The 53,879-nt window shown below is 29.7% G+C and carries 82 protein-coding genes and 1 other RNA gene (2 of these 83 running past the window's edge); 42 read left to right on the top strand and 41 right to left on the bottom strand.

What is annotated here, in order from left to right; all coding sequences use genetic code 11:
- Positions 1–89, top strand: partial view of an NADPH-dependent assimilatory sulfite reductase hemoprotein subunit gene (locus JJ842_01330; protein ID MBO6970554.1) — the 3' portion only. The gene continues 1,699 nt to the left of window position 1, outside the view; 89 of the gene's 1,788 nt are visible here — the last part of the coding sequence; its start codon lies beyond the left edge, outside the window; the stop codon is at positions 87–89.
- Positions 90–92: 3 nt separating this feature from the next.
- Here the strand turns inward: JJ842_01330 and JJ842_01335 are convergent, their stop codons facing one another.
- From JJ842_01335 to JJ842_01385, 11 genes are all read right to left on the bottom strand, one after another.
- Entirely contained in the window at positions 93–776 is a 684-nt protein-coding gene (locus JJ842_01335; GenBank protein MBO6970555.1) for a D-Ala-D-Ala dipeptidase, read from the bottom strand.
- Positions 777–833: 57 nt separating this feature from the next.
- Entirely contained in the window at positions 834–3,290 is a 2,457-nt protein-coding gene (gene recG, locus JJ842_01340; protein ID MBO6970556.1) for an ATP-dependent DNA helicase RecG, read from the bottom strand.
- A 21-nt stretch (positions 3,291–3,311) separates the two neighbouring features.
- Positions 3,312–4,388 (bottom strand): adenylate cyclase, encoded by a 1,077-nt coding sequence (locus JJ842_01345; protein MBO6970557.1) that lies wholly within the window; start codon positions 4,386–4,388, stop codon positions 3,312–3,314.
- Between the two features lies 1 nt (position 4,389).
- Entirely contained in the window at positions 4,390–5,049 is a 660-nt protein-coding gene (gene tsf / locus JJ842_01350; GenBank protein MBO6970558.1) for a translation elongation factor Ts, read from the bottom strand.
- A 46-nt stretch (positions 5,050–5,095) separates the two neighbouring features.
- Complete coding sequence (gene rpsB, locus JJ842_01355; protein MBO6970559.1) at positions 5,096–5,800, bottom strand: 30S ribosomal protein S2; 705 nt, start codon at positions 5,798–5,800, stop codon at positions 5,096–5,098.
- 123 nt (positions 5,801–5,923) lie between these two features.
- A complete protein-coding gene (locus JJ842_01360; protein ID MBO6970560.1) occupies positions 5,924–6,835 on the bottom strand; it encodes a glycosyltransferase family 2 protein in 912 nt (303 codons plus the stop codon).
- Positions 6,836–6,897: 62 nt separating this feature from the next.
- Positions 6,898–7,044: a hypothetical protein gene (locus tag JJ842_01365; protein MBO6970561.1), complete on the bottom strand. Its 147-nt coding sequence runs from the start codon at positions 7,042–7,044 to the stop codon at positions 6,898–6,900.
- A gap of 18 nt (positions 7,045–7,062) precedes the next feature.
- On the bottom strand, positions 7,063–7,791 hold the full coding sequence (locus JJ842_01370; protein ID MBO6970562.1) for a DevA family ABC transporter ATP-binding protein: 729 nt from the start codon (positions 7,789–7,791) through the stop codon (positions 7,063–7,065).
- Between the two features lie 16 nt (positions 7,792–7,807).
- On the bottom strand, positions 7,808–8,980 hold the full coding sequence (locus JJ842_01375; protein ID MBO6970563.1) for an FtsX-like permease family protein: 1,173 nt from the start codon (positions 8,978–8,980) through the stop codon (positions 7,808–7,810).
- On the bottom strand, positions 8,980–9,894 hold the full coding sequence (locus JJ842_01380; protein MBO6970564.1) for an HlyD family efflux transporter periplasmic adaptor subunit: 915 nt from the start codon (positions 9,892–9,894) through the stop codon (positions 8,980–8,982). Before JJ842_01380 ends, JJ842_01375 begins: the two co-directional genes overlap by 1 nt.
- Entirely contained in the window at positions 9,894–10,619 is a 726-nt protein-coding gene (locus tag JJ842_01385) for a phycocyanobilin:ferredoxin oxidoreductase (GenBank protein ID MBO6970565.1), read from the bottom strand. Before JJ842_01385 ends, JJ842_01380 begins: the two co-directional genes overlap by 1 nt.
- A gap of 41 nt (positions 10,620–10,660) precedes the next feature.
- Between JJ842_01385 and JJ842_01390 the strand changes: the two genes are divergently transcribed.
- Positions 10,661–11,923 carry an insulinase family protein gene (locus tag JJ842_01390; GenBank protein ID MBO6970566.1) on the top strand — a complete coding sequence of 421 codons (1,263 nt, stop codon included), beginning with the start codon at positions 10,661–10,663 and terminating at the stop codon, positions 11,921–11,923.
- On the top strand, positions 11,923–13,140 hold the full coding sequence (locus tag JJ842_01395; protein MBO6970567.1) for an insulinase family protein: 1,218 nt from the start codon (positions 11,923–11,925) through the stop codon (positions 13,138–13,140). The genes JJ842_01390 and JJ842_01395 overlap by 1 nt, the downstream gene beginning before the upstream one ends.
- On the opposite strand, the gene JJ842_01400 is transcribed toward JJ842_01395, so the two are convergent.
- Complete coding sequence (locus JJ842_01400; GenBank protein ID MBO6970568.1) at positions 13,137–13,349, bottom strand: DUF3148 domain-containing protein; 213 nt, start codon at positions 13,347–13,349, stop codon at positions 13,137–13,139. The genes JJ842_01395 and JJ842_01400 overlap by 4 nt on opposite strands.
- Positions 13,350–13,455: 106 nt before the next feature.
- Between JJ842_01400 and ftsH the strand changes: the two genes are divergently transcribed.
- Positions 13,456–15,369 (top strand): ATP-dependent zinc metalloprotease FtsH, encoded by a 1,914-nt coding sequence (ftsH, locus tag JJ842_01405; protein MBO6970569.1) that lies wholly within the window; start codon positions 13,456–13,458, stop codon positions 15,367–15,369.
- Here the strand turns inward: ftsH and clpP are convergent.
- Entirely contained in the window at positions 15,366–15,953 is a 588-nt protein-coding gene (clpP, locus tag JJ842_01410; protein MBO6970570.1) for an ATP-dependent Clp endopeptidase proteolytic subunit ClpP, read from the bottom strand. The genes ftsH and clpP overlap by 4 nt on opposite strands.
- A 35-nt stretch (positions 15,954–15,988) precedes the next feature.
- Between clpP and JJ842_01415 the strand changes: the two genes are divergently transcribed.
- On the top strand, positions 15,989–16,642 hold the full coding sequence (locus JJ842_01415; protein MBO6970571.1) for a photosystem II biogenesis protein Psp29: 654 nt from the start codon (positions 15,989–15,991) through the stop codon (positions 16,640–16,642).
- A gap of 142 nt (positions 16,643–16,784) precedes the next feature.
- Here the strand turns inward: JJ842_01415 and petN are convergent, their stop codons facing one another.
- Positions 16,785–16,886, bottom strand: a complete 102-nt coding sequence (gene petN, locus JJ842_01420) for a cytochrome b6-f complex subunit PetN (protein MBO6970572.1) — start codon at positions 16,884–16,886, stop codon at positions 16,785–16,787.
- Positions 16,887–17,000: 114 nt separating this feature from the next.
- Between petN and JJ842_01425 the strand changes: the two genes are divergently transcribed.
- Both JJ842_01425 and JJ842_01430 read left to right on the top strand, forming a co-directional pair.
- A complete protein-coding gene (locus tag JJ842_01425) occupies positions 17,001–17,279 on the top strand; it encodes a hypothetical protein (GenBank protein MBO6970573.1) in 279 nt (92 codons plus the stop codon).
- Positions 17,280–17,315: 36 nt separating this feature from the next.
- Positions 17,316–17,525, top strand: coding sequence for a hypothetical protein (locus JJ842_01430; GenBank protein ID MBO6970574.1), 210 nt, complete (start codon positions 17,316–17,318; stop codon positions 17,523–17,525).
- 3 nt (positions 17,526–17,528) lie between these two features.
- On the opposite strand, the gene JJ842_01435 is transcribed toward JJ842_01430, so the two are convergent.
- On the bottom strand, positions 17,529–17,798 hold the full coding sequence (locus JJ842_01435) for a hypothetical protein (protein MBO6970575.1): 270 nt from the start codon (positions 17,796–17,798) through the stop codon (positions 17,529–17,531).
- 135 nt (positions 17,799–17,933) lie between these two features.
- Here JJ842_01435 and JJ842_01440 point away from each other — a divergent pair, with 135 nt between their 5' ends.
- The 3 genes from JJ842_01440 to JJ842_01450 all read left to right on the top strand — a co-directional run bounded on the left by JJ842_01440 (position 17,934) and on the right by JJ842_01450 (position 19,020).
- On the top strand, positions 17,934–18,371 hold the full coding sequence (locus JJ842_01440) for a hypothetical protein (protein ID MBO6970576.1): 438 nt from the start codon (positions 17,934–17,936) through the stop codon (positions 18,369–18,371).
- A gap of 82 nt (positions 18,372–18,453) precedes the next feature.
- Entirely contained in the window at positions 18,454–18,630 is a 177-nt protein-coding gene (locus JJ842_01445; GenBank protein ID MBO6970577.1) for a hypothetical protein, read from the top strand.
- A gap of 39 nt (positions 18,631–18,669) precedes the next feature.
- Complete coding sequence (locus JJ842_01450; protein ID MBO6970578.1) at positions 18,670–19,020, top strand: alpha-2-macroglobulin; 351 nt, start codon at positions 18,670–18,672, stop codon at positions 19,018–19,020.
- Positions 19,021–19,325: 305 nt separating this feature from the next.
- Here JJ842_01450 and JJ842_01455 read toward each other — a convergent pair whose 3' ends face one another.
- Complete coding sequence (locus JJ842_01455) at positions 19,326–19,508, bottom strand: hypothetical protein (protein ID MBO6970579.1); 183 nt, start codon at positions 19,506–19,508, stop codon at positions 19,326–19,328.
- 140 nt (positions 19,509–19,648) lie between these two features.
- Between JJ842_01455 and JJ842_01460 the strand changes: the two genes are divergently transcribed.
- Positions 19,649–19,843, top strand: a complete 195-nt coding sequence (locus JJ842_01460; protein ID MBO6970580.1) for a hypothetical protein — start codon at positions 19,649–19,651, stop codon at positions 19,841–19,843.
- Positions 19,844–19,858: 15 nt separating this feature from the next.
- Here the strand turns inward: JJ842_01460 and JJ842_01465 are convergent, their stop codons facing one another.
- Positions 19,859–20,065, bottom strand: coding sequence for a hypothetical protein (locus JJ842_01465; GenBank protein MBO6970581.1), 207 nt, complete (start codon positions 20,063–20,065; stop codon positions 19,859–19,861).
- 137 nt (positions 20,066–20,202) lie between these two features.
- Here JJ842_01465 and JJ842_01470 point away from each other — a divergent pair, with 137 nt between their 5' ends.
- Positions 20,203–20,379, top strand: a complete 177-nt coding sequence (locus tag JJ842_01470) for a hypothetical protein (GenBank protein ID MBO6970582.1) — start codon at positions 20,203–20,205, stop codon at positions 20,377–20,379.
- A gap of 12 nt (positions 20,380–20,391) precedes the next feature.
- Here the strand turns inward: JJ842_01470 and JJ842_01475 are convergent, their stop codons facing one another.
- A complete protein-coding gene (locus JJ842_01475) occupies positions 20,392–20,601 on the bottom strand; it encodes a hypothetical protein (protein MBO6970583.1) in 210 nt (69 codons plus the stop codon).
- Positions 20,602–20,823: 222 nt separating this feature from the next.
- Between JJ842_01475 and JJ842_01480 the strand changes: the two genes are divergently transcribed.
- The 9 genes from JJ842_01480 (at position 20,824) to JJ842_01520 (ending at position 29,818) form a co-directional block, all read left to right on the top strand.
- A complete protein-coding gene (locus JJ842_01480; protein MBO6970584.1) occupies positions 20,824–21,192 on the top strand; it encodes a CopG family transcriptional regulator in 369 nt (122 codons plus the stop codon).
- Positions 21,193–21,322: 130 nt separating this feature from the next.
- Positions 21,323–22,642 carry a DUF2130 domain-containing protein gene (locus tag JJ842_01485; protein ID MBO6970585.1) on the top strand — a complete coding sequence of 440 codons (1,320 nt, stop codon included), beginning with the start codon at positions 21,323–21,325 and terminating at the stop codon, positions 22,640–22,642.
- Positions 22,643–22,734: 92 nt separating this feature from the next.
- Positions 22,735–23,016: a translation initiation factor IF-2 N-terminal domain-containing protein gene (locus JJ842_01490; GenBank protein MBO6970586.1), complete on the top strand. Its 282-nt coding sequence runs from the start codon at positions 22,735–22,737 to the stop codon at positions 23,014–23,016.
- Between the two features lie 84 nt (positions 23,017–23,100).
- Entirely contained in the window at positions 23,101–23,514 is a 414-nt protein-coding gene (locus JJ842_01495; GenBank protein MBO6970587.1) for a competence protein ComC, read from the top strand.
- Between the two features lie 35 nt (positions 23,515–23,549).
- A complete protein-coding gene (locus JJ842_01500) occupies positions 23,550–24,536 on the top strand; it encodes a ligase-associated DNA damage response exonuclease (GenBank protein ID MBO6970588.1) in 987 nt (328 codons plus the stop codon).
- Between the two features lie 2 nt (positions 24,537–24,538).
- Positions 24,539–26,179 (top strand): ATP-dependent DNA ligase, encoded by a 1,641-nt coding sequence (locus tag JJ842_01505; protein MBO6970589.1) that lies wholly within the window; start codon positions 24,539–24,541, stop codon positions 26,177–26,179.
- A complete protein-coding gene (locus tag JJ842_01510; protein MBO6970590.1) occupies positions 26,176–28,662 on the top strand; it encodes a ligase-associated DNA damage response DEXH box helicase in 2,487 nt (828 codons plus the stop codon). Before JJ842_01505 ends, JJ842_01510 begins: the two co-directional genes overlap by 4 nt.
- Positions 28,663–29,313 carry a ligase-associated DNA damage response endonuclease PdeM gene (pdeM, locus tag JJ842_01515; GenBank protein MBO6970591.1) on the top strand — a complete coding sequence of 217 codons (651 nt, stop codon included), beginning with the start codon at positions 28,663–28,665 and terminating at the stop codon, positions 29,311–29,313.
- 202 nt (positions 29,314–29,515) lie between these two features.
- The gene (locus tag JJ842_01520) at positions 29,516–29,818 is read left to right on the top strand and encodes a hypothetical protein (protein ID MBO6970592.1); all 303 of its coding nucleotides are present in this window, start codon (positions 29,516–29,518) and stop codon (positions 29,816–29,818) included.
- Positions 29,819–30,002: 184 nt separating this feature from the next.
- On the opposite strand, the gene JJ842_01525 is transcribed toward JJ842_01520, so the two are convergent.
- The 11 genes from JJ842_01525 to JJ842_01575 form a co-directional block, all read right to left on the bottom strand.
- A complete protein-coding gene (locus JJ842_01525) occupies positions 30,003–30,149 on the bottom strand; it encodes a hypothetical protein (GenBank protein MBO6970593.1) in 147 nt (48 codons plus the stop codon).
- A gap of 394 nt (positions 30,150–30,543) precedes the next feature.
- Positions 30,544–31,353, bottom strand: coding sequence for a phosphate ABC transporter ATP-binding protein (locus tag JJ842_01530; GenBank protein ID MBO6970594.1), 810 nt, complete (start codon positions 31,351–31,353; stop codon positions 30,544–30,546).
- Positions 31,354–32,247 carry a phosphate ABC transporter permease PstA gene (gene pstA / locus JJ842_01535; GenBank protein ID MBO6970595.1) on the bottom strand — a complete coding sequence of 298 codons (894 nt, stop codon included), beginning with the start codon at positions 32,245–32,247 and terminating at the stop codon, positions 31,354–31,356. It lies immediately after the preceding gene.
- Positions 32,248–32,253: 6 nt separating this feature from the next.
- Entirely contained in the window at positions 32,254–33,201 is a 948-nt protein-coding gene (pstC, locus tag JJ842_01540) for a phosphate ABC transporter permease subunit PstC (GenBank protein MBO6970596.1), read from the bottom strand.
- Positions 33,202–33,306: 105 nt separating this feature from the next.
- On the bottom strand, positions 33,307–34,278 hold the full coding sequence (gene pstS / locus JJ842_01545) for a phosphate ABC transporter substrate-binding protein PstS (GenBank protein MBO6970597.1): 972 nt from the start codon (positions 34,276–34,278) through the stop codon (positions 33,307–33,309).
- A 166-nt stretch (positions 34,279–34,444) separates the two neighbouring features.
- Positions 34,445–34,813 (bottom strand): hypothetical protein, encoded by a 369-nt coding sequence (locus tag JJ842_01550; GenBank protein MBO6970598.1) that lies wholly within the window; start codon positions 34,811–34,813, stop codon positions 34,445–34,447.
- Complete coding sequence (locus JJ842_01555; GenBank protein MBO6970599.1) at positions 34,814–35,167, bottom strand: c-type cytochrome; 354 nt, start codon at positions 35,165–35,167, stop codon at positions 34,814–34,816. It abuts the gene before it with no gap.
- Between the two features lie 59 nt (positions 35,168–35,226).
- A complete protein-coding gene (locus JJ842_01560) occupies positions 35,227–36,282 on the bottom strand; it encodes a potassium channel protein (GenBank protein ID MBO6970600.1) in 1,056 nt (351 codons plus the stop codon).
- Positions 36,283–36,672: 390 nt separating this feature from the next.
- A complete protein-coding gene (locus JJ842_01565; GenBank protein MBO6970601.1) occupies positions 36,673–37,026 on the bottom strand; it encodes a DUF1499 domain-containing protein in 354 nt (117 codons plus the stop codon).
- Positions 37,027–37,147: 121 nt separating this feature from the next.
- A complete protein-coding gene (locus JJ842_01570; GenBank protein ID MBO6970602.1) occupies positions 37,148–37,285 on the bottom strand; it encodes a hypothetical protein in 138 nt (45 codons plus the stop codon).
- A gap of 96 nt (positions 37,286–37,381) precedes the next feature.
- Positions 37,382–37,765, bottom strand: coding sequence for a DUP family protein (locus JJ842_01575; protein MBO6970603.1), 384 nt, complete (start codon positions 37,763–37,765; stop codon positions 37,382–37,384).
- A 283-nt stretch (positions 37,766–38,048) separates the two neighbouring features.
- Between JJ842_01575 and JJ842_01580 the strand changes: the two genes are divergently transcribed.
- Both JJ842_01580 and JJ842_01585 read left to right on the top strand, forming a co-directional pair.
- Positions 38,049–38,360 (top strand): DUF3303 domain-containing protein, encoded by a 312-nt coding sequence (locus JJ842_01580; GenBank protein MBO6970604.1) that lies wholly within the window; start codon positions 38,049–38,051, stop codon positions 38,358–38,360.
- A gap of 93 nt (positions 38,361–38,453) precedes the next feature.
- On the top strand, positions 38,454–38,648 hold the full coding sequence (locus tag JJ842_01585) for a hypothetical protein (protein ID MBO6970605.1): 195 nt from the start codon (positions 38,454–38,456) through the stop codon (positions 38,646–38,648).
- Positions 38,649–38,668: 20 nt separating this feature from the next.
- On the opposite strand, the gene JJ842_01590 is transcribed toward JJ842_01585, so the two are convergent.
- A complete protein-coding gene (locus tag JJ842_01590; GenBank protein MBO6970606.1) occupies positions 38,669–38,911 on the bottom strand; it encodes a hypothetical protein in 243 nt (80 codons plus the stop codon).
- Between the two features lie 22 nt (positions 38,912–38,933).
- Positions 38,934–39,170: a hypothetical protein gene (locus JJ842_01595; protein ID MBO6970607.1), complete on the bottom strand. Its 237-nt coding sequence runs from the start codon at positions 39,168–39,170 to the stop codon at positions 38,934–38,936.
- Between the two features lie 953 nt (positions 39,171–40,123).
- On the opposite strand from JJ842_01595, the gene JJ842_01600 reads away from it, so the two are divergent.
- From JJ842_01600 to JJ842_01620, 5 genes are all read left to right on the top strand, one after another.
- Complete coding sequence (locus JJ842_01600) at positions 40,124–40,375, top strand: molecular chaperone DnaJ (protein ID MBO6970608.1); 252 nt, start codon at positions 40,124–40,126, stop codon at positions 40,373–40,375.
- Between the two features lie 17 nt (positions 40,376–40,392).
- Positions 40,393–40,548, top strand: coding sequence for a hypothetical protein (locus JJ842_01605; protein ID MBO6970609.1), 156 nt, complete (start codon positions 40,393–40,395; stop codon positions 40,546–40,548).
- Positions 40,549–40,638: 90 nt separating this feature from the next.
- Positions 40,639–40,866 (top strand): hypothetical protein, encoded by a 228-nt coding sequence (locus JJ842_01610; protein ID MBO6970610.1) that lies wholly within the window; start codon positions 40,639–40,641, stop codon positions 40,864–40,866.
- Positions 40,866–41,120, top strand: coding sequence for a hypothetical protein (locus JJ842_01615; protein MBO6970611.1), 255 nt, complete (start codon positions 40,866–40,868; stop codon positions 41,118–41,120). Before JJ842_01610 ends, JJ842_01615 begins: the two co-directional genes overlap by 1 nt.
- Before the next feature lie 295 nt (positions 41,121–41,415).
- Positions 41,416–41,553: a hypothetical protein gene (locus JJ842_01620; protein MBO6970612.1), complete on the top strand. Its 138-nt coding sequence runs from the start codon at positions 41,416–41,418 to the stop codon at positions 41,551–41,553.
- Positions 41,554–41,654: 101 nt separating this feature from the next.
- Here the strand turns inward: JJ842_01620 and JJ842_01625 are convergent, their stop codons facing one another.
- Positions 41,655–42,320, bottom strand: coding sequence for an SDR family oxidoreductase (locus JJ842_01625; protein ID MBO6970613.1), 666 nt, complete (start codon positions 42,318–42,320; stop codon positions 41,655–41,657).
- 174 nt (positions 42,321–42,494) lie between these two features.
- Here JJ842_01625 and JJ842_01630 point away from each other — a divergent pair, with 174 nt between their 5' ends.
- From JJ842_01630 to JJ842_01665, 8 genes are all read left to right on the top strand, one after another.
- Complete coding sequence (locus tag JJ842_01630) at positions 42,495–42,701, top strand: hypothetical protein (GenBank protein ID MBO6970614.1); 207 nt, start codon at positions 42,495–42,497, stop codon at positions 42,699–42,701.
- A gap of 59 nt (positions 42,702–42,760) precedes the next feature.
- A complete protein-coding gene (locus JJ842_01635) occupies positions 42,761–42,931 on the top strand; it encodes a hypothetical protein (protein MBO6970615.1) in 171 nt (56 codons plus the stop codon).
- Between the two features lie 10 nt (positions 42,932–42,941).
- Positions 42,942–43,151 carry a hypothetical protein gene (locus JJ842_01640; protein ID MBO6970616.1) on the top strand — a complete coding sequence of 70 codons (210 nt, stop codon included), beginning with the start codon at positions 42,942–42,944 and terminating at the stop codon, positions 43,149–43,151.
- Between the two features lie 174 nt (positions 43,152–43,325).
- Positions 43,326–43,538, top strand: a complete 213-nt coding sequence (locus JJ842_01645) for a TIGR02450 family Trp-rich protein (protein ID MBO6970617.1) — start codon at positions 43,326–43,328, stop codon at positions 43,536–43,538.
- Between the two features lie 98 nt (positions 43,539–43,636).
- Positions 43,637–43,810: a hypothetical protein gene (locus JJ842_01650; GenBank protein MBO6970618.1), complete on the top strand. Its 174-nt coding sequence runs from the start codon at positions 43,637–43,639 to the stop codon at positions 43,808–43,810.
- Between the two features lie 520 nt (positions 43,811–44,330).
- Positions 44,331–44,585, top strand: a complete 255-nt coding sequence (locus JJ842_01655; GenBank protein ID MBO6970619.1) for a high light inducible protein — start codon at positions 44,331–44,333, stop codon at positions 44,583–44,585.
- A 94-nt stretch (positions 44,586–44,679) separates the two neighbouring features.
- On the top strand, positions 44,680–44,877 hold the full coding sequence (locus JJ842_01660; GenBank protein ID MBO6970620.1) for a hypothetical protein: 198 nt from the start codon (positions 44,680–44,682) through the stop codon (positions 44,875–44,877).
- A 6-nt stretch (positions 44,878–44,883) separates the two neighbouring features.
- Positions 44,884–45,066, top strand: a complete 183-nt coding sequence (locus JJ842_01665) for a hypothetical protein (GenBank protein MBO6970621.1) — start codon at positions 44,884–44,886, stop codon at positions 45,064–45,066.
- 497 nt (positions 45,067–45,563) lie between these two features.
- Here the strand turns inward: JJ842_01665 and JJ842_01670 are convergent, their stop codons facing one another.
- Positions 45,564–45,797, bottom strand: coding sequence for a hypothetical protein (locus JJ842_01670; protein ID MBO6970622.1), 234 nt, complete (start codon positions 45,795–45,797; stop codon positions 45,564–45,566).
- Between the two features lie 2 nt (positions 45,798–45,799).
- Entirely contained in the window at positions 45,800–46,090 is a 291-nt protein-coding gene (locus JJ842_01675; protein ID MBO6970623.1) for a DUF1651 domain-containing protein, read from the bottom strand.
- Positions 46,091–46,280: 190 nt separating this feature from the next.
- Here JJ842_01675 and JJ842_01680 point away from each other — a divergent pair, with 190 nt between their 5' ends.
- From JJ842_01680 to JJ842_01695, 4 genes are all read left to right on the top strand, one after another.
- Positions 46,281–46,511 (top strand): hypothetical protein, encoded by a 231-nt coding sequence (locus JJ842_01680; protein MBO6970624.1) that lies wholly within the window; start codon positions 46,281–46,283, stop codon positions 46,509–46,511.
- A 72-nt stretch (positions 46,512–46,583) separates the two neighbouring features.
- Positions 46,584–46,841: a Notch domain-containing protein gene (locus JJ842_01685; GenBank protein ID MBO6970625.1), complete on the top strand. Its 258-nt coding sequence runs from the start codon at positions 46,584–46,586 to the stop codon at positions 46,839–46,841.
- Between the two features lie 31 nt (positions 46,842–46,872).
- Positions 46,873–47,079 (top strand): hypothetical protein, encoded by a 207-nt coding sequence (locus JJ842_01690; GenBank protein MBO6970626.1) that lies wholly within the window; start codon positions 46,873–46,875, stop codon positions 47,077–47,079.
- Positions 47,080–47,829 (top strand): NAD-dependent DNA ligase, encoded by a 750-nt coding sequence (locus JJ842_01695; GenBank protein ID MBO6970627.1) that lies wholly within the window; start codon positions 47,080–47,082, stop codon positions 47,827–47,829.
- Between the two features lie 123 nt (positions 47,830–47,952).
- Here JJ842_01695 and JJ842_01700 read toward each other — a convergent pair whose 3' ends face one another.
- The 5 genes from JJ842_01700 to JJ842_01720 form a co-directional block, all read right to left on the bottom strand.
- Complete coding sequence (locus tag JJ842_01700; protein MBO6970628.1) at positions 47,953–48,105, bottom strand: hypothetical protein; 153 nt, start codon at positions 48,103–48,105, stop codon at positions 47,953–47,955.
- Positions 48,095–48,235 (bottom strand): hypothetical protein, encoded by a 141-nt coding sequence (locus JJ842_01705; GenBank protein ID MBO6970629.1) that lies wholly within the window; start codon positions 48,233–48,235, stop codon positions 48,095–48,097. Before JJ842_01705 ends, JJ842_01700 begins: the two co-directional genes overlap by 11 nt.
- Positions 48,232–48,531 carry a DUF1651 domain-containing protein gene (locus JJ842_01710; protein ID MBO6970630.1) on the bottom strand — a complete coding sequence of 100 codons (300 nt, stop codon included), beginning with the start codon at positions 48,529–48,531 and terminating at the stop codon, positions 48,232–48,234. Before JJ842_01710 ends, JJ842_01705 begins: the two co-directional genes overlap by 4 nt.
- Positions 48,532–48,692: 161 nt before the next feature.
- A non-coding RNA gene (ssrS, locus tag JJ842_01715) (6S RNA) lies at positions 48,693–48,877 on the bottom strand.
- Positions 48,878–48,894: 17 nt separating this feature from the next.
- A complete protein-coding gene (locus tag JJ842_01720) occupies positions 48,895–50,085 on the bottom strand; it encodes a 5-(carboxyamino)imidazole ribonucleotide synthase (GenBank protein ID MBO6970631.1) in 1,191 nt (396 codons plus the stop codon).
- 125 nt (positions 50,086–50,210) lie between these two features.
- On the opposite strand from JJ842_01720, the gene JJ842_01725 reads away from it, so the two are divergent.
- Positions 50,211–51,302: a 3-dehydroquinate synthase gene (locus JJ842_01725; protein MBO6970632.1), complete on the top strand. Its 1,092-nt coding sequence runs from the start codon at positions 50,211–50,213 to the stop codon at positions 51,300–51,302.
- Here the strand turns inward: JJ842_01725 and JJ842_01730 are convergent.
- The gene (locus JJ842_01730) at positions 51,299–52,489 is read right to left on the bottom strand and encodes an SAM-dependent methyltransferase (GenBank protein MBO6970633.1); all 1,191 of its coding nucleotides are present in this window, start codon (positions 52,487–52,489) and stop codon (positions 51,299–51,301) included. The genes JJ842_01725 and JJ842_01730 overlap by 4 nt on opposite strands.
- 31 nt (positions 52,490–52,520) lie before the next feature.
- Here JJ842_01730 and JJ842_01735 point away from each other — a divergent pair, with 31 nt between their 5' ends.
- The gene (locus tag JJ842_01735; protein MBO6970634.1) at positions 52,521–53,318 is read left to right on the top strand and encodes a TPM domain-containing protein; all 798 of its coding nucleotides are present in this window, start codon (positions 52,521–52,523) and stop codon (positions 53,316–53,318) included.
- Between the two features lie 23 nt (positions 53,319–53,341).
- On the opposite strand, the gene JJ842_01740 is transcribed toward JJ842_01735, so the two are convergent.
- Positions 53,342–53,879: the 3' portion of a TIGR04168 family protein gene (locus tag JJ842_01740; GenBank protein MBO6970635.1), read on the bottom strand. 275 nt of this gene lie beyond the right edge of the window; the window shows 538 of its 813 coding nt (coding positions 276–813); the start codon falls outside the window, past its right edge; it ends in the stop codon at positions 53,342–53,344.

Genomic DNA, 53,879 nt, shown 5'->3' on the forward strand with positions numbered 1-53,879 from the left:
GGAAGAGTAATTTGGATTTGGATTTCGGAGATTTTGTAAATAACCAAGACGAAAGTTCTATTTTAGACTTACTAAATGAGATTCAATAGAATTTAAACTTTTCCATAAATCGCATTTTCTTTTTTATTCTTCCAAGCCCATAGTTGATCACCATAACTAAAATGCCACCATTCATTTGGATGTTGAGCAAAACCAAATTTAGTCATAATTTCCCTTAATAAATTTCTTCTACTATCCCAAATAATTGCTTCTTCATTCTTTTTGTTTGCATAAAAAAAAGGGTTTGAAGTTTCATCCATTTGATCAACCTTACTTCCCATTTCAAAAAGATTTCCCTCTTTATCAGATAAACAAACATCCAATGCGCCCCCAGTTGAATGAGGTGGGGGACATCTAGAGTCAAAAGAGGGATATGCCCAAAATTTTTCAACTTTTTTTAAGATAGATGGATAAGATTTCATATTTTTTAAAGAAGCATCAATATCCAATTTTTCACACTCTTTTAAAAATGCTCTTTTAAACATAAATTCTTGAACTTCTAAAGGTCGCCAACTGTCATAAATCAAAAGGTAAAAACTATTCTTTGATATCAAATAATCATTTACTTTTACTAATCTATTTACAACCTCCTCTCTTAATTTCCAAATAGAAGTTTTATCTTTGTAAGGTGCTCCTAAATCCAAGTAAGGGTGCGGATCTAAAAAGTTTAAGTAGCTAGGAATAGTTACTAATTTATCTCCATTATCTTTAATTGGTACTTTATTCCATATTTTCAATTGAAATTTGCAATTAATTTATAGTTGCATACCTATCTAAAAATACAATGATCGTTTTCAATTCAAGAAATCATGAATGAATTTATTATCAGAATTATCAATGAGTAAATTTCTTAAAATAATATTTTCTTTTAAATCAGGATCATTACTAACAACCTTAATAGCCTCTTCTCGGGCCTTTTCAATTAAAAATTTATTGTTAGGTAAATTGTCCAATACAAAATCAGGCAATCCAGATTGTCTATATCCTAAAATCTGGCCTGGGCCTCTAAGCTCCAAGTCTTTTTCGGCAATATAAAAGCCATCATTGGACTTTTGCAAAACACATAGTCGCTTATTTTCTAATCCATTTTTATCAGAAGTTACTAGATAACAAAAAGATTTAGATGATCCCCTACCGACTCTACCCCTTAGTTGATGAAGCTGAGATAACCCAAATCTTTCCGAATTATAAATAATCATAATTGTGGCATTAGCCACATCGATTCCAACCTCAATTACAGTAGTTGAAACCAATATATTAATTTCATTTTTTACAAAAGAATTAATCACTTCATTCTTTTCTTGCGAATTTAATTTTCCATGCAATAATCCAACTTTTTTATTAATAAAGACCTCTTCAGATAAATATTTAAATATTTTCTTTGCAGAACTTAAATTCATTTTTTCTGAATCTTCTATAAGTGGCAGAATCACATAAGCTTGCCTTCCTTGAGTGATCTCATCATCAACAATCTTGAACAATCTATTTAAATCATCTTCAGAAATTATTTTTGTAGATATTGGAACTCGCCCAGGAGGAAGTTCTGTAATTTGACTTACATCTAAATCACCGTAGATAGAAAGCGCTAGAGTTCTTGGAATTGGTGTCGCTGTCATTGATAACAAATTAGTATTATCCCCTTTATTAAGTAATCTATTTCTTTGAGTAACTCCAAACCTATGTTGTTCATCAATTACTACCATTCCTAATGAATTAAATATGACTTTATCCTCAAATAATGCGTGGGTACCTACAAGGATATCAACTAGTCCATTATTCAAATTCGAGAGAATTTCTTTTCTTTTTTTTTGAGGGGTATTCCCAGTAAGAAGTTCGACAGAGACAAAAAGTGGGTTCAAATATTTTAATAAACTTTTATAATGTTGTTCCGCTAATACTTCAGTAGGAACCATAAAAGCACCTTGCAGGTTTTTTTCAATAACAATTAAAAGTGAGGCTATTGCAATTATAGTTTTACCACTGCCCACATCTCCTTGAAGCAGTCTCGACATTGGAGCTGGATTAGATAAATCTTCCTTAATTTCATCTAAAACATTTACTTGGGATTTTGTTAATTCAAAAGGAAAAGCATTTAAAAATTCTTTTAGTAAAGATTTCTTTTGAGGTAATTGTTTGTTAATAACATTTTTATTCGTCTTTCTTTTTCTAAGTAGGAATTTTATTTGCAGCAGAAACAACTCATCAAAAACCAAACGTTTTTTTGACTCAATAAGTGCCTCTTGAGTTGGTGGGAAATGAATATTAATCAAAGACTCTCCTTTCGATAATAAAGATAATGAATCAAGTTGCTTATGATTTAAAATTTCTGGATATTTCTTTGCGTAAATTAGTATCTTTTTCATGAGTTTTATAAAACTCATATTCGATAACGTTTCAGCTAATGAATACAAGGGCAATATTTTTCCAGAGAAATTAAAATTATCATTGTTATCCTTGAGAATTTCAATCTGCGGATCCACAAAAGTTTTACCATATTCTGTCAGTTTAACCTTGCCGGAAATTGCTAATTTAGTTCCTGGAGTATACAAAGATTTCTGAGATGCGAAAAAGGAATAAGATCTAAATCTCCTTCCTAAAAAAAATTTTGTAACCTTTATCGAAGACGTTTCATCAGAAACGACAAAGTTCATTATCGATAAATTATTATTCTTTTTACTCTTATGCATATAAAATCTTTTAATATTTGCGATGCACGTATATAAATTATCTGGTTTTAAATTCATTATCTTAACTCTATTCGTATAGTCTAAATATGTTCGTGGAAAATAATTTATTAGATCTTTTATATGAAAAATCCCTAGTTCATTAAGCTTATTTTTATACACTTTCCCTACATTTTTTATTAATGAAATCTCTGAATCAAGAGACAAATTTGAATCAGCTTTTTTCAAAATAATCCTATTAGAAATATCATTAGAACTTTCTACATCCAAGGTTTTACCAAGGTTATAAAGACTTTTTCTTGTATCTATAATTAACCTTTTTCTTTGATTATCATCTAATTTATTATATTCATAATATTTTTTAGAAAACTCATCAAATATTCTCAAATATTCTTCTGATAGATTCAAATTATCTATTTTTGTTAGTGATTCATGTAGATAATCATTAAAAAATTTCTCTCTTCCTAAGGTATTAATATATTTGTTTTCAGTTTCAATAGTTAGAGACTTTTGAAGAGGTCTTATCCAATCTTTAATTAATTTATTATTATTCCCGCTAAAAGTCACATTTAAAAAAATTTTTAATTTTCAACGTATCTTATTCAAAGTTATTTCTTTTTGCCTCCAGTATGTCTCTTTTTTAATCAAACGCTGAAATTGATTTTTTAGCTCATTTATCTTATTCCTTTGAATAGAAAGATTTAAATTTTTAAACTCTAACTCAACAGTAGATATATTGAAAAAAATAATATTGGGAAGCTTGAGACTTTTTGATGATGACTGATGTGTATTGAATTCAAAATTAATAACAAACGGACGTGGATGTTTAATCATCAAATTTTTGCCTACTAGGTATTCAAATGAATCTTCAGAAATAATCTTTTTTATTAGATTGGCCTTAAATAATTCTAGATTAATATTATATGAAAGATTTAAAAGTAAATTTTTCAATGACTCGTCAATTAAATCAAAGTTTTTTAGGCTCTGATATTTGGAATAAATATCCACATTAGTCATATTCTGGTTTTCAGAATGGACTGAATTTTCAACCTTAATTTCATCCAATAATTCTATTAGAGAAAAAATAAATTGTTTTTCCAATTCCACATTTTCAATCATATTTTTATTAGATAGATTATTAAGGTAGGCATCCTTATCTAAATCAAGTGATACTAATTTCTCATAATTCTCAACTTGATAATATTCAGAAGTATTAAAAATATCCTCATTCGCCTCAAACAGAACAGGTTTTTCAAATTGAAAACCTTCTTCATATTGAATTTCTTCTTTTTGGTAATACTTTGTTTTTATGGTATTTTCTAAACTTTTAAAAGTATTCTTTTTATTTATATTTTTATCAATCTCATTTATTTTTAATTGTTCTATTGTGAGAAAAGGCAACTTTGAATAAATAAGCTTACTAATTTTTTTTTCAAAGAAGCAAAAAAATTCGTTTCTATTAAAGGAAACATTTTCAATTAATGAATCACCACATAATTCATGAATACCTTTTTCTACAGAAATATATAAAAGATCTCTTACAAATTTAAGGTAAAGTTCATATTCTATATTGATATTACGAATTAATCTGATTTTTTCTATATCTGCTTTCCGCAATTGAGAATTAATTTTTTCAATTTCTAAGCAGTTATTAGAATTCTTCAAGTTACTTGTTTGATTGCATAGATGCAACCTCTTCAGCGAAGTCCATCTGGTTTTTTTCTATACCTTCACCCAATGTATATCTAGTAAAGCGTCTTACTTTGATATTTTCTCCAATTTTTGCTGCGGCTTGTTTTACAAGGTCCTCAACTGTAAGAGAACTGTCTTTAATATAAGGTTGAGAAAGTAAAACTAACTCATTCAACCTTTTCGCTATTCTCCCTTCAACTATTTTTTCTTTAATTTGCTCTGGTTTGCCTGATAAATCATCTCTCCCCATTTCAATCTGCTTTTCTTTTTCTACGACATCTTCTGGTATTTCATCAATTGAGACATACTCAACATTTGGGCAAGCGGCTACCTGCATCGAGACATCTTTTAAAAGGGATTGAAATATATCACCTCTAGCAACAAAATCAGTTTCACAATTTAACTCTAGTAAAACGCCTACTCTTGATCCTGTGTGTATATAACTCCCTATAGAACCTTCAGTTGCAACTCTTCCTGATTTCTTTTCTGCACTAGCTATACCTTTCTTTCTTAACCATTCCAAAGCTTTTTCGACATTTCCATCGGTTTCATTAAGTGCTTTTTTGCAATCCATCATTCCGGCTCCAGTCTTATCTCTAAGATCTTTTACGAGTTTTGCTGTAATGTTTCCCATTTAAGTAATAAAAAAGTAATAAAAATAGTAAGAGTTAAATTAAAATTTAATTTTTCCTGTCGGCATTAGATCCTTTCCTACCTTCGTTTATAGCATCTGCAAGTCTTCCTAAGATAAGTTGAACAGATCTAACTGCATCATCGTTACATGGAATTGGGACTTCACACAAATCCGGATCACAATTGGTATCCAACATTGAAACTAATGAAATATCTAATTTTCTTGCTTCTAAAACTGCATTAGATTCTCTTCTTTGGTCAACCAAAACCACAACATCAGGTAGTCTTCTCATACCCTTAAGTCCTCCCAAATACTTCTGTAATCTTTCAAGTTCTCTTCTTAAAACTGCTGCTTCTTTTTTGGGTCTCATAGCAATTGAACCACTACTTTCCATTCTTTCAAGATCCTTTAATCTCTCGATCCTAGCTTTCATAGTTGCCCAGTTTGTCAACATCCCTCCAAGCCACCTTTGGTTTACATATGAAGCGCCACATCTAGTAGCCTCTTGGGCAACTACATCTGATGCTTGTTTTTTTGTCCCCACAAAAAGGAATCGTTTACCACTTTTTGCTGCGTTCCTTGTCCATTTGTATGCATCATTCATACATAATGCAGTTTTCACGAGGTCAATTATATGTACTCCATTTCTCGCGCAATATATATATTTAGACATTTTGGGATTCCAACGTCTAGTTTGATGCCCAAAATGAGCACCAGCTTCCATCATTTCAGATAGTGATACAACAGCCATAATTTAAAGGGTTTCGGGTTAGCCTCCATCTGACGGGGATTTACAGTGAATCACCCGAAACTGTCAGATGTGTGGATTTAATTTAAACCATTGTAGCAAGTGATGTGTATTTCTAAAAGTTTCTTATTTTGTTTTAGTTAGCTGTTTAATATAAATATAATTTAGTGGAATCCTAAGTATCTCAAGCGCTAGTCTGTTTTTCTTTTTACTAACTAAAAACCTCAAAAAAGGAAGGATTCTATCTACACTGATTAATCCTCCCAGACACAGAGATTGCCAAAGTAATATATGAAGCGGTGTTAATTGAATCATAAATCTAACCCTTAAATTCGGATGTTTTTTATAAAAAAGTAAGGCCATCTTTGCCCTTTCTTTTTCTTGAACTATTAATGCTTCTATTTGTTCGCAATCAAATGGTGGGTGCCAATGAAACCCAACAGCATTTGGACATTTAATTAATTTTGTTCCTATTTTCCTTAATCTTTCTCCTAATTCAAGATCCTCCCAGCCATAAAGACTGAAGGATGTATCAAATAAACCGGCACTTATGATTAATTCTTTTGATATTGCAACATTACCAGTAGCAAAGTAAGCAAAAGAAGTATCCGTTAATTTATTTTTTTCAATCTGAGGATTTAGAAAATTAGATGTATTAATTACAGAACCATAGGTAAAACATTTTTTATTATTTCTCCTCCATGAGGCAAGTAATTTTTCAACATGGCAGTTTATAAAATCATCTAAAACTATAAGATCACTGTCAATAAAAATAATTATTTCATATTTTGATTTAATTACTCCAAGATTTCTGCCTAGTGCAGGACCTCCATGTTCCTGTTGAAAAAGAACCACATGTGGCAAATTATCTTTATTATTTTTAATCCACAAGCTAGTTCCATCTGTAGAGCCATCATCAACGACAATTATTTCATAATTTCCGATATTTGTATTTAAAGTCTGATTCTCAAGAGCTTTAAGACATTTCATTAATATAGGTTTTCTATTATATGTTGGTATAACAATGCTTACATTCATGATCTCGTTCTAAATATGAACTATTAAAAGTACTACTTAAAGATTAATGGGAAAAGTATTATCTAATCAGCTGCCCCACCATTATTTGCAGTACCAGTAACATTGCCATCAGGTTTACCGTCAGTTCTTAATTTTCTTTTTTTGAACTTCCTAGCATAAGCTCGATTACGTTCTTGTTTTTCTTTTTTAAGATTCCTTCTCTTTGACATGAAAATTTTAACTTTAAACTATACTAGCTCACTATGAGCACTAAAAATCTTACCATCTTCCATGCTTAATATCCTATCTGCCATATCAGTAATTCTAGGATCATGAGTAACCATAAGTACCGAGCAATTTTGATCTTTTGCTAATTTCTTTAAGAGAGTAACTATTTCCCTACCTGTTACGCTATCTAAAGCAGAAGTTGGCTCATCAGCAAGTAAAAGCTTTGGATTTGCAGATAGCGCCCGAGCAATTGCTACTCTTTGTTTCTGACCTCCAGATAAGTCATTGGGCAATTTCTTGTGATGATCTTCTAATCCAACTGCTGAAAGCCATTTTCGTGCAATTTCACGTCTTTGCAAATAAGTTAAATCTTTTATTAAATCTGAACCCATTTGAACATTTTGTTCAGCTGTTAAACATCTCAAAAGGTTATGACCTTGAAAAATCATCCCAATACTTCTTCTGAGAATCTGCCTAGTTTTTCTTGTTGCACCATTTAATTGTTTATTTAATACAGTTAAGTTTCCACTTTGACAAGTTCTCAAAGCTCCAATCAATGTTAATAAAGTTGTTTTGCCGCATCCAGAAGGTCCTTTTAGAAGAACCAATTCTCCTCTATCGATATTCAAATTAACATTATCAAGAACTTGTTTTTTATTTTCATTTTTTCCATAAAAGTGACTTAAATTATTTATTGAAACTGTCTTTAAATTATTAAAGACTTTTTCTGATTTATTACCTTTATCCATAAGTTTTGTTGGTAAGTTAAAAAATCTCAGCAGGATCAGCATCAACTAATTTACGCATAGCAATACCTGCAGAACCCATACACATAACTAAAACTAGTACAAAAATTAAAATTGTTTTTTCTGTATCCATTATTATTGGGAGTTTAGTGGAGTTTCTTATGACGGAGTAAAGTATTTGGCCAGAGAAATAAGCAGGTAAATAGCCAAACAATGCCAACAAAAATCCCTCTCTTGCGACAACAAAGAAAAGAGACTTTAATCTATACCCCATAGCCAATAAGGTCGCATACTCTGGGAGGTGGTCAGTTACATCACTATAAAGAATTTGATACACGACAACGCAACCTACAACAAAACCCATCAAAGCTCCCAAACTAAATATAAAACCTATTGCGGTGCTATTTTTCCAATAATTTTTTTCAAATTCTATAAATTGATTTTTTGTAAGAACTCGAACATCATTTGGAAGTGAATTATTTAAAATTTTCGAAATCAAAATAGGGTCAGATCCCTTTCTAAGTTTTACTAGACCAATTTCTATACTTCCAGGAGGATTAGCAGGGAATAGTCTTAAGAACGTTTCTCGACTTGTTATCAAATTACCGTCTGCACCAAATGATGGTCCTAACTCAACAAGTCCTTCCACAATAACTCTTTTACCAGCAACTTCAGTTTCAACTTTTTGATCTGATAAGAACCATTCTTCAATCGGTCCGAATTCAGGTCTGGAAAGTTTGTCAAAAAGGACTCTTGATGGATTTCTTAATTTATATGCTTTTTTAGAAAATCCATCATCTAAAAGAAGAGAATCAGAAGGATTAAATCCTAAAGCAAGTATAGATCTAGTTTTAAGATTTTCAGGGTTTCTCCAAAGTAGATAATTTAGATTGACAGGCGCAGTTTTCTCAACATCCTCCAAGGCAAGAGTTTGAACCAATCTTCTTTTTGGAAATCCACTCATGCTAATGGAACTTTTTGATCTAGGACTAATTAAAACAAGGTCAGCATCTAGAAGTTTATGGATAGTTACGCTCGTATCAAATAGACCATCTCTAAAGCCTAATTGCATAAACATCAAAATCCCTGCGAAACTTATTCCTGCAATAGCAACTGCCAACCTTAGTGGTTGCCTAGTCAACAATAACCAAGCTAAAGGAATTTTCCTAAATTTAAAAGGAGAAAAATTCATTAAGGAATAAATTTTGCAATAACTTTCATCCCTGCATAGTTTTGCACAATATCGATAGATTCTTTATCTAATTTTACTAGTACCTCAACAATACGCGAATCAGCATCTCCTGTTGGATCAGTTGATAAAACTTTTCTTTGTTTCACCTGAGGGCTTATCCTAATTACCTGCCCCTTAAGAGTTTTTTTGAAACCACCATTTTCACTAGTTAATTCAACATTCTGAGAGATGGAGACTCTATCAATATCAGATTCATAAACCTCTATAAGAGCCTCCATCTTTTGACTTGAACCTATATCTAAGATCCCATTATTTTTAGGCCTTTCACCAACTCTTGTATTTATCCCAAGTATAAAACCATCAATTGGACTCCTTAGTTTTGAATTAAAGAGATCTATCTCGATATTTTTTTTATCTCCGGTATAGTTTATTTTTTGTTTTTGCAACTTTAACAATTCATCTTTTCTTTGCGACATCTGAACAACAGAATAAACATCTTGACTCAATGCCAACTCATACCTCTTAATTTGATCTTTCTTTAAGGAAATTTCCTCATCAGTAGTTCCGAGTAGATAATTTATTCTTGAAAGATCTGCGATTAACTTTTCTCTGTTTTCGAAAATTGCAAGGACATCACCCTTTTTAACAAAATCTCCTTCTTTCACCAAAAGTTCTTTAATTCGAGGAGACGAACCAAACTGACTTATAGGAGCTGCCAATTGTCTAATTTCACCAGAAGGAGAAAGTTGACCAAGTGCCGCAACCGCTATAATTGATGGTATAGAGTCTGGATTTACTTTATCTTCAAGTCTGGTATTTGAACTGTTAGTGCTTGAACAGGAAACCATGCCAAGAGAGATTGGTGTAAAAAACAGTAAGAGAAAAAATAACTTTTTTAGAGTTTTCAAAAACATTAAAAATCAAACAATACAGTTTTTACATAATTATTTACCCATTTTTCGTCAAAATATTTCAGAAGTACCATACTGGTCTTTTCGTTTCTCATTTGTTGAACACAATAATTCTTTTGATAATTTATTCTTTCTTGAATAATTTCCTCTTTTTGTTCAGGCCTAGCATTCTTACTTAACTTGATCAATACAGAAAGATAATGATCAACAATATCACAAAAATAATTTTTTTCAGATTCGTTTTTTAGTGAAGCAAAAAGTACATTTTTGGAGAAAATCTCTCCCCATTCAGGAAGCGCTCTTAATGAGGTGAAAGAACTTTTATCTATTGCTGATAGAAGATTTTCGTATTTTATATATTGATTTTGAGAAGAAGGAGATAAATCAACAATCGCAGCTGAGACTATATCATTTATTTTTACTAAATCCATTCCAAAAATTGGAATATCAAACTTTGGATCAGGGAAAAAAACGCAATGCAAAATTCTAAGATTTTTAGAAAACTCTGCTACTTCGATATGTAGCTTTCTAAATCCTTTTGCAACATGAAATTCGTTTTCTATGAAAAGTTCTCTCCCTATTTTATTGGATATTATATTCGAAATATTTGGATCAATATTTATGCTACTAATGTTCTCAAGCATAGATCTACGCTCTCTGAGGATTTTCAACAAGTCCAAAATAAGAGGATCAGTTAATTTAGTTTTAGTTAAAGATTCAGACAACAAAGCTAAAAAAGACCAAAATAGAGATAAAAGAGAATTTTTAAATGAATGTAGGAGTGATTAACTACTATACCCATTCAAGCAAAACTAGATGTGTATTTGTGGATAATAAAGAATTGCCGCTGATAAGTATTGATATTTGGTGCAAAGCAGGTTCTTCATTTGAGGAAGTTAATAAAAATGGTACTGCTCACTTTTTAGAACATATGATTTTTAAAGGCTCTAAAAAATTAATGCCAGGAGAATTTGATCAAAAAATTGAATCTCTTGGGGGATTGAGCAATGCTTCAACAGGTTATGATGATGTACATTACCATGTTCTCGTACCACCTAATAACTTTAGAGAATCGCTTGCTCTTTTGACAAATATAGTTGTCTCACCAGACTTTAATACTGATGAGTTTATAAAAGAAAAAGGGGTAGTAATTGATGAAATAAAGCAACAAAATGACCAACCTGATGAGAAATTATTCAATTACTTTTTAAAAAGGGTTTGGCTAACTTCAAATTATTCCAACTCGATATTAGGAACAGAAGAAAGTATTAATAAACTGCAAATAAGTGATCTTGAGAAATTTCATAGTAAAAATTACACCAATGAAAATATCTGTATCGCAATCGCAGGAAATCTTTCTGAAAATATTTACAAAATTTTTGAAAAAAGTGATCTTTCGGGAATAAATAAAAAACCAATTTGTAAGTACCCAAATCATATTAATCCAAAAGATAAAGAAACTAAGCTAAAGATCAGAAAGGGTAGAGAGGTAATTAAGTTTGATAATTTAGAGTTTTCAAGAATATTTATGGCCTGGTTTATCCCAAACCTCAATGATCAAAAAAATATTATTGGATTAGAAATATTAGCATCAATACTTTCTGTAGGAAGAAATAGCAAGTTAGTAAAAATTTTAAAAGAAGATAAAAATCTTGTTGAATCAGTATATGTTGATGTTAGTGCTGGTGAATTAGGCGGTCTATTTATCATTGAAGCAAGTTGTGAAGAGAAAGATATTTTTTTAGTGGAAAAGCAAATTAATAAAACGGTAGATGAGATTTCAGATCACAAAATTTTAACTTTGGATGAAATTAGAAAAGCAATAAATATTGTAAAAAGTAATTATGTTTTCAATTTAGAAACCTCTACTCAGCTTTCCTCATTCTTTGGAAATGAACTTCTTTGGGGAAGGAAATCTTCAATAAATGATTTAGAAAATCATTTAATTTATTGGAATGATTTGAATAATTTTCAAGATATCACTCGATATATCAGCAGTGATAAATTTACTCTTATTGCATCTCCTAGTTAATGATCAAAAGATATTTCTCAAATAATAAAAAAAGAAATTTTTCAACTGCTTCAATTTGGATAAAAGGTGGCAGTGATATGGATAATGTCGGCAAAAAAGGAATAAATAAAATACTTTGTTCATTACTTACCCGAGGGTGTGAAGGCTTTGATAACTTCGCTCTTTCTGAGTATATTGAATCCCATGGAGCAGAATTAAATCAAGAAATATTTGAAGATGGTATATCGATTAGTATCAAATCTCTAAATGAACATTTTAGTAAATTTCTTCCTATATTCGATTTGATAATTAACAAGCCGATTCTTTCCGAAAATGAATTTAAAAAAGTAAAAAATTCCTCTCTAAATTTAATAAGAAAAAATAGAGAGAATCCCTTTAATACTTGTTTTGAAAAATGGAGAAAAATTGTTTACAAAAGCCATCCTTATGCTTTTAATACAACTGGTAATACCAATGATGTCTCAAATATCTCCTATGAAAATGTTTTAGATGAGTTTAAAAATTTTCAAAATAGGAAAAAATATATAATTTCAAACAACTTGGATATAAATGGAGAAGATTTAAGAAAAGCAGATCAAAAAGTCTTTAAAGAAAAAGTAAGCCCAATAAGTATTAACTTAGATCCAATGTGTAGATTTGATTTTACAAAAAATGATTCAAATCAAACAATAATAATGTTAGGTAACCAAACTTGTTCATGTAGGAGTAGTGAATATTTGCCACTAAAAGTTTTGGAATCATATTTATCTTATGGAATGAGCGCCGCATTGTTTAAATTATTTAGGGAAAAAAATGGAATTTCTTACGATCTGGGCGTTTTTAATCCTGTCAGAAGCAAGAATGCTCCTTTTTTAGTTTATCTATCAGTATCAAATAAAAATGCGATTTTTGCATTTCAACTTTTATCCTCGTTTTGGGAAAACTTACTTTTAAAACCATTAGTTGAAAGTGAAATATATTTAGCCAAAGAAAAATTGAAAGGTTCCTTCCTTTTCAATAATCAATCATTAGATGAAATTTTACAAAGAGAAATACAATTAATCAGCTATGGCATGACTCCAATTTCAGAAGTTGAATTAGCTTCAAAAGTTGACGCAATATCTCCATTAGAGATCTTTACATTGACTAATAAATATTTTTCGAAACCTTTTTTAAGTATTTCTGGTAATAAAAAAATATGCTTAGAAATTAAATCTAATTGGATAAAAAACTTTTAGGTTAATTTTTCAATTTTATCAATATCAATAAGAAAAGAACCTCTTCTAAATTTCACTTCAACAGTGTCAGGAGATTTTATTGATAGTATTTCTCCAATTTCGTCAATTGCTACCAAATCAGGAGGTCGTAACATTGGCATATTATCCGACGTTTTTAAAAAGGAAACAGGCGCAATTAATTTAACCTTGTCTTTGATTTCAAATTTCATCAAACAATTAATACATTTAAGAGTAATATAAGCATAAAGTTAGAGAAAATATCAACGAAATGTACTGCTACTGTCTACAATCTAATAACGAAACATAATTGAATTAATGAATCAGAAATTTAAAACATTAATTTTATGGGCTCTACCTATACTTTTAGTAATTGCACTTTCTTACCAATTTTTATCATCAAGCAATGTTGATTCACTAAAATCTAACGGAACTACCATTGCACCAAGAAATTCTGCAGTAGCTAGAGTTAGTTACGGTAGATTTTTAGATTACATTAATTCTGGAAGGGTTACTTCTGTTGATATCTTTGAAGGCGGAAGAAATGCCGTCATCGAAACAATAGACTCTGATTTGGATAATAAAGTGCAAAGATTACGAGTTGATCTTCCGGGTTTAACTCCAGAACTAATAAATATTTTAAAAAATGAGGGAATAAGTTTTGATGTTCACCCAGTAAAAACAGCTCCTCCTGCTTTAGGGATATTAGGTAATTTACTCTTCCCAGCAATCTTAATTGGAGGACTTATTTTGCTAGCTAGGAGATCAAATGGAATGCCCGGTGGACCAGGACAAGCTATGCAATTCGGCAAAACAAAAGCGAGATTTGCAATGGAAGCAGAAACGGGTGTAGTTTTTGACGATGTAGCCGGCGTTAACGAAGCAAAACAGGATTTACAAGAGGTGGTAACTTTTCTAAAAAAACCTGAAAAATTTACTTCTGTTGGAGCCAGGATTCCAAAAGGGGTGTTATTGGTGGGACCTCCTGGTACAGGTAAGACACTTCTTGCTAAGGCAATTGCAGGAGAGGCTGGAGTTCCATTCTTCTCATTATCAGGATCTGAATTTGTTGAAATGTTTGTTGGTGTAGGTGCCAGTAGAGTAAGAGATCTTTTCAAAAGAGCCAAAGAAAATAGTCCATGTTTGATTTTTATAGATGAAATAGATGCAGTAGGGAGACAAAGAGGTGCTGGAATTGGAGGGGGTAATGATGAAAGAGAGCAAACTCTTAACCAACTGCTTACTGAAATGGATGGATTTGAAGGTAACAGTGGAATAATAATAATTGCAGCAACAAATAGACCTGACGTTTTGGATTCTGCTCTTATGAGACCTGGAAGATTTGACAGGCAGGTAACAGTAGACGCGCCAGATATCAAAGGAAGGTTATCAATTCTTGAAGTTCATGCCAGGAATAAGAAACTAAAAGAAGATTTAACACTTGAGAGTATTGCAAGAAGAACACCAGGTTTTACGGGAGCTGATTTAGCCAATTTACTTAATGAGGCAGCTATTCTAACTGCTAGGAGAAGAAAGGATTCCATTAGTATTTCAGAAATTGACGATTCCGTAGATAGGATTGTTGCTGGAATGGAGGGTTCACCATTAACCGATGGAAGAAGTAAAAGATTAATTGCCTATCATGAAGTTGGTCATGCTCTTATAGGCTCGCTAGTAAAAGCTCATGATCCTGTTCAAAAAGTAACAGTAATCCCTAGGGGTCAAGCTAAGGGATTAACATGGTTTACTCCAGATGATGAGCAAACTCTTGTAAGTAGAGCTCAACTAAAAGCGAGAATAATGGGAGCACTAGGAGGTAGAGCTGCTGAGGATGTTGTTTTTGGTAAAGGTGAAATAACAACAGGTGCAGGTGGAGATTTCCAACAGGTTGCTTCTATGGCTCGCCAAATGGTAACAAGATTCGGAATGAGTAATTTAGGGCCTATAGCTTTGGAAGGTGGAAACCAGGAAGTTTTCGTCGGCAGAGATTTAATGACCAGAAGTGAAGTCTCGGATTCAATTTCAAAACAAATTGACGAAAGTGTAAGAGTTATGGTCAAGGAATGCTACAAAGAAACTTACTCTATAGTCAGCAAAAATAGAGAAGCCATGGATAAAATAGTTGACTTACTCATTGAAAAAGAAACATTAGATGGAGAAGAATTTGTGAACATTCTTTCCAAATTCACTAAAATTCCAGAGAAAGAGAGAACACCTCAATTACTAAGTTAACCTTTAAAAGGTTTCTTATCTAAGACAAGATCTATTAGACCGTATTCAACTGCTTCTTTGGGGGACATATAAAAATCTCTATCAGTATCTTCTTTAATAGTTTCAATATCCTTACCAGTTCTCTCTGACAATTCGGTATTGAGACGTTCTTTTAAAAATAAAATTTCATCTGCCTGAATTCTAATATCACTGGCTTGGCCTCTAGCTCCTCCAAGTGGTTGATGAATCATTATTCGTGAATGCCTAAGACTACTCCTTTTACCTTTTGTACCTGCAGCCAACAAAAAAGCTCCCATACTAGCTGCCAAACCTACACAAACTGTATGAATATCTGGCTTAACATGTTGCATCGTATCAAAAATCCCTAAACCATCATAAACAGACCCTCCAGGTGAATTTATATACATGTAGATATCTTTTTCGGGGTCCTCTGCTTCAAGGAATAATAATTGAGCCACAATTCTGTTAGCAGTTTCACTAGTAACTTGTTCTCCCAAAAAGATTATTCTCTCTCTTAACAATCTCGAATAAATATCGAATACTCTTTCACTTCCGCCAGATTCTTCTAAAACTAAAGGGATCATAATAATATTTATTTGTTTATTAGATACTAACTATATTGAGTCAACATACGCTAACCTTATTAAGGTTTACATATAAAAAATTGAAAGAAAAATCGACTGTTTCAGATAGCAAAAAGTTATTTCATGAACAATTTCCATACGTTATTCCAGGTTTATACAAAAGAATAGTTGATGAAATGCTTGTTGAGCTAAATCTTTTAAATCATCAAAATGAATTTACTCAAGATTTTCTTTTTTGTATTGGTCTAACCGAAACATTCAAAGAATTAATGAAAGGATACGAACCTCAAAAACATTTGGATCCTCTTTTTGAATCCTTATGCGCTTCTACAAATTTTGAATCGAAGGAAATAAAGGAAATCTCCAAAATATCTCAAAAAGAATTCAAGGATAAATCAGCTGAAGAAATATACAAACTATTAGAAGAAAAAAGCAATTCTAAGCTTTATCCATCAAGAATATTGAACTTAGGAATTTACATACTAATTTCAAAATCCAATGATCTTAAAGATAAGAATGAATCAGAGACAAATAAAACAGTACTAGATATTTTTGAGAAATTAAAGTTATCTACTAATAAAGCAGAGAAAGATATTGGTATTTACAAAAGTAGTATTTCAAAAATGGAACAGGCAAAAGAATTAATTGAAGAGTTAAGAATTAAGGATAAGAAAAAAGATAAAAAATAATATTATTTATTTTTTAATCTTTTTTTATCTTTCCAAGAGATATAAGAAATATAAATTACAGCTAATGTTATAAATATAAGTAAAACAAATGATGTACTAATAAGTAATTTACTCAAATATTCTTCATAAGTTAAAAATGAAATCATATGTCGATGGAGCCATCACCATTTCTACCCCATACAACCATCGCGATTGAAAAAGTAAAAATTGCAGCTAAGGCAGCCCAACCTATTTGAAAAATCATTAATATTTAAGTTTCTTTCTTTAATATAACAGAACTTCTCAAGAATTTTTTCATTTATAATCTAAAGTTAATTTCTCAGAAATATTATTTTATAAATATAATTAGAATAAAAAATTGGGAAGATTAGTATTAAACCATAGTACAAATATAGAGGGTCTAATTCCAATACTTCAAAAATTAGCCCTTAACATAAATATAAAGACAGTAACTCCTGCCGCGATATCTAGAGTTAGAGGAAGATCTTCTACCTTGATAATTAGATTATCAGTTAAAACCATAAACGGATATAAAGCAATAGCAAGAAAGGGTAAAACAGCACAAGAAGTTTTTATTTCAACAGACTTAGGCAAAGATGAATTAAAACAAATTATAAATACCTATACTAGTAATTAGATTGGATAAAAAGTAGGATTATTTTTTAGTGAATTAATGAAATCAGTATTTAAATTACTATTAGTTACTTTGTTAATATTTAGCGATAAATTGTTCTCACTTACTGATTATCAAATAAAAAAAATTTGTGAAAAAGAGAAGAGTAAATTAACTTGTATAAAAAATATGCAAGAAAAAAGGTTTGAACTTCAAAAAGGCAATTTTATTGAAATACCAGTAATACCATATAAGGAAAATCTAAATTAGAAATTAAATTTCAAATTCTGATTCGAAAAGATTAAAAGCATTTTTATACTTTGTAAGTAATTCTTCTGAATCTTCATGAAATCCTTTTTTTTCGTAATCCTCTTTTAATAGATTGTATAAGGACACAACTCCTTGAAATGCGCTCATATATTCTTTTTGTATATCTTCATCATCAATATCATAGATTTTCGCCAAAACCAATTCGACATTTTTTTTTGATGAATATATTTTTTTCTCGAAATCCTTATTTAACTTCCTTCTTTTTTTTGACATCTAAAAAACTTTTTTTTTAAATACAAATTAACAATACTCATATTCATAGATAATTTAAATTAAAACTTATAAAATAAAAATATAGTTTCCAAATCAAAATAAAACTACTATATTCCAAATAAATTATTCGATGACATGAATAAAAAAGAAACAGTTAATCCAAAAGAGGCTAGAAACCAAAATTATGATGCTAAAAAAATGAATACTTCCGAAATCTCCAAGAAAAATAAAAATAAAAATCTTCCCTGGTGGGTAGAACTTTTATTTGTTCAAATAGGTTTGCCAGATAAATTATTAATTAAAATTTTAAAAACTAATAGGAACGCCAAAGAATTAATTAAAAATGATAAAAAATCAATAATAGTTTTTTTATTTATATTTGGTGTATTGATATATTTTTATCCAGTTATTAACCAATCAAAAAACAAATTAGATTGTGAAAAGATTGCCAAAAATTATATTATTGAAAATAAAAATATATTAGGCATCAATAAGAGAGAATTAAAAATGTTATCTATAAATTTTTGTAATGGTGGTGAAGAAATCTATGAAATCAAAAATAGAAACAAATAAATTTTTAATTATTTCCTATTTAATAACACCTAAAATATTATAATAATCTTCTTAAGTTTAATTAAATTTAAATTTTAATCCTATGACTGATATAAAACAAAAGAAAGAAAACGTAAAAATGCATTTAAAAGATCTAAGACAAAACTTAAAGAAAATGCATTTGGAGGTTACTGAAGAATTAACATTGCCGCAACCAAATGACGTAAAAAAATTGATGAATAAAATGGACCAATTATTAAAAATAATAGAATCAAAATAAACTATACTTTAAATAAATTGGAATCATCGAAAGACTAAAATGAAAAAGATAAAAAATTTCTTAAAAATAATTTTTATTCCTATTTTATTAAGTTCTTGCAAGACATTAACTAATAAAGAATATCCCATAATTAATTCTCAAGAGACTATTAATGAGAGTACTAATTCAGTTAAGAAGAGAATGGAAATAAAGTTTTCCTGTGGAGATGATGGTATTTTGGAATATTTAGATGATGGATGGATTATCTTGAAAGAAGATTCTCAAGAAAAAATTTGTACTTGGAAATCTGTTCCTGCAACAAAGAGTTGTGACATGGACAAAGATAAAGGCTGTAAAATAACCAAACCTGATAAAATTGGTGAAGAGAAAATCTATTTGTTAGAAAAATAGTTTTATACTATGAACCAAACATCCGAACATCTTGTTGATCTAATTTTCAAGAAATTAAAAAATTATAAGGATAAAGAAATCACTTTAGAAAAAGAAAATTTAAAGAAATTTATTTTTTCACTTTTTGAAGAAAGCTGATTAATAAAAGGTAAAACAAAAAAAGTTGTTAATATAAAAAATATTATGTAAATATAATCATGTTTGGTTTTTCTTATCTTACCATTACATTAATAATTACATTTATTCTAAGTTTGTATATTTTATTTAAGTTTACCAATTCAAATAATTGAAAATAGTAAATCTTTTTAGATAATTGGATCTTCCCTTAATAGTAAAACAGAGTGCTTATTTAACCCATCATCTATCCATTCTCTATATTCCTCTAATACACACTTTTTATTAGAATCATCCAGTAGATTAATTCTCTTTTTTGCGTTTTCTAGAGCTACTTTAATACAAAATTCATAATCTTTAGAATTTTCTTGCATAAGTTTTTTTCTAATCTTAGTAAATATAACTACATGCTTTGTATTGGAAATAACAATAAATAAGCATTGATTTGATAAGGGTATCAAGCAATACGGAATAATTTTTTATATATTTGTGATAATGAAATTTTTAAAATATTATGTCATACGAAGCAGGCAGTAAAGAATGTAGACATTTGATCGAAGCCAAAGAAAGTCTTATATCTGCAATGGATGCATTAAGTAATATAAATTCAACTGATTTAATACAACTCCAAATTAAAGAAATTTACAATAAATTAGAACAAATGCATGATAATAGAAAGAAAATAGAATCAACTACTAATTATTTATAATTTATATATAACCAATTAAAAGCTTTCAAATTGACTTTTAATCTTTTTGACTTTTTTATCTGATAACAAATCCAATAAAGCATCTAATTGCGCATGTACTTCTTTTGCTTCATTAAGATCGGGCAATAAATCGTCTCTAATAAGCATTTGATGCATCTCTCTAAGTTCTAACCTTATATATCTAAGGTGAGAACTTACCTCCTCTCTCTTAGTTGCACTCATATTTACTTTATTTTAAGTATTATTATACATTATTGTATTTTTTAACCCCTTCATAAATTAAAGTGAATTAGAAAATTTTAAAGATTAAATTTCCTTTGAAAGTTTTTTTAAAATAGAAATCCTGGAGTATATCATTCATGAAAAACAAAAAGAATTCTAGAAAAATTCAAACTAATTCAAATAAAAAAAATCAAGAATTAGGACAAACTAAGAATTCTGCAAAATTAGTTCTTTTCATATTTGGAATAGGTCCAATAATAGGGATAACAATTTTTTTATATACCAAGGGATTTTTTAATTCTCCAAGTATGTAAACATAAAATTAATTATTTAAATTTTTTTAATGAAAAAACCCTAAATTCTGCAATTTTTCTTGCATTTTCGGGATTAGAAACTAAAAAAGGGTGGTCGGACAAAAGTTCAATTATTTTATCAATCTTTAAGCGTGGATCCTCATCCTCACATTCAATATTTTTCCATTCCTCGTCAAATGATATTGCAAAGCTATCAGCATTGTCATAAAGTTTATCTTTCATAAAATTAAATTTAAATTAAAAAGATTTAAAAATTTAGAACTGCTTTCGGCAGGTTTTTACAAGGAAGTATATAAAACAACCTTAATCAAAAATTAAGACATAACTTTCCTGGAAAGTTCTTTTAATTATAGTTTGTTTTACTACTCAACTCTACACTTGCAACAATCAATCAACATCGCCCATTTGACAGAAGTGTTACAATTACGACATATGAAGATTTTTATGGATACTAAAGTTAAAAGAATTGGATATCTTCCAAGAAAAAGGGTTCTTGAGATTATAGACGAAATATCTAAAAGCGAATCCATAAGTAGATCTAAAGTGGTTGGAATATTAGTTGAAGAAGCATTAGATGCTAGAGGGATTGCAAATTTTGGATATGGCAATATTAATAAATCAAATATCTACAAATCTGAAAATTACAAAGATATCAAAAAAGAAAATTTGAATTTAAAAGATCCAGAAGATGAATTTGTTGATGATAGTGGTTATACCGTCTCTTCTCACAAAACATTAGATCGGACAATATCTTCTGCAGATATCGAATTAGCTAATAAAATTAATATTCTTAAAGAATCTGGGTTGATATGACTTCCATTTGACATTTTCTTCATTTTTCGTGCATAAACCTTAATGATTGTCTATTCTTAGTCAACAAGATAATCCCTTTAAATAATTTGAATATGGAACCCTTTATTAATATTAATTATTAATTAAAAACATGAAAGATATTAAGTGCCCTTCATGCGGTAAAACCTTCAGAATTGATCCAAGCAGCTTTGAAGAAATACTTCTTCAGATAAAGGATGAAGAATTTAACAAACAAATTAAAGAAAGACTTTTTTTGGCTGAAGAAGATAATAAAAAAGCAATAGAGATTTTAAAAAGTGAATTTAAAATACAGTTAATCGAGCAAAATCGTATTAAAGAAACTGAGATCCAATCTCTGGAATCTAAATTAACAATAGCTGAAGAAAAAAAAGCAACTGCATTAAATGAATTAAAAAATCAAGCGACAAATAAAATTAATTCACTCAATAATGAATTAAACAAATTAAAGAATGAATTTAAAAACCAGTCTTTAATTGCTTCAATGTCTTTAAAAAATAAAGTCAATGAAGCTGTTACTAAATTAGAGAAAGAAAACTCAGCGTTAACCAACTCTATTGAAAAGATGCAGCTTCAGAATTCAATTAATGAAAAATTAATTGAAGAAAGGTTTAAAAGTAAAATTAGTGAAAGGGACCTAACTATTAAGGAGCTAAGAGATATGAAATCTCGATTATCGACAAAAATGGTAGGAGAAACTTTAGAAATTCATTGCGAAAACCAATTTAATCTTAATCGAGCTACAGCATTCAAAAACTCCTATTTTGAGAAGGACAATGATGTCACCTCAGGTAGCAAAGGTGACTATATATTTAGAGAATTTGATAACAATAAAACTGAAATAGTATCTATAATGTTTGAGATGAAAAACGAGAGTATTGGTGGAACTAATAAAAGAAAAAACGAAGATTTCTTAAAAGAATTAGATAAGGATAGAAGACAAAAATCTTGTGAATACGCAGTACTCGTTTCACTCCTAGAACCAGAAAGTGAACTATATAATTCAGGCATAGTAGACGTTTCACATAGATTTCCCAAGATGTATATCATAAGGCCACAATTTTTCTTACCAATTATTTCTCTATTAAGAAATGCATCTATGGAAACCTTAAAATACAAATCACAAATTGACCTAATGAAACGCGAGAATTACGACATAACAAATTTTGAAACTACTCTCGAGCAATTCAAAAATGCGGTTGGTAAAAATGTTTCACTTGCACAAGATAGATTTAATGATGCAATTTCAGAAATTGATAAATCAATAACCCATTTGCAAAAAACTAAAGAGGCTTTAATTCTCTCGAAAAAACATCTTTTGTCCGCAGACAGCAAATCTCAAGATTTAACAGTAAAGAAATTAACTAGAAATAACCCAACCATGAAGAAAAAGTTTAATGATTTAAATAATTTCGAAGATGAAGTAGCCTAAACATACAAAAAACTTGAGAAATTAAAAAAAGTTAAAAATATATTTAATTTATAATTTAGAAATATACTATTGATATATTAAATAGAAAAATAATGTCTATAAACACTCCAATTTTCAATATTGCCAAAGATCTTAATGTAGAAAGTAATAGAGTATTACTGGCTTGCAAGAAACTTGGAATCAACGCAAAAGGGGCGACAAAAAGATTAAATAAAGAAGAATTAGAAAAAATTAAAAATTATTTTGAAACAGGCAAAAATGTTTCAGATGAAGTTATCAATTTAAATGGAGGTAAAACCAAAAGCAGTTCCAGAAAAATTGTAGAAAAGGTAGAGATAAAATATTTTGCTAACAGACTTATTCGCAAATCTTAAATAAAACTTATTTTTTCTCATTGCTTAAAAGAATACGCCACAAAAGAAAATAATAATAATTTATCATAAGTAAAAATACTTAAAATGAGCATTACTAAAATTCTAAATTCCCTGGAGGAATCTTGGGAAAGAAATGATATTCTTTTAAAACTAAAGAATGGATTAGATACAGATGAAATAGTTAATGAATTTCTTGCAAACAATGAGATCCAAATTAAAAAATTAAATACTTTATTAAGACCAGAAGATTTTGATTTATTAAATCAAGTTGAAAAGCTTTCTAACTGCGAATCTAAATTAATTAATAAGATTAAAAATTTAGAATCCTTAGAAAAAAATAAAGATCATCAAATAATAAATCAGTCAAAGATTTCTTTATCTAATAGTTTTTCTCATACCAGAATTAGTTCAATCATGATTAATTGGAGTAACAGATTTGTAGTTGTTGCTTTACTAACAATTTCAGCCATAGCTTTATCAAAACAAGCTTGGGCATAATTAGCTAAATTAACTTCACTGTAAGAAATGTAGTTTTGAGAACTAAACAAGAATATTTAATTAAATATAAAGATGGAAATCTTTATTGTGAACTTGCTGATATTTGGATTGATCCAAGCAAGCCAGTAAAAAAGGCATTAATAACTCATGCTCATTTTGATCACTTTACATTTGGCTGTGAAGAATACATTTCTACTAAGGAAACTGCGATACTTCTTAAAGAAAGAGTTGGAGATAATATCAAAATTAAAACTTTTGAATATGGGGAAGAATTTAAGATAAATGACATTAATATTTCTTTTTATCCATCCGGTCACATCCTTGGATCTAGTCAAATAAGGTTCATTTTTGCTGAAGAAAAATGGCTAATAACAGGTGACTTTAAGCTTCAAAAAGATGAGACTTGCAAACAATATGAAATAGTAAAAACTGATTATTTAATAAGCGAATGTACTTTTGGTTTGCCAATATTTAAATGGGATGAATCAAATAAAATAGCAAATGATATTTCAAAATGGGTAACTAATTCACCAGAAAAAACTTCTTTACTTTTCTGCTATTCACTAGGAAAAGCTCAGAGATTGTTAAACGAGATAAGTCAAACAAATTTTAAAGGCAATATTTATTCCCATGGTAGTATTCACAAAATGAACAATAGTTATAGGGAACTTGGAATTGATATTAACGATACTATAAAAATTGAAAATAAAAAAAAGATAGATGAACTCAAAGGAAGTCTAATATTATTACCGCCATCTTTAAGTAAGGGTTCTTATTTAAAAAATTTCAAAAATATTCAAACAGCTTTTGCAAGTGGATGGATGTCAATAAGAGCTTTAAGAAAAAGATCAGGATATGATAAAGGATTCGCAATCTCTGACCATGCGGATTGGGATGGAATTCTTGAAGTAGTAAAAAAGTCTGAAGCAAAAAATGTATTTTTTCATCATGGAGATAGTGAAGCCCTAAGTAAATATTTAATTGAAAATGAATCAATAAATGTCCTTTTATTCGGTAAATAAATATGAGCTTAAAAAAGTTTTCAGAATTATTTAGCGATCTAGATTCAATTAATAGTACAAATAATAAAATTGAAGTTTTAAAGAATTATTTTTTATCTAATGATCCAATAGATAATTCATGGGCAATATATTTACTAACTGGAAAAAGTAATAAGAGATTTATTAGTGGAAGATATTTAAGAAATCTTTTTTCTCAAATATATGAATATCCTCAATGGTTAATTGATACATGTTATTTAAAAGTTGGTGATTCTGCTGAGGTGATAACATTATTACTTAAAAATAAAACCACTTCCAGAAATAAGAAATTATCAAATATAAGTCTCAATGAATTACTAAGCGAAACAATACCTACATTATCAAAACTTAATGAGGAGGAGAAAAATTTAGAAATTAAAAATCTTTGGGAAACATTACCTGAAGATAACCATCTAATTTTTAATAAAATTCTTACAGGAACTTTTAGAGTAGGAGTCTCTATCGGATTAATCACAAAATCAATATCAAAACTAATTAATATTGAGGAAGAGATTATTTCTCATAGGTTGATGGGTGATTTTAAACCTTCAATTGATTCATATGAATTTCTAATTAACAAGAATATCAATCTTCAAGAGTTAAATTCCAAACCATTTCCATTTCTTCTAGCAAATACTATTGAAGAAAAAATCTTTAAAAATTCAATAAATGATTTTCAATTTGAATGGAAATACGATGGTATCAGGATGCAATTAATTAAAAGATCAGGAAATATTTCGTTATGGACAAGAGGGCAAGATTTAGTAAATGAATCTTTCCCAGAATTAGTAGAAAAGATGTCACATATAAGAGATGATTTTGTTCTTGATGGGGAATTATTAGCTTGGAATTTTAAGGAACAAATTGCCTTTGATTTTTCCATTCTTCAAAAAAGAATCAATAGAAAATCTCCTACTAGATCAATCCAAATAAAATATCCAATTATTTTTATTGCTTATGATCTTTTAGAGATTAATGGAAGAGATATAAGAGAAATTAAATTAGAAACTAGAAGAATTGAGTTGGAAAAATATTATTCAAAATGGCAAAATAAAACTAAGAATAATATCACTGATATTTTCAGAATATGCAACTTAATCCATCCTAAAGATTGGTCTGATGCTGTAACTTTTAAAGAAAAATCTCGAGAAAATAATACTGAAGGATTAATAATTAAGAACAAAATGTCTCCATACACCTCTGGAAGAAAAAAAGGTATTTGGTGGAAATATAAAGTTGATCCAATGCAATTGGATGCAGTTCTAATTTACGCCAAGGGCGGGAGCGGTAGAAGAGCTGGTCTGTATACAGATTACAGTTTTGCATTATGGAAAGACGAAGAATTAATTAAATTTGCGAGTGCATATTCTGGTTTAACAAATATTGAGATTAAAGAGCTAGATAAATGGATAAGGAAAAATACAATAGAAAAATTTGGTCCTGTTCGATCGTTAAAGCCAGAAATGGTATTTGAAATATCTTTTGAGAAAATACAAATTTCAAAACGTCATAAGTCTGGCATAGCAGTAAGATTTCCAAGAATAACAAAATGGAGAAAAGATAAAAAAATTAATGATGCAGATAGCCTCGAGAATGCTTATGAACTAATGAGAAAAATATCATGAACTATATTACGAAAAATAATAAGCAAAATAATTTAATTTCTAAAATTAAACAGTTTTTCTCCACAAATGGATGGGAGCCACTACCCTATCAGATCGAATCTTGGGAAGCATTTTTCAATGGAGAGAGTGGAATAATACAAGTTCCTACTGGATGCGGCAAAACCTATGCTGCATTAATGGGACCTCTATCAAAGATAGAAGAGCCCAAAAATAATAAAAGTGTGAATATATTATTAATAACCCCTTTAAAAGCACTGAGTAGAGATCTAAAAAATTCCATACAATTAGCAGCTTTGCATTTTAATAAAGAAATCACTGTTGAAATTAGGAACGGGGATACAACCCCATATGAAAAGAAAAAGCAACTAGCTAAACCACCTAATATTCTTATTACCACTCCAGAGTCTTTATCTCTTTTACTTTCTAATAAAGAATCTAATAATCTTTTCAAGGAGTTGTCATCAATAATTATTGATGAATGGCATGAATTGATGGGTAGTAAAAGAGGAAATCAATGCGAGTTATCTTTAAGTTGGCTAAGAGGTAATATAAAAAATTTACAAATTTGGGCAATGTCGGCAACTATTGGAAATATTGAAGAAGCAGCAATAGCAATAGTTGGAATGAGCGCTATTAAACCCAAAATTATAAGTACAAATATTCAAAAAGAGATCGAAATTATAAGTGTTTTACCCGAGGAGGAAACTACCTTTCCATGGAGTGGCCATCTTGGGATTAGAAGTCATTCTTCACTATTAAAAATCCTAGATAAAAATAAAAGCACCTTATTGTTTACCAATACGAGAAATCAATCTGAAAGATGGTATCAATGTCTTAAATTTTTTCTCCCAGAGATGGAAGACAAAATTGCACTTCATCACGGCTCCCTGGATAAAGAATATAGAAAAAGAGTTGAAGAAGGGGTTAAAAACGGATTAATAAAATGGGTCGTCTGCACCAGCTCGTTAGATTTGGGAGTTGACTTCCAACCTGTAGATCAAATAGTTCAAATTGGTAGTGCAAAGAATTTAGCTAGACTTATCCAAAGAGCGGGAAGAAGTGCTCATAGACCAGGAGGAAAATCAAAAATAATTTTTATGCCTACTAATTCTTTAGAGTTGTTAGAGATTAGTGCAATGAGAAGAATAATAAAAAGTGGTATATCTGAGGAAATTAGACTCCCTGAATTATCTTATGATGTGCTTCTACAACATCTAATAAGTTTGGCATGTGGAAATGGTTTTGATCCGAAAATTGAGAAAGAAAGAATTAAAAATTGCTGGAGTTATAGAAACTTAAAAGATCAAGATTGGAATTGGTGTCTTGACTTTTTAGAATATGGAGGAAAATGTCTTAAAGCATATCCAAAATATAAAAAGATAGTTAAAGAAGAATCACAAAATAACAATGAAAACTTTAAATATTTTGTAAAAGACAAATCTTTAATAAGAATGCATAAGTTCAATATTGGGACAATTACAAGTGACAAATTTGTGAATGTCAAATATATAAAAGGTAAATCTTTAGGTAATTTAGAGGAGAATTTTGCTTCAAAATTAAATCCAGGGGATACATTTTACTTTGCTGGCAAAATGCTTCAATTTGTAAGAATAAGAGATATGGTTTTATACGTTAAAAAATCAACAAAAAAAAGTTCTCTAATTCCTGCATGGGTTGGAGGTCAAATGGCAATTTCTGATCTTCTTTGTGAGAGTTTGAGAAAAGAAATAGATATATGCAACGAACTAGAAAATTATGATTGCTTAAATCCTGAACTCAATTCATTACGCCCAATATTGAAGAAACAAAAAGTTCTTTCAAATATTCCAAAGAAAGATGAATTCCTTCTAGAAATATATAAAACCAAGGATTTATCAAATCTTTTTGTTTTTACACTTGATGGCAAATTTGTAAATGAAGGAATTGCATTTTTATGGGCTTTAAGATTAGCAAAATTAAAACAATCTACATTTAGTATTACTGCTAATGATTTTGGATTCAGCTTAACTACTGCAGAAGATTATGATTTTTCCATAATAAAAAAAGAAGCTGATTACTTTTTGAATAACAAAAAATTAGAAGAAGATCTAGAAAATGCAATTAATTTTTCAGAATTAACAAAACGTAGATTTAAAAATATTGCCCAAATAAGTGGACTAGTAAATCAAAATAATCCAACCAAAACAAAAACTTCTTCCCAACTTCAAATAAGTTCAAGTCTTTTCTACGATGTGTTTACTAAATATGAAGAAGGCCATCTTTTAATAAAACAATCGCATCAAGAAGTTAAAGAATATCAATTAGAAAATAAAAGAATATCTAGATCATTAGAAAGATTAAAAAATTTAAAAATGCTACTAAACGAGATAAAAACTCCAACTCCTTTTGCTTTCCCTTTACTAGTTGAAAGACTTAAAAATACTTTAAGCAATGAACCAATAGAAAAAAGAGTAGAAAAACTTATAAAAAAATATAGTGATTAAATGAAAAAAAGTTCTTTTAAATTTATTTGGGAAGATACATTGTTAGAGATGCTTCCTTCAAGAGCTTTATTTCTACCGGAAACAAAAGAATTGTTAATATGTGATATTCATCTTGGGAAAGCTGAGTATTTTCAGCAAAATGGTATACCTCTTACTAATAATTCAGATAAAAATAATTTCGCAAGAATAAAAAAAATAGTAAAAAGATATAGTCCTAAAAAATTAATAATATTGGGAGATTTATTCCACAGTAAATATTCAATAGATAAAACTCTTCAAAAAAAAGTTGAGGATCTTCCTGAGCTACTTAAAACTAATGTTGAACTTGTCCTTGGAAATCATGATGTAGGTTGTAATATAAAAAATATAAAAATTTTTGACATTAGAAAATCTAAAAATATTACATTTAGCCATGAACCAGTTAATTTAGAAAACAATAAAACCTTGAATATTTGTGGACATTATCATCCAAAAATCTATTTAAAAAACAATGGAGATAAATTATCTTTTAGGTGTTTTGCAATGGATAAGAATAAAAATACTTTATTTTTGCCTGCATTTGGAGACTTAACAGGAGGATATCCCTGCAAAAAATCATTCAAAAAATGGGCAATTGTATCTGAAGAAGAAATTATCGAGATAAAACCTTAAGAAAAATCCTATTGAAGTGACTTAAATTTTTCATTTAGATATACCAATTTATACTTAAAAGCCTCGTTTAGTTTTTTTATGGATTAAGTTACTATAAATCTATTTTTTTCAAGTAAAAATAGATAATAAAGTTTTTACAGCTAATGGCCCTTCCTTTAGTAGAGAATACACGTTATAAAAAAAATAAACACTTTTTATAGAAATGAAAAAATTAACAGTATTTATTTTATTTCCATTTCTTGTAATCCCATTTTGGGCAAAGGCAAATGATAATTTTTCCGTTGAGATAGAGGCACTTACCTTAGTAATGGAACAATATAAAGAAGATGATGAATCCAGTATTGGATTAGATATAGAAGATAAAAAGCCAAGTTACATGGCTCTTAAGCAAGATGAATGCAATGCCACTGTTGAAGTTACAGAAAAAACAGGATTAGAGGTTGTAAAAACTGAATCTTTCGATGTGAATGTATGTTTGAAAGAAATCTATAAAGTAATTAACTAAATAAGCTATCTAATATAAATATAATAAAAACAAGTAATTTAAAGAGGTCTTTTACTTAAAGAAGGTAAGACCTCGAGACCTAACAGAAAACTTTGGAACGGGTTCTGCATACTTAATTAATAACTACAATAAAATTGTAGAGGTGTAATCAAAAGTACAAATCCTAATATTATTTTTTTAAAAATTATTTCTTCTTTGATAAAGTTTGTGATTCTTCCCTGGACATTAAAGCTTCGATTTGAGCAAGAACTTTTTGAAGTTCATCCGTTTTGTTAAGAGATGCTTCTGCTACTTCTCTTAGTTTTTCTAACTGTTCTTTAGTTTTATCCATGATAAATAAATTAGAAATTAACCACCTTTAAAAATGGTTTTAATACAGATTTTTTACTCCCACACAGATTCATATTCTCTCTTATTTCCATAAAGTCAAATAAATTTCCTTTAATTAAAGTTTTATGAGGACTTCCAATTAATTTTTTATTTATTATTGAAACCATAAGATTAACCTCAATAGAAATACTATTAAATTATGAAGTAAATACTGGCAATCCTATAGTTGCAGTTGTTATTAGAGCCCCTGCAAAAATCAAGAAAGGTAGGAAAGGATAGTTCTTCAAAGATAAACTTACTAATTCGAAATAACTATATAGGTATTTATACTGTTTGTCTACCCCTTTACTATCTTAAAAGAAAAGATTTTTATTTTTAAAAGTAAAAATTAAACATCAACCAAATTTGCCCGATATATATTCCTGAGTGGTTTTTTCTTTTGGAGAATTAAAAATTTTCTTTGTCGAATTAAATTCTGCAAGATAACCAACTTTTCCTCCATCACCATCTTCATATTCGATCGCATTAAAGAATGCAGTCATATCACTAACTCTTAAAGCCTGTTGCATATTATGGGTGACAATTATTATTGTGTAATTCTTCTTAAGTTCATGCATCGTCTCCTCAATTTTTAGAGTAGAAATTGGATCTAATGCAGAACATGGCTCATCCATGAGAATTATTTCAGGTTCAATTGCAATAGTTCTTGCTATACATAATCTTTGTTGTTGTCCTCCAGATAAAGAGTAACCACTGTCATTTAATTTATCCTTACATTCATCCCATAAAGCAGCCTTTCTTAGTGAACTTTCGACCAATTCATCCATATCTCCCGTATAGCCGTTAATTCTTGCCCCAAATGCAATATTTTCATAGATAGATTTAGGAAAAGGATTAGGTTGTTGAAAAACCATCCCAATTCTTCTTCTCACTTCAACAGGATCTACTCTTTTATCATAGATATTAGTTCCATCAAAGAGGACAGTCCCTTTTAACGAACAATTAGGAATCAAGTCGTTCATCCTATTTAATGATCTAAGAACAGTTGATTTGCCACAGCCTGAAGGTCCAATAAGAGAGGTTATATTGCCTTTTTTAAAATTACAAAAAACATTTCTTACTGCTTCAAAAGTTCCATAGCTAATAGAGACATTCTCAAGAGATAAAATGATATTCTTTGGTGTTTTTTTATTAGTTTTGATCATTTATACTCTCTTAGTTTTCTCAGTAAAAGCGCCTAATATTCTTGAAAATATATTTACTGATAGTATCGATAAAACAAGAATAAAGGAAGCTGCCCAGGCTAATTTATTCTGTGCATCATAAGGTTCAAGGGCAAAGTTATATATCAATACAGCCAAGGAACCCATCTCATAAAACAAGTCTCCAAAGCCTGTTATGTAGTAGTAAGAGAATAAAGCCGTAAATATCAAAGGTGCTGTTTCGCCAGCAGCTCTAGCAATGCCAAGAACAACACCAGTAGCAATGGACCTAAAGGCAGAGGGCAAAGTAACTTTTAATATAGTTGTATACATACTTGCTCCCACCCCAAGGGAGGCATATCTCAATTCATTCGGCACTAACTTTAAACCTTCATCAGTCGTCTTAATCACAGTAGGCAACATTAATATTGAAAGCGCCATACCTCCTGCCAAACCACTATACATACTTCCAAATAAAATCTTTGTTGAAACGATTAAGGCATAAATAAATACACCTGCAATTATTGAAGGGACTCCCGCTAAAACATTTACCCCAAATCTAATAAACCTTGAAAAAGCACCACCTTTAGAGTATTCCGCCAGATATATACCACCGCCAATACCTACTGGTATCGCAATAATTGAAGCGATGGTTGTTATTATTAATGTCCCGATCAATGCAGGATTAATGCCTCCTGCATCTAAATCATCTCCAGGAGGATTTGGTTCTAAAGTAAATAGTTCTGGTGTGATTTGAGACCCACCTTTGATAAGAATATAAGTAACTAAAAAAATCAATGGCAGTATTGCGATCAATGCACAAATTACAGAGAGAGAAGTGAAGAATTTATCACCTATATTTCTTGATAATCTTTTCTGGTAGTAAAGTGAATTCATAATTATCTAATATTTGAGACTAAATTTCTTAACTAGCCATTGAGCAAAGATATTAACCACTAAAGATAGGATCATCAGTACAAAAGCCGCATAAAACAGTGATGAAACCTGACTTCCATCTGCCTCACCAAACTGGTTTGCGAGCATTGAGGAAATAGTATATCCAGGAGATAATATAGACCAACTAAATGCATTGGAATTACCAATAATCATTGTGACAGCCATTGTTTCTCCCATCGCCCTACCTAATGCCAATAGAACTCCTGCCATAATTCCTGATAGTGCTGCCGGTAAGATTACTGAAAATATTGTTTTCCATCTACTTGCTCCAATTCCATATGCTGCATTCCTAAGCTTTTTAGGAACCTGATTAAGTGAATCCCTTGCAATGGAAGTCACTATAGGCAAAAGCATCACGACTAAAATCAATATTGCTAACAAGGAATTCCTGCCTGTCGGTTCTGTACTGAATAAAGGTATCCAACCAAAGAAATTATGTAAAAAGACAAAAAAGGCTCTAAAAAAAGGTTCCATAACAAATATTGCCCAAAGTCCCAATACAACTGATGGAATAGCCGCTAATAATTCAACAAAGGAACCTATTATTTCTCTAAAAACTTTCGGTACAAAGTCCTCGGTAATAAATATTGCAGTTCCAACGCCCAAAGGGATAGTTATTAATAGCGAAAGAAATGACGTTACCAATGTGCCATATATTGCAGTAAAAGCTCCGTATTCATCTTTTACTGGATTCCATTCAGAGGTTACTAGAAACTTCAACCCATACCTTGCAAAGGATTCAAATGACTGAAAAAAGACTACTAAAATAATTCCTAAAAGTATTATTGCTACGAAACTAGACAAGACTAGAGCAGTATTCTTGAAGATAATATCTATATTTTTTTCGATACCGAATCTTTTACGATTCTTGAAAAGAGTTAATTTCTCTTCCATTAAAAAAAGAATATCTCTATAAATCTACTACTAAATGCTGTAAAAGACTTTAAGAGGACTTAAAGGTATATGAAAGTCATGATAATTTAACATCTATTAAAAAATTTAACTACCTATTTTTTCAACGGCAGCTCTTGATTTCAAAAGGATATTCCCTTTTAAGGGGATAAATCCAAGGGATGAAGCCTTATCTTGATACTCATCACTTAACAATTTATTAAAGGTTTGTTTGATTGCTTTAGTATTTCTACCATTACCTTTTTCGTAAGCAAGTATCCATGTCAATGAAGCTATAGGGTACGCTCCTTTTGCTGTTGGATTAGGATTTTTACCCGCAAGATTTTCATCTAACGTAATACCATTAAGAGCCTTAGCTCCTGCTTCTGCAGATGGTTTTAGAAACTCCCCTGAAAGATTTTGAAGTGCAGCAGCCTTAACATTACCTTTAATATATGACTGATTTACATACCCAATTGCGCCTGGAGTGTTTTGAATTACACCTGCAACACCAGAATTACCTTTTGCTCCAACGCCTGCTGGCCACTTAACTGATTTACCAGTTCCTAAAGTCCATGTTGGTGAAAATGCTTCCATAGAGTTTGTGAAAGCCTTAGTAGTTCCAGAACCATCAGAACGATGTGTCCAAGTTAACTTTCCTGATTTACAGCCTAATTCTTTCCAGTTTTTAACCATACCCATTGCAACTCGTACTGCTTGCTCTTGAGTAAGTTTCAAATCGCAATCATAGTTATAACCAAAGGCAATAGTTCCTCCAACCATAGGAATCTGTACTAAGCCTCTTGATACCTTTTCTATATCCTTAACCTTCATAGGATCATCAGAAGCACCAAAATTTACTGTTTCATCTATAAAGGCTTTTCTGCCAGAACCAGAACCTACTGCTTGATAGTTAACTCTTGGTCCACCTGATTTGGCTAAGTCAAAAAACCACCTAGTATAAATTTTGGAGGGAAATGTAGCACCTGCTCCGCTCAATCTTTTTGAAGCAATCGCTTCTTGAGAGAGAACTAATGAGATAGTAGAAGAAAAAATAAGGATTTTTTTTAAAATGCTCACTTTGTAATGAGAAATGAGTCTGTTAAATATAAATTACAATCATGAGGTAATAAAAAATTTAAAGATATACAAATCAAATTATTTTGATATATAAAATTATTATTTATATATCGGCATTAAGAGCTCAGCTAATAATTTAAATTTCAATTAAATATCAACTTTTTATTTAGAATTTAATTTTTGTTTTTACTCTGTTTTTATTTTGAGATTTGAATTCAAAAAGTCCTGTATCAGTAAATATGGTCAACTCATCTCCAGATGTTTCTTCAATTGCAATTCCCTCAGACTCTAAATTTTTAACATATACATTACCAATAAGTTTTAGAGATTTGTCATCCTTGTCAAAAGAAAGCTTGTCCGAATAAGCCTCAAAATTACCACTATTACTCTTAATGACTACATTTCCCTTAGCCTCTAAATCACCTTCTAAAGTATTTATTTGAGAATCAGATGTAATTGTGTAATTAGTTAATTCCTCAGCAAAAGAAAATTCAGCTAATAGAAATAAAAACGATGCTAGAAGTACGCTTTTCATTTACTCCCATCCCTTTTCTGCATTTTGAATAATCCATCGTGCGAGAACCTTATCCTCTCCATCCCTCAATTTATTTTTATAACCCTTCATAAAACCAATCCCATCATTAGCAATTATTGTTATTGAATTTACATCTGCTATACCTCTTTTTTCAAGGTCTGAAAGTTTTAATGATTTAGATCCTTTGAGAACGACTGATTCACCTCTTACATGGCAGCCTGCACAAACATTTCTAAAAATTGTTTCTCCATCTCTAATATCAGAAGCCATTAGATATCTATTATGCAAAGAGGTTTGAAAAATAATTATTAAAGTTATTACAGGAATTACAAATAGAAATTTAAATATTTTCATTACATTCAATTTATATTGCCTATAACTAATTTAACCTTTAATTCTTACTCAAGATATATCTATTTTAGGAGCTCTACTGCAACGACAAGATTTCCTAATAAACCGTTCAAAATATTTAGTTGTTCTTTACTACCAAATGCTATTAAAACCTGACCTGGTTGAAGTATGAAATTACCTCCAGGGTTGGTAAATAATTTTTCGTTCTCTTTTATAGCTAAAATTTTTGCACCACTCTTTTTACCTATTCCAAGTTCAGAAAGAGATCTTTTCTCTGCTGTTTCAAAAAGACTAATATCATTACTTAATTCAAATTCTTCAATTTCACATTCACTCCCTGCTAAAAGATCAAGAAAATCAATAGCTATAGGTCTTAAAGCCATTGATGCCATTGCTCTTCCTGCTGCGATATAAGGGCTTACAACTATACTTGCACCAGCCAATCTCAACTTATTGGCAGCCTCTTCAGTCCCAGCCCTTGCAATTACTCTTATAGAACTTCTTATCCCTTTAGCACTTAAAACAACATATAAATTTGCAGCATCATTAGGCAAAGTAACGACCAAGCTTTTGCATTTTTCTAATCCTGCCAGTTTTAAAGTCTCATCAAGAGTTGCATCAGCACAAAGTACTTCTAAACCATTTTCTTCTGCAATCTTTTTTCTATCTTCATCACTCTCAACGACGATAATAGGAATGTTTTGCGTTTTTATTTGGTTAGATATTTCCTGACCTACTCTCCCATATCCGCACAAAATTACATGATTTTCCATTTTCCTAAGAATTCTTTTAAAACGTAATTCGTTTACTCTTTGAAAATAGCCGGATTCGAATAATCTAACAGCTTTTTGAAAAGTAAATTGAATAAAGATCAATCCGCCAACGATTACTAAAACAGTTACGATCCTGCCTTCAGGACTTAAGGGTTGAACTTCTCCAAAACCAATAGTGGTTATTGTGATCAGAACCATCCATAAGCAATCACTCCATTCCCATCCCTCTGTTATTCGATAGCCAATTGCACCTAAAAAAAACAGAAAGAATAAAGAATAAATAAGACCAAACCAAGGCCTTAAATAGTCTTTAATAAAATAGAACTCAAATAATCTAAGCTTCATATCCCTTATTATCGTTAACTATTCAAAAATTTCAAAAAAATTTTCTATTATGTTCCTAAAACTATTTATTTGTTTAAGTGAAATACATATTAAGCAGGATAATAATATTTATTTTTGTAGCTCTATGCATTAAACAAATGATTACTGTCTCAGGTCTTATTTAATGCTTCATTAAATTAATTCAAGGTTTTACTTGTACTGATTCAATAAGAAAATCAGAAGCTGCTTTTAACCAATCCGCGACTGTAAGACGAAGATCAGGTTGAGAATATACGAGCGCAATAATAACTCCAACTAAAATAAATTTCATGATGGCATTTAAAATATTATTATGAATTAAAGCACAACTATTTAGTAAAAAGAACCTTAAATTTATAAAAAATAGATTAATTAAAATTTATCTAATTGATTAAACAAGTATTCCACTCTTCTAAGATTTACGCCTAGATCAGATTGCCCTAATCTTGCTGCAGATCTTATCTGAATAATTCCTTTTGATCTATCTACATAACTTCTTACATCAAGCTTTAAAATTTCGAGGTCATCTGGAAATCTAAAGATTAAGCTTCTACAAACGCCTCTCCAATAATTTCTACCACTTTCAATAACTTCTGTACGAGGTAACCCTTCTGCCAGAGAAACAAGTTGAATAAACTTTTGATCAACATTTATTAGTTTCTTTTCTACCAAGACACTATTTAATGGATTAGTTATTGGAGCAAGACCTTGAATGGAGGAAACCATATTTTTAATAAAGATATAGATGTTCTAACCGATTTCATATACAAAGTGAGAGAGAAAAAGTAAATAAATTCACCATAAATTTAATCTCTTTATAAAGATTCCTTATTTTTTGATCAAAATTCTAAAATTTGAGATTTTTAATTGTTTTTTTTGATAGAGATGGTTGTCTACCTTTATTACTAGTTAGTTTCCTAACCCATAAAAAAACTCCCACAAACAAAAAAAATTCAACAATAATTCCAACCTTTATTAGACTCATTTTTTATCCTCTTTCTTCTTTTTGGTGCCCTCAATGTATGGCACAAGAATATTTAATAACCACTTTTTAAATGAATTTAACGGTTTCATAATCTTTTTACTTGCCTTTTCTCCACAAACTCCTCCCTTTAATGAGATCCTCTATATTGGGCCAAGCTGCTATTAATTCTTTAAGTGCCTTTCTGTTAGGAGTATAGAAAACACATGACAATGCACTTATTACATAAAGTATGAACCATAACTTACTTTCTGAATAAGCTAAAAACAGAGAGAAAAGAAAACTTCCAATAAAGAAAAAGAAAAATGACCTATTTATTATTTCTAATGGAGTTCTTTTAAGTCTGTAGAAATTAATCTTTTTAATATCTTCTTCAGTATCTTTCTGAAATTTACTTTCGTACGAATTAATTATTTCTTCTTCTAGAACTTTTTCATACTCTAAATTATCAATTGGATCGCTTTGATCCTTTTTATTTATCATTGGTATCTATAAAGTACAAATATGGTAACTAATTTAAGGTATTTTAAAAAGTATCAAATTTTATCTGTTAACTGGAGCTATACGAACAGATCATGGTTTTGAAAATACTTCAAGATTGTCCTATTTATGAAAGATAAATTAGTCAAAATATTCTTCTTGATTTTCCCAAATCTATAGGTCATTTAAAACAATCACTTCTATAAACTTCATAGCATTAATTAAATTGAGAGGCAATATCTAAATCTAGAGTTAAAATAGTTTAGAGATTTTAATAATAATCTATATGCAAAGGTATTTGATTTCCTACGAATTTACTGATGGCGAGGATCAAGAAGAAGGGGCAGAAATGCTAATTAATTGGTATGAATCAGGCGGTCCCCAAAACAGACCTGAAAACTATGAGGTTCATTCTTGGATTTTTATGGTTCAAAATGGGATTGGACATTCTGTAGTAAGTGCAGATTCTCTTGAGACAATTTGGAAGCAATGGCATCCCTGGAGAAGGTTAATGGATATAAGTATTCAGCCGTGTATGGATCTTGATGAGACAGTCGGATTATTCAAAAAACAAAAAATGAATACGCGGATAGTCTAAAAGTATTTGACTTCCAAATATAAATTTCTTTTTAGTAGCACCTAATACTACATAAATATTTCACTGCGTTAAAAAGGAACAGATTAATTTTCCATGATGAATGATTCTTATCACATTTACTTCAAAGGAGAAATTCTTTTCAAGAATTTAAGTAAAGATGAATTTGAATTTGTTTGGGGAAAACTCTATACATCTTATATAAATGCCCTAAATAAAGAACTAACCTACGAATTGATTAGCGAAAACAATATTATGGAGCCTGCCTTTAACCTTGAGCCATCTTACTAAATCAAGAACTAAATCCTAGATTATGAATAAAACAAGAAAAGCTGTCTATCTTTTATTTTGAGGTACTCTTTTTCTTCTTTAGTTATATCTAAAGCAATTTTATTTGCCTCAATTTCGACATTCGAACTATAAGTTTCAAAGTTTTCCACTCTTTTAAATAGGGCAACAATGCCAATATCTGTTATGAACCAAATAAAGTGATCAGTTTCTCCAATTGGCTCCTCTTTTAAAGAGTCGATAATCAAATCACTTGTCGAATCCATTTAATTTTTCTGGGAGAGACTTTTAATTGCCCCCATTGCAATACCTTACCGCCTCTGAATTAGTACCACCATCTTCAATAATTTCGGCAACACATTTATTAAAAAGTTTAGACTCTTTTTTTACTGAACAGAATCCAAAAGCAATCGCAGCTAAAGCTATTGCAGATACAAAACTAGAACCAAGTTGTATAAAACCATAGGCAAACATAATGTTTTTCTTTCCAGAACATTTTTTTGAATCCTTTTTTTCTTCTGTCATTTAAGTTTTTTTAACTAAATCAACCATATTTGATTAGTTCCAGGTTTGAGAAATTTTTACATAGAGAAAACCGAATTAAACAATTTATACTCAGCTATGACAAAAATTAAAAATTTCAAGTTTAGATTGATTTTTCTTCACTTTAATTTTTAATTTGATACATCATGAAGAAAAAACTTTTTAAATTTTTTATCAACATGAGCTTCTGGTATAGATATTTTATCTTTTTAAAAAAGTAATGATCCCATAGTTATAACAAGAGATTATCTTACTTTTTAAACTATATTTTATTTTTTTTTGATGAAGTATTAATACTTAAAAAGTTTTCCAGAAAAGCTTGTTTTGATAATGCTCCCGAAGAGTTATCCACTTTTTAAGCGTTTTTCAACAGGGTTTTCCACAATATGTTGATTAAATTTAGATTTCTATGTGCAAAATAAAATATTATCTTCTTTTAAGAAAAAACTATCCACAAATTATTTTTGGAATCACTATGATCTCAAATGTCTTTTAAATAATTTAGGGACAAATCTTATGAATCTAAATGATACAAAAAAGGATCTAACTCCCGAAATAAAAAAAGAGTTGGAAAAATCTAAGCTAGAAGTTCTTACCAATGAAAATGATTTTTTAGTAAAAAATCTCAAAAAGCCTGGATGATTTACTAGAGCTAAAACATATTCTTAAAAAATAAAACTTCAAAAATTCCTTTCTAGGTCGAAAGAATTTTCTCTTTAATGATTACCCAAATATATTTTTTAATTTATCAAATATAAAATTTCTATTAAATATACAAGTAAATACTCAAGAGACCAAACGTATAAAGCAAATCCTAGTTATATTAAAAGAATCTCAACAAGAGATCAGATCAGAAATATAAACGGAAAATTTCTAGTTTTTTAATTATATAAAAAATTATTTTCCTCCACTCGAATCATTGTCTCTACCAAAATATGAATACTCAAGAACTAAAAGTCAATTATAAAACTCTCTTAAATAAGGCTGCTCAAGCAAACGGTCGTAAAGAAACTGTTTCTTACTTAAATCGTGCTGCTAAAATCAAGTCAAAACTTTACTCAACTTCTAAAGTAAATTGCTTTAGATGTAATGGAGCTGGTTTCCTAAGAATTTCATTAGATGAAACTAAAACCTGTTTATCTTGTTATGGGAAGGGATTCTTAATAAAAGAAAATCAGCAGCTTTAAAACAATTTGATTTATAAATGAAAGATCTCATTCAATCTCACAAAAAATTAATTAAGTCAGTAAAAGAGCAAATGGGATTTTCTGATTATGGGATGTACTGGTTGGCTTTCCTGGAAGGGGGTATAACTATATGGTTGCTTGATAGAATATTTTTCCACTGGTTAAAGTTTTAATTTTTATTTTTGTCAAAAAAATTTTGCAGGTATTAAATAAATTAATTTATCGAAACCATTTAAAAAGTTGTAGCATAGTAAAAAACCAATATGCAATTACTGGGATTAATTCTTCTTCTAGCTAGTAGCTGGTACCTATGGAAATTAACATCAAACTTTCTTGATGAACCAACAAAAAAAGAGCTGACAAATAGTTTTAATAATCTCAAAAATAAATTATCTGAAGGGAAACAAAACCTCTCTAAAGCAAAAATAAGTGAAGCTTGGGAAAAATACAAAGAAGAAGGTGGAGCTTTATCTAATAAAGAAAAAAGCTAGTGGACTTTTTTATTATTACAAGTCTCACTAAAGATATTTCTAGAATTGATCTAATTGGTATTTTGATTGGTCATTTAATTTTTGGTGTTGCATTGACACAGATTTTAGATTGGACGTGGTTAAAAAACCTTATGAGTGAAGAAGATAAAACAAGGATGCTTAAAAGCTATACATGGAAAGACTTATTAGTAGATGCAGCAATTGTTACGGTAGTTCTAGGAATAATCTTTTTGATAATTAGCATTTTTCTATAAATGAACGTGACTTACATCCTTTTAGTTTTTTTAATGATGTCAATTGTGATTTTCACTCAAATAATCAATTCTTCCGATAAATCAATATAAATGACAGAAGTAACAAGCAATTCCTCAAGTGGGTGGTACTTAATTGCTTTGGTAAGCACTTTATCTTTTTTAGCCTTAATTTACTTTGGCCAAAAAAAGTAGATTAAATTTTGAAGGACTATTCAAATTCATAAAAAAAAGCTCTGCAACTACTTGAGATGCAGAGCTTTTGATAATTAAGTGATTGATTTATATAAATCTATTGATGATGAAACCTTTTTTCTTAATTAAAGAAAAAGAGACCGATGAATGTGATGAAGATACTGAATTCACGGTCCCTTTGATAACCGCATTTTTCGGTAGATACGACAATGAATCACCTCCTTTACTAATGTTTTTTTAAAGATAACTAAAAGAATTAAACAAGGAAAGAAATACGTTAAAAATTTAAAAGTTTTTTAACAAATCTAAGATATAAATCTCATCAATACAAAGGTAAAGATATCACCAGGGCAAAATTTCTCCGTTGGAATGCCAAAACATCCCCGAATTATTTTTATTTAAAGAATCAATACGTTTTAAAAGGCCATTTGCTGATTCTTCAGGACTAATTCCATTACTTGTAAAGCCAGTCATTCTTGTACTTACTAACCCAGGATGCAAAATAGCTACATAAATATCTTCTCTTGATAAATCTATGGAAAGTGATTTTGCTGCCATAGACAAGGCTACCTTAGACATCCTGTAACCATAAGAACTTCCTGATGTATTATCTTCAATAGACCCCATTCTACTTGTGATAAAAGCAACTTTAGAAGATCTTTTTAAAAGATGTCTAAGTGATTGAGTCATACATATTGGGCTCAATGCATTAACTTCAAATTGACGCAAAATACTTTTCTTATCTAAGTTTTCGAAAGAATTAAATTCATAAATTCCTGCATTATGAATTAAGCAATCTAAACTAACTCCAGATAGTTTTTTACACAAATTTGTTATCGACTCATCAGAAGAAATTTCTATATTCTCTTCAATTCTTACTCCTAAATCTCTAAGTTCTTTTGAAGCTTTCCTACATGTTGCAATTACATTATCTCCCCTCTTATGAATTTGCCTACATAGTTCTAATCCAATACCCCTATTTGATCCTGTAATTAGATAAGTCGACATCTCTAAACAAAAAAATAAAAAATCAATCTAAATCCAAATATAAAAGAAAACGAACTAGAAAAAGAAAAAATTTATAAAATTCCTTATTAGATTTTTTAAGGTTATGATAGTTTATGAATTTTAAAAGATTTTATAAAAGAAAACAAAGATATTTTTATAATCAAAATTTAATGTATGGAAATTTTCAATCAAGAATTTTTACAAGAGATTATTAGGTTAACTTGGAGAAATCCTGCTTTTATGGCTATAGCTATTGCATTAGTCTGGCTTATCCCACAATTATTTATCAGTAAAATAATGGCAAAAAAATATGAACAACGAAAAATAGAAATTCAGAAAAATAAAATTCAGAAGCTTTATCCAACCAATACTCCTAAATAAGATTTTTATTTATAAGATAATCTAATAAATCAAAAATATTTTTTGGATCTAAGTAAAATATGACTTACAAAATAATTAGAATTGATGGGAAAGACGATGAATTAACCATTCAAAGTTTTGATAAGTATTCAGATGCATATGATTTGTTAGAGAAACTATATGGAGATTTATGTTGTTCAGATGCTGATTATGGGGATATAACCTATTACGATATTGTAGAAAATAATTGAAAAAATATTAATGGAGAATAAGAAATGGGCTCCCTCCCAAGAAGAAAATTTAGGAGTAATAACGAGTGTATATGAATTCATTAAAGAAGAACTTTTAGAACTTCAAAAAACAACTGGATGTCCCGATTCATTTATTTATGATTTTATTGGCAAAATTCAGAATGAATGGCATACTGAATCTTGCCACTCCATAGTTAGAAATAAAAAAAGGGTAAATTAGAAAATATTAAATCTTCAACTCAAATTTGTTAATCTTTAATATAATTTGAATTTTAAAATATTAATGCATGATTATTAGAATACTAGGTATCGTACTTATCCTTGGTACTGTTGCATATTATGGTTTAGTCTTGACTGGGCAAAGCAACCTTTAGTTTTTTCTCTTAAAGTTTTCATGAAATGGCCTCCTACTCTTTGTTGGACAGCACCAAAAACTATCAATGGTAATAGGCATTTTCAAGTTAAAGCTTATGGTGGTAAAAATGAAGATAGATGGGTTGATATTTTTCCTACCAAAAATAAAAAAGATATTAAAAGGATCTCATGGGCAAAACTAAAATCAGAATGGACTACTGGATGGTCAAGACTCCCAAATGATAAAGATTAGTTTGTTTATGTAAACAAATATTATTAACCAGAAAACTGTAAAAAATAATACCTAATACAAAAAAAATAACTTCTAAAATTTTAAAAAATTAGTTTAATATGAAGCCAGAACCGAAGAAAAAACTGCCTAATAAAAAAGTTATAAGTTCAGCAAAATTTGAGGCCAAAGAACAATTCACAAAATCTGCATTAGAAAATTTAAAAACAGAAAATGAAAGACTTGTTAATTCACTAAAAAAATCTGGGGAGATTAAAGAATCAAAAAGAAAATAGACTCCAGTATTTAAAAATTTTTATTATTATAGAAATTTATATATTGGGAAATGATTGAAAAAATCTCTCTAGCAAATTCTCATTTACCTCAACTTATTGGGTTCGTTTTGATGTCAATTGGATATACATTAGGCAATAAATTCTACCTTCCGGAAATCAAACAAAAATAATAATTTCTAGTTATTAAAAATATTTAAATAAATAACTTTGAAAATATATTCCTTATAAAAATTTTTAATATTTTATCTGATTTAAAGTAAAAAACTTAAATCTAATTCTGTTTCAATTAAGACTAGTCTTAAGATATTTTTGATACATAAATGTAACAGTAAAGTACTTAAAAATGTGAAATCCAAAGAAAAAGTAAGAATTCATACTAATTTTTTTTAAATATGTTACATTCATTAATAATTCAAGTTAAGGTTTCCTCTTTCAATAAAGCAGAAATTAGGAAATGTTTGATGTATAAAAATGTCATTTATTCTTTGGCTTACTAATTCATCACATATGAAATCTAAAAATGGATGCACTTACTAGTTTTATAGTTGTTATCATCGCAATTACAATTCAATTCTCTTTATACGCCATCAAAAGGTTGCAGGAACCTTTAGAACCAAATTATTTGATAGATAAAAATTCGAAAAAAAATAAAAACTATATGGGTAAATTTTGGAAAAATGCGGAAATAACAAATGGGAGATTAGCTATGATTGGTTTTTTAGCTTTGATAATAAACTACGGTTTTTTTGGGTGGATAATACCTGGTTTTATTTAAGCTATCAAAACATTAAGGTCTTAAAGAAAAAATCTCTTGTTCAAAACAAACTCTCCTTTTAAAAAAAAAATTTTTATTATAAGTAAAAAAGCAATTGAGTAATTCTGATTTTGATAAGAATGGATTAGATAGCTATGGAATACATTGGCTTCAATATGCTGCTTTTGCTGTATCTGGTTTTGCTATTTTTACAACCTGGGCATTTTTTTATGATGAAAGATTCCACAACTTTGTAATGAATATTTTCAGGGTTATTAACTGCAGTGGGTTCAACTGTAATGGAGCATTTTAAAATTCTATGGCTAATCCAGATCAAAAAACAATATTAATTGATAATGCTTTTGAGGAAATAAAAAACATTTGTATAAATCTTCAAAAAGATACTGATGCTTCGAATTCAGAACTTAAAAGTCTACTAAAACTAATTATTAATGAATGGGAAGAAAAAGAAGAACAAAAAACTGGTTTTGGATTCAGGTAAGGTTAGCCACTTTCTAAGAAGAGACTTAGGCCTAAAATCATTTTAATATGAACAGATTTTTTACTTTTAAAATTTAATACTTAATAATTTACATTTTTTAGAAAGAAATTAAAAAAGAATGAATCTCAAATAAAAGATTCATTCCAGATTTAGCATTAGTTTTATTTAGATTTAAATTTTATAATTTAACTCCTCTGGTGGACTGTCAATCATTAGATCCCTCCTATTCAACAAGTTAAACCTACGCCTTACTTATTAAGAAAGTAAATCAGTAAAAATGCTGATTTATTATTTTCTAAAATGTTTGAATTAAAGATGCCAATTCTGGTGCATCTAATAAAAGTGCAAAAAATGTGAGCACAACTAATAAAAATATGGAAAAGTAAAATTGAATCATGCTACAAAATTACTTAAAAAGAATTTTTTAAGTTGTATAAAATAATGCTTTGTTTACATAATTAAATATCTCTACCTGGAGAAGTTTAATTAGAGAATAATTAAGATGCTTCAGAGGAAAATATCGTCCTATTTATTTGCCAATACTCACAGCCTTTAAGTAAATGATCACCCTGTGGTATGCGTTTTTCGTATTTTGGACAGATCAAGATAGTAGCAAAAGTTTCTGTAGTGCTGTAGCGAAAGTGATTGCAAGTAATACAAATCTTTGTTCGTTTTCGTTTTAGGGTAGATTCTTTTAGATATTCCCATTTTGAAGGATTTACCTTGATCATGATTACTGGAATTTATTAGTAACAATTTGCCAACCTCCTGAAATTAATTCATTCCATGTTTCACAAGCACACTCAATAGAATGAAGTCTTGAATTTTTAAATTGGGCTGGTTCACCTAATTCATTTGCATAGAAAAGATGAGTGTATACTTGTAAGTTATTAGGTACAGATTTCTTATAACTCTCAAAAAAAATTAATAAACCACTTTTTTTGTTAAACAACCAGCCAGTTGGGGGGTCAATAAGGCTGCCACGATAAAAATAAGTCCGAACATTTGCGACTCCTGAAGTCATGAAGATAATACAATTGTACTATTAATATAAATGTACTACTCGTAGGCGTCAAGTATTCCTCTGGTAATTATTTAAAACTAAAATTACTTTCCAGAAATAATCAGCCATAAACTTCTTATTTGGTAATAGTGAATACAAGTAACTCCTTCAAAAGGGAAATACCATTAAGTTGTAGATCCATACATATAAAATGTATCGAAATCCCTTCTATCTTGGATGGAATAAAGGTTGGTCTTTTCTATTTTTTTTAGAGGGTGGCATTGCAAAAATTGAAGCAAAAGGTTTTGGAATTTCCATTACAACAAAAGTTGAGAAAGGAGAATCACCCTTAGAATCTGCTGATAGATTAGTTTCGAAAGAGCAAAGAATTAGAAAATCAAGATATTATTCTTGGGTAAAATCTATCAATGAAAATCAATAAATTAACCAATCCTTAAATTTCTAAAGTTATCTTGACAGTCAATTTAAAATAGGAAATAGTCATTTATTTTTTGTGTCCAATAAATTTTATGAATGGTGGAAAAACCATAGAAAAGTTGTAACCTACGGAGCTTTTATCATCTTGTTTGGTTTTTATTTATCTCCTGTTGTCAAAGAAGCAAAATACAAAAACCAATGTATTAAGTACTCTACTGAAGGAGCTTTAACTAAATTTAATAAGGACAATATAGGAGAAACTCTACTAGAAGAAACAGGTTTGAATATTGATGAACTTGCAAAGATTGAAGGTTATAAGAATTGCATTAAATAAAAAATTCACAAAAATTAAGCTGAGTTCTTAAATGATTAAAGGTATTTTTAAACTTATTTTATTAATATTATTATTTGTATTTATATCAATAAGTCCAAAAACAAGATATTTGGTTGGCATAACTCTAAAAGAAATTTCTTCATTTCTTTTATGGACTGTTAAATATGAAGATAGAGAAAAATGGATTATGGATAAACCAAGTTGGATACCTAGCCAAAAACTTAAGCCATCTTATTAAATGAAGACTTATTTAGAAGAACGAATTGAATGGTATGACGATAATTATAGAAATGGTAATGCTTTAATTTCTGATAAGCAGTTCGATCAACTTGAAAAAAACTTATTAAGAACAAAACCTTATTGTGATTACTTTAAAAAGAAAAACAAACTAGTTTTACCTCCATTAGAAAAGGATTCAATAGATGAATTTTTGAAAGGATTATTAGTAGATACCAAATTATTAATTGAACCAAAAATTGATGGTTGTGCTGTTGCTTTGCAATATAGGGACGGAACCTTGGAGAAAGCAATTTCAAGAAAAGGGGAAGACGTTACTAGTAAACTTATTAAAGTCCAAGACATTCCCAATAAACTCCCTTTAAGAGGTGTTCTTCAAGTTAGAGGTGAATTATATGCACCCAACCAAAGTCCAAATATCTCCCAGAGAATCGCTTCTAGATTTCTAAGAGCTGAAGAAGGATTTTCTGAAAGTCTTAGCTTCTGCGCATTTCAAATACTTAATTCAACACTTAACCAATATGAGTCCAAAAAGAGTCTTTCGAAGCTTGGCTTCACGATCCCTCATGATATTTCATGCAACTTTACGAGCCAAGTTGAAGTATTTAGAAAACAATGGCTTGAAGGGAAGCTTTTTAGTAAATATCCAACAGATGGAATAGTAGTAAAAATAAATTCCAGAAAATTACAATTGATTAGAGAAAAATCAAATTTAGATTATCCTTATTGGCAAGTTGCAATAAAACGTTAATGGAATTAATACAACAGATTTTTCCTACTTGGCATATTTACTTGGATATGTTTTTGGTTGGCTTTGCAACTTACGGTTTTCTGAGAATTCAGAAAAAAATAAAAACTAAATAAAGTTTTTAAATCATCTGTCGTCCTTAAGCATGGATTTAAGTTGTTCGGTATCTAATTGTTCAAGATAATTTCTCATTGCCAACCAAGATCTTCTGCTTTCTAACTTTCCACTTTGTTTGAATAAATTTGCGGAAACTTGATCTATCAATTCTTTATGAGTCATATTTACATTCTTCATCAAGTTCAATGACAACACCATTAAAAAATTCTGCTAATAATTTTGATGGGTCTTGCATAGATATTTTTCTATCTACTTTTGATAATTTCTTTTTGATTGGATTTAGGTCAGTCATACAGATTCAGGTAATTCAAGTTCTTCAAAAGTCCAACCTTCTAATTGAAGGTCATGCCATTTATCCCAAGCATTATCCAAATACATTTGAGTAGATGATTTAAGTGCCATTGGCTCACCAAGATCATTTGCATAATATGTATGTGCAAAAATTCTCATACTATTTCTTGGAGATTTTTTATTCCTTATAAATAAAATTAATTTGCTGCGGTCTTGGCTAAGCAACCAACCACTTGGGGACTCATTACGATAACCGTAAGAAAAATTAGTCCAAACATTAGCTCCTCCTAAAGTCATTGCTTTATAATACATGTGTACTACTAATATAAATGTATTAGAAATGGATCGTCAAGTATTTTGGCAAATAAATTATTTTCACTGATAGAGAATAAAAAAGCTCAGTTTTTCCAAAAAAATAAAATACCCACCAAAAGCCTGTTTTAGCAAGCATTTTGATAGGTAACACCGGATCCCCGTCAGTTCTCTGCTGCATCGACCTGGAAATGCCAGAAGAGGATTCAAAGTGGGCTTTCGTTTCCGATTACAAGATCGGTTTACTACCACGTCACAACAGTCTCCTCATGTCGAAAGAGAGTCAGATCAGAGCACATAAAGAAGAACTTAACCAAAGATCCAGTAATCTAACTCTAACTTATTTTTTTATGCATTTGGAGATGGCCAAATGTCTCTTACCATAGTTAATAAAATTTGAGCTTCATCATATCTTTCTGAATCCGTTTTACCATTTAATAAAAATGTGATGTGAGCCATTTTTCTTCCAAGAATTTCGCGAGATTTGCCATAACAATGAATATTAGAACCCTCAATTTCAGATAACATTTTAATTCTGGTTTCCATTGAGATTGGGAAATTCTTTTTTAACCCCAGTAGATTTATCATAATTGCACCTTCACAGTTCATTTTAATTTCAGGTGGCATTATCCCAGAAGAAATGCAAACATATTGATCAAACTGACTTGAAGTGCAAGCTTCAATAGAGAAATGAGCTGAGTTATGTGTTCTAGGAGCTATTTCATTAATTAAAAGACCATTATCTCCATAGAAGAATTCAATTGCTAAAACTCCAACGTAATTAAGTTCATTGACTATTGAAGAGAAAATATTTATTGCAAATAAGTTCAAATCATATTCATTTATTCCAGGTGCAAGAACCCAATCACAAACATGGTTTGATTGGAATGTCTCAACGATTGGGAAGAATCTTATCTTACCGGTCCTATCTCTCGAACCAACAAGAGCCAGTTCTTTTTCATACCCTATCCATTCTTCTATTAACCATTCATCAGAATTATTCTCTGTTAAAAAAGAATCTAAATCTTCTTTTTTATTTATTTTTATGTTCCCTTTACCGTCATATCCACCTTTATTCGATTTTACCATTAATGGAAAAGTCCAATTATTAATTTCCTCACCCGAGAGATTTTTAAAATCTTCAATACTTATCCATTTTGGACAGGGAATATTCATTCTATCTAATAATTTTTTTTGAGAAAACCTATCTACCAATGGCTTAATTGAATTAAGACTTGGAACAAAAATATCATTATTGTCAATTAAATTTAATTTATCAATTTTTATCCATTCATTTTCAAAAATTATTTTTTCACACTCTTTAATTAATGATTTATTACCTCTTATCTTTAAAGGATCAGCTTCTATGACATGATCTGCTTTTGAACCAGCAGGATCATTACAAGATTTTGTTTGCACACATACTTCTAAATCTCTTTTTTTTGCTGCCTCAGTTAACATCAAAGCTAATTGACCTCCACCAATTATTCCTAGGGAATAATTTTTTTTAATGTTGTTTATATTTTTTTTTAAACTCATAGCATGATTTTATTACCATTTCTAATTCTTAACAACTGAATTTTTAAGTATCTAGAGCTTAGATTTTGCTAATATATAAAGTATTTAATACTAAATATTTATAAATTTTAACTAGGTAATCAATTGTGAATAAGAAAAAAATATTAGTCCCACTAGGTGATAAGTCATACGAAGTAACTATAGAAGCAGGGATACTGAATAATATCAGCGAAGAACTCTTAAAAATTGGAATAACAAAGAATAGAAAAATACTTGTGATTTCAAATATAGAAATATCAAATTTGTATGGAGAAAAATTCTTAAATAATTTAAAAGATAATCAGTTTCAGGCCAAAATGTTCCTTATCAAGGCTGGAGAATCATATAAAAACTTAAAAACCTTAAGTGAAATATATGATGTTGCATTTGAATTTGGCTTAGATAGAAACTCAATAGTTATTGCCCTCGGAGGAGGAATTGTGGGAGATATAAGTGGTTTTGCAGCCGCGACTTGGCTGAGAGGTATCGAATATATTCAGATTCCAACAACATTATTATCAATGGTTGATTCGTCTGTGGGAGGAAAAACAGGAGTAAATCATCCAAAAGGTAAGAATTTAATTGGAGCTTTCAATCAACCTAAAGCAGTTTTTATTGATCCAGAAACTTTAAAAAGTTTGCCCAAAAGAGAATTTAGTGCTGGCATGGCCGAAGTAATAAAATACGGAGTAATAAAAGATAAAGAACTTTTCGAATACTTAGAAATTGAAAAAAACAAAAATGAACTTATAAATCTCAGAAATGAATATCTAATTAAAATAATTAATAGTTCAATTAAAACAAAGTCTCATATTGTTTCTCAAGACGAACATGAAAATGGTGTTAGAGCAATATTGAATTATGGCCATTCTTTTGGTCACGTTATTGAAAATTTATGTGGATACGGCAAATTTCTACATGGTGAGGCAATATCAATTGGTATGAATATTGCGGGGGAAATAGCAATTGAAAAAGGGTTATGGTCTAAAGAAGAATTAGAGAGACAGAAGAATCTTTTGAAGAGTTATGATCTTCCTACCGAGATCCCCAAAATAAATAAAGAAGACGTTCTAACAATACTTATGGGCGATAAAAAAGTGCGTGATGGCAAAATGAGATTTATATTACCGAAAGAAATTGGTGCTGTTGATATATATGATGACGTAGAAGATTCATTATTTTTAAAGTTTTTTTCTTAACGTAAACAGGTTGAATTTATATTCATTTCCTTATCCTTAAACTTTTTAAAAACAAACCACTTAAAATCACCTAAACAAATAGGATCAACGAGTCTAAGTAAAGCCTCTCTTCTTAGAAGGGCATTTGATAAATCCTCTTTAATTTCTTTCTGAATCTCATAAAGTCTCTCTGCCAATCCAAGTGCCAACAAAGCCTCTCCTTGTTTAGTTATTCCAACAGTATCAAATCCAAGAGTCTCAGCATCATTAATTAAAGTTTCTATGCACACATGAGATGTTAAATCGCAATTTCCAGGAGAATATAGGACATTATTAGTCATTTTTTGATTTTCATAAGAAACTATCGTCCCATCAGAATTCCTAGAGGTGTAGTATTTTTTGGCTTCTTTAGCGTAATCAATTATCAATAAAATACCATTATTGATTTTCCCATAAATAGCTTCCAACCATTTTGAGTTATCTACATGCCATTCTGTCGTCCACCCTTCGAGAGCATCTTCAGGCGGGATAGTGATTCCTAACTCATTTTTAGCAAGTTCAATACTTTTTTCCAATTCATTAGTAATTGGCATTTCATCAAAAAATAATTTTTGAGAATTTTTGTCTATAGAAACTGCTTGTCGAATTAATTTTCCTTTTGAGAAAGTTATTCTCTCTACTGGCAAAGCATCTAAAACCTCATTTGCAAAAACTATTCCATTTAAATTATTTTCCTCTACTTCTTCCAAACATTTCCATATAATTTCAATCCCTAAGTTTAAAAATTCCTCCAATTTATTTTTTTGTTTTTCTACCATCCCTTCATTAGGTTCAATAATTAAAAAAGAAACTCCTTCCAAAAAATTCTTGTTATTTTCTAAAAAGTATTTAATTAATCCACGCATAAAGCTTCCATCGCCTGCTCCAAATTCAATTACAACTAATTTTTGATTAGATAAAAAACTATTTTTAAACTGAATTAACCAATCTTCTATTTGTTTTCCAGTCAAAAAAGCAAAATCATCAGATAAAGAGGGTGATGTGACAAAATCTCCTCGAACGCCTAACTCAGCTTTGCCACTGCCGTAATAACCATTAATAGGATCATTTAAAACAAAATTCATAAAGTCATAAAAACTTATAGTCCCACCCATTTTTATTATTTTTTTTACTAACCAATCTGGATTATTCGCGGGTAAGCTATTCATCGGCGAAAATATAAAGAGACAAAACTTATTTATGCCTTCAAAGATTAACTATTTATTGGGAATATTTCTATCTATATTAGTTTTAATTTCACATAAACCCGTTTTCGCTATAAATAATCCAAATCTTTTACCAGAAGAAAAAACACCAGTAATTGATTTAGCTAAAACATTAAGCCCTATTCAGAAAAAATCTTTAGAAGACAAGCTCAAAAATCTTGAAATTGAAAGTGGATGGAAAATTAAATATTTATCTCAGTTTGAGAGTTCTCCCGGTAGTGCAATAAAGGACTATTGGGATTTAGATGAGACAAGTTTGTTAATAGTTGCTGATCCTAGAGGAGGAAATTTACTGAACTTTAACGTCGGAGAGGCTTATTTTAATTTTATGCCAAGGTTATTTTGGGTTGAACTTCAAACAAGATTCGGAAATCAATATTACGTAAAAGATCATGGTGAAGATGGTGCAGTACTAGATGCAATCAATTCCGTAAAGATTTGCCTTGAAAGAGGGGGGTGTCAAGTTGTTCCTGGCTTGCCCAAAGAACAATATATATGGACTTTATGTACATCTATTCTTGGAGGATTAGTAGCAGGTTTCGCATCTGCGCCACGAAAAGAAGGTCAATTAATATCAATTGGATTTTTAGCTCTTCTTTCTCCTTTATGGGGAATGTTATTTGGAATTTTTGGTCTAGCACCAATAATATCCAGAACAAATGATTTATTACCATTATTTAAAAATGGTTTAGCTTTTACAGCAGCAGGAATTGCGGGTTATATTTTATCTCAAACATTATTTTCAAGATTCGAAAAGCCCAAAAATACTTAAAATGTGATCAAAAATATCTAACCCTAAAAAAATTTATCTTCTTCACAAACTACACCAGACTCTGAATACCATCGGTGAGAAACATGCATTAATTGTTTTTTTTCAAACTCAATCCATGAAAAGTTAATTAGTAATTTCCCATCTTCATCAGTTTTATATCTTGGCACTACTGCAGTGTTTAAATAAATTGTCCCTTTGCTATCAATTTTAAACATCTCTCTTAAACCAAGATTTCTTTTTAGCCGATTATGCATATGACCAAAAATCACAAGATCAACTTTTCTTCTCTTTTGTATTTGAGAAATAGCCACGGACAAATCTCTATCTCCCCAATCTAAAGGGGGTAATTTCCAGTCTTTCCCACAAATGCTTTTAGCTTCTGAGCCTAAACCCGAAGGGCCAGCATGAGACATAATTATTAAAGGTATATCTTCGACACTCTCTTCTGAACATTTGATGATTTTATTTATTGAATCTTGTTCGGTAATAGGTCCATAAACGCCTTTAACTTCTTTTGAAAGATAATAGCCTCCGCCAGAACTACATGGTCTTGCAGATAGT

The sequence above is a fragment of the Prochlorococcus marinus CUG1433 genome (assembly GCA_017644425.1).
Classification (GTDB): domain Bacteria; phylum Cyanobacteriota; class Cyanobacteriia; order PCC-6307; family Cyanobiaceae; genus Prochlorococcus_A; species Prochlorococcus_A marinus_U.

Bases quoted from the DNA above. Each gene is read 5' to 3' on its own strand.
- tsf (MBO6970558.1), bottom strand. From the start codon at position 5,049: ATGGGAAACATTACAGCAAAACTCGTAAAAGATCTTAGAGATAAGACT.
- rpsB (MBO6970559.1), bottom strand. From the start codon at position 5,800: ATGGCTGTTGTATCACTATCTGAAATGATGGAAGCTGGTGCTCATTTT.
- JJ842_01360 (MBO6970560.1), bottom strand. From the start codon at position 6,835: ATGAATGTAAGCATTGTTATACCAACATATAATAGAAAACCTATATTA.
- JJ842_01365 (MBO6970561.1), bottom strand. From the start codon at position 7,044: ATGTCAAAGAGAAGGAATCTTAAAAAAGAAAAACAAGAACGTAATCGA.
- JJ842_01370 (MBO6970562.1), bottom strand. From the start codon at position 7,791: ATGGATAAAGGTAATAAATCAGAAAAAGTCTTTAATAATTTAAAGACA.
- JJ842_01375 (MBO6970563.1), bottom strand. From the start codon at position 8,980: ATGAATTTTTCTCCTTTTAAATTTAGGAAAATTCCTTTAGCTTGGTTA.
- JJ842_01380 (MBO6970564.1), bottom strand. From the start codon at position 9,894: ATGTTTTTGAAAACTCTAAAAAAGTTATTTTTTCTCTTACTGTTTTTT.
- JJ842_01390 (MBO6970566.1), top strand. From the start codon at position 10,661: ATGAATGTAGGAGTGATTAACTACTATACCCATTCAAGCAAAACTAGA.
- JJ842_01395 (MBO6970567.1), top strand. From the start codon at position 11,923: ATGATCAAAAGATATTTCTCAAATAATAAAAAAAGAAATTTTTCAACT.
- JJ842_01400 (MBO6970568.1), bottom strand. From the start codon at position 13,349: ATGAAATTTGAAATCAAAGACAAGGTTAAATTAATTGCGCCTGTTTCC.
- ftsH (MBO6970569.1), top strand. From the start codon at position 13,456: ATGAATCAGAAATTTAAAACATTAATTTTATGGGCTCTACCTATACTT.
- clpP (MBO6970570.1), bottom strand. From the start codon at position 15,953: ATGATCCCTTTAGTTTTAGAAGAATCTGGCGGAAGTGAAAGAGTATTC.
- petN (MBO6970572.1), bottom strand. From the start codon at position 16,886: ATGATTTTTCAAATAGGTTGGGCTGCCTTAGCTGCAATTTTTACTTTT.
- JJ842_01430 (MBO6970574.1), top strand. From the start codon at position 17,316: ATGAAATCAGTATTTAAATTACTATTAGTTACTTTGTTAATATTTAGC.
- JJ842_01435 (MBO6970575.1), bottom strand. From the start codon at position 17,798: ATGTCAAAAAAAAGAAGGAAGTTAAATAAGGATTTCGAGAAAAAAATA.
- JJ842_01440 (MBO6970576.1), top strand. From the start codon at position 17,934: ATGAATAAAAAAGAAACAGTTAATCCAAAAGAGGCTAGAAACCAAAAT.
- JJ842_01445 (MBO6970577.1), top strand. From the start codon at position 18,454: ATGACTGATATAAAACAAAAGAAAGAAAACGTAAAAATGCATTTAAAA.
- JJ842_01450 (MBO6970578.1), top strand. From the start codon at position 18,670: ATGAAAAAGATAAAAAATTTCTTAAAAATAATTTTTATTCCTATTTTA.
- JJ842_01455 (MBO6970579.1), bottom strand. From the start codon at position 19,508: ATGCAAGAAAATTCTAAAGATTATGAATTTTGTATTAAAGTAGCTCTA.
- JJ842_01460 (MBO6970580.1), top strand. From the start codon at position 19,649: ATGTCATACGAAGCAGGCAGTAAAGAATGTAGACATTTGATCGAAGCC.
- JJ842_01465 (MBO6970581.1), bottom strand. From the start codon at position 20,065: ATGAGTGCAACTAAGAGAGAGGAGGTAAGTTCTCACCTTAGATATATA.
- JJ842_01470 (MBO6970582.1), top strand. From the start codon at position 20,203: ATGAAAAACAAAAAGAATTCTAGAAAAATTCAAACTAATTCAAATAAA.
- JJ842_01475 (MBO6970583.1), bottom strand. From the start codon at position 20,601: ATGAAAGATAAACTTTATGACAATGCTGATAGCTTTGCAATATCATTT.
- JJ842_01480 (MBO6970584.1), top strand. From the start codon at position 20,824: ATGGATACTAAAGTTAAAAGAATTGGATATCTTCCAAGAAAAAGGGTT.
- JJ842_01485 (MBO6970585.1), top strand. From the start codon at position 21,323: ATGAAAGATATTAAGTGCCCTTCATGCGGTAAAACCTTCAGAATTGAT.
- JJ842_01490 (MBO6970586.1), top strand. From the start codon at position 22,735: ATGTCTATAAACACTCCAATTTTCAATATTGCCAAAGATCTTAATGTA.
- JJ842_01495 (MBO6970587.1), top strand. From the start codon at position 23,101: ATGAGCATTACTAAAATTCTAAATTCCCTGGAGGAATCTTGGGAAAGA.
- JJ842_01505 (MBO6970589.1), top strand. From the start codon at position 24,539: ATGAGCTTAAAAAAGTTTTCAGAATTATTTAGCGATCTAGATTCAATT.
- JJ842_01510 (MBO6970590.1), top strand. From the start codon at position 26,176: ATGAACTATATTACGAAAAATAATAAGCAAAATAATTTAATTTCTAAA.
- pdeM (MBO6970591.1), top strand. From the start codon at position 28,663: ATGAAAAAAAGTTCTTTTAAATTTATTTGGGAAGATACATTGTTAGAG.
- JJ842_01520 (MBO6970592.1), top strand. From the start codon at position 29,516: ATGAAAAAATTAACAGTATTTATTTTATTTCCATTTCTTGTAATCCCA.
- JJ842_01525 (MBO6970593.1), bottom strand. From the start codon at position 30,149: ATGGATAAAACTAAAGAACAGTTAGAAAAACTAAGAGAAGTAGCAGAA.
- JJ842_01530 (MBO6970594.1), bottom strand. From the start codon at position 31,353: ATGATCAAAACTAATAAAAAAACACCAAAGAATATCATTTTATCTCTT.
- pstA (MBO6970595.1), bottom strand. From the start codon at position 32,247: ATGAATTCACTTTACTACCAGAAAAGATTATCAAGAAATATAGGTGAT.
- pstC (MBO6970596.1), bottom strand. From the start codon at position 33,201: ATGGAAGAGAAATTAACTCTTTTCAAGAATCGTAAAAGATTCGGTATC.
- JJ842_01550 (MBO6970598.1), bottom strand. From the start codon at position 34,813: ATGAAAAGCGTACTTCTAGCATCGTTTTTATTTCTATTAGCTGAATTT.
- JJ842_01555 (MBO6970599.1), bottom strand. From the start codon at position 35,167: ATGAAAATATTTAAATTTCTATTTGTAATTCCTGTAATAACTTTAATA.
- JJ842_01560 (MBO6970600.1), bottom strand. From the start codon at position 36,282: ATGAAGCTTAGATTATTTGAGTTCTATTTTATTAAAGACTATTTAAGG.
- JJ842_01565 (MBO6970601.1), bottom strand. From the start codon at position 37,026: ATGGTTTCCTCCATTCAAGGTCTTGCTCCAATAACTAATCCATTAAAT.
- JJ842_01570 (MBO6970602.1), bottom strand. From the start codon at position 37,285: ATGAGTCTAATAAAGGTTGGAATTATTGTTGAATTTTTTTTGTTTGTG.
- JJ842_01575 (MBO6970603.1), bottom strand. From the start codon at position 37,765: ATGATAAATAAAAAGGATCAAAGCGATCCAATTGATAATTTAGAGTAT.
- JJ842_01580 (MBO6970604.1), top strand. From the start codon at position 38,049: ATGCAAAGGTATTTGATTTCCTACGAATTTACTGATGGCGAGGATCAA.
- JJ842_01585 (MBO6970605.1), top strand. From the start codon at position 38,454: ATGATGAATGATTCTTATCACATTTACTTCAAAGGAGAAATTCTTTTC.
- JJ842_01590 (MBO6970606.1), bottom strand. From the start codon at position 38,911: ATGGATTCGACAAGTGATTTGATTATCGACTCTTTAAAAGAGGAGCCA.
- JJ842_01595 (MBO6970607.1), bottom strand. From the start codon at position 39,170: ATGACAGAAGAAAAAAAGGATTCAAAAAAATGTTCTGGAAAGAAAAAC.
- JJ842_01600 (MBO6970608.1), top strand. From the start codon at position 40,124: ATGAATACTCAAGAACTAAAAGTCAATTATAAAACTCTCTTAAATAAG.
- JJ842_01605 (MBO6970609.1), top strand. From the start codon at position 40,393: ATGAAAGATCTCATTCAATCTCACAAAAAATTAATTAAGTCAGTAAAA.
- JJ842_01610 (MBO6970610.1), top strand. From the start codon at position 40,639: ATGCAATTACTGGGATTAATTCTTCTTCTAGCTAGTAGCTGGTACCTA.
- JJ842_01620 (MBO6970612.1), top strand. From the start codon at position 41,416: ATGATGAAACCTTTTTTCTTAATTAAAGAAAAAGAGACCGATGAATGT.
- JJ842_01625 (MBO6970613.1), bottom strand. From the start codon at position 42,320: ATGTCGACTTATCTAATTACAGGATCAAATAGGGGTATTGGATTAGAA.
- JJ842_01630 (MBO6970614.1), top strand. From the start codon at position 42,495: ATGGAAATTTTCAATCAAGAATTTTTACAAGAGATTATTAGGTTAACT.
- JJ842_01635 (MBO6970615.1), top strand. From the start codon at position 42,761: ATGACTTACAAAATAATTAGAATTGATGGGAAAGACGATGAATTAACC.
- JJ842_01640 (MBO6970616.1), top strand. From the start codon at position 42,942: ATGGAGAATAAGAAATGGGCTCCCTCCCAAGAAGAAAATTTAGGAGTA.
- JJ842_01645 (MBO6970617.1), top strand. From the start codon at position 43,326: ATGAAATGGCCTCCTACTCTTTGTTGGACAGCACCAAAAACTATCAAT.
- JJ842_01650 (MBO6970618.1), top strand. From the start codon at position 43,637: ATGAAGCCAGAACCGAAGAAAAAACTGCCTAATAAAAAAGTTATAAGT.
- JJ842_01655 (MBO6970619.1), top strand. From the start codon at position 44,331: ATGGATGCACTTACTAGTTTTATAGTTGTTATCATCGCAATTACAATT.
- JJ842_01665 (MBO6970621.1), top strand. From the start codon at position 44,884: ATGGCTAATCCAGATCAAAAAACAATATTAATTGATAATGCTTTTGAG.
- JJ842_01670 (MBO6970622.1), bottom strand. From the start codon at position 45,797: ATGATCAAGGTAAATCCTTCAAAATGGGAATATCTAAAAGAATCTACC.
- JJ842_01675 (MBO6970623.1), bottom strand. From the start codon at position 46,090: ATGACTTCAGGAGTCGCAAATGTTCGGACTTATTTTTATCGTGGCAGC.
- JJ842_01680 (MBO6970624.1), top strand. From the start codon at position 46,281: ATGTATCGAAATCCCTTCTATCTTGGATGGAATAAAGGTTGGTCTTTT.
- JJ842_01690 (MBO6970626.1), top strand. From the start codon at position 46,873: ATGATTAAAGGTATTTTTAAACTTATTTTATTAATATTATTATTTGTA.
- JJ842_01695 (MBO6970627.1), top strand. From the start codon at position 47,080: ATGAAGACTTATTTAGAAGAACGAATTGAATGGTATGACGATAATTAT.
- JJ842_01700 (MBO6970628.1), bottom strand. From the start codon at position 48,105: ATGACTCATAAAGAATTGATAGATCAAGTTTCCGCAAATTTATTCAAA.
- JJ842_01705 (MBO6970629.1), bottom strand. From the start codon at position 48,235: ATGACTGACCTAAATCCAATCAAAAAGAAATTATCAAAAGTAGATAGA.
- JJ842_01710 (MBO6970630.1), bottom strand. From the start codon at position 48,531: ATGACTTTAGGAGGAGCTAATGTTTGGACTAATTTTTCTTACGGTTAT.
- JJ842_01720 (MBO6970631.1), bottom strand. From the start codon at position 50,085: ATGAGTTTAAAAAAAAATATAAACAACATTAAAAAAAATTATTCCCTA.
- JJ842_01730 (MBO6970633.1), bottom strand. From the start codon at position 52,489: ATGAATAGCTTACCCGCGAATAATCCAGATTGGTTAGTAAAAAAAATA.
- JJ842_01735 (MBO6970634.1), top strand. From the start codon at position 52,521: ATGCCTTCAAAGATTAACTATTTATTGGGAATATTTCTATCTATATTA.